53 protein-coding genes (2 of these 53 cut by a window edge) are annotated in these 57,671 nt (G+C 69.1%); 26 read left to right on the plus strand and 27 right to left on the minus strand.

Annotated features, from left to right (window positions below; translation table 11 throughout):
• On the minus strand, positions 1–289 hold the beginning of the coding sequence (gene rfbD, locus AC1RIF_RS21825) for a dTDP-4-dehydrorhamnose reductase (RefSeq protein WP_492603453.1). The gene continues 572 nt to the left of window position 1, outside the view; only the first 289 of its 861 coding nucleotides appear in the window; it begins with the start codon at positions 287–289; its stop codon lies off the left edge, out of view.
• A gap of 131 nt (positions 290–420) precedes the next feature.
• Between rfbD and AC1RIF_RS21830 the strand changes: the two genes are divergently transcribed.
• Positions 421–1,920 carry an LCP family protein gene (locus AC1RIF_RS21830; RefSeq protein WP_492603524.1) on the plus strand — a complete coding sequence of 500 codons (1,500 nt, stop codon included), beginning with the start codon at positions 421–423 and terminating at the stop codon, positions 1,918–1,920.
• A gap of 40 nt (positions 1,921–1,960) precedes the next feature.
• Complete coding sequence (locus AC1RIF_RS21835; RefSeq protein ID WP_492603454.1) at positions 1,961–2,671, plus strand: TIGR03089 family protein; 711 nt, start codon at positions 1,961–1,963, stop codon at positions 2,669–2,671.
• A gap of 94 nt (positions 2,672–2,765) precedes the next feature.
• Here AC1RIF_RS21835 and AC1RIF_RS21840 read toward each other — a convergent pair whose 3' ends face one another.
• The 6 genes from AC1RIF_RS21840 to AC1RIF_RS21865 form a co-directional block, all read right to left on the minus strand.
• Positions 2,766–5,189, minus strand: coding sequence for an ABC transporter permease (locus tag AC1RIF_RS21840; protein ID WP_492603455.1), 2,424 nt, complete (start codon positions 5,187–5,189; stop codon positions 2,766–2,768).
• 23 nt (positions 5,190–5,212) lie between these two features.
• On the minus strand, positions 5,213–5,968 hold the full coding sequence (locus tag AC1RIF_RS21845; protein WP_492603456.1) for an ABC transporter ATP-binding protein: 756 nt from the start codon (positions 5,966–5,968) through the stop codon (positions 5,213–5,215).
• 169 nt (positions 5,969–6,137) lie between these two features.
• Positions 6,138–6,827, minus strand: coding sequence for a response regulator (locus tag AC1RIF_RS21850; RefSeq protein WP_492603457.1), 690 nt, complete (start codon positions 6,825–6,827; stop codon positions 6,138–6,140).
• 10 nt (positions 6,828–6,837) lie between these two features.
• On the minus strand, positions 6,838–8,022 hold the full coding sequence (locus AC1RIF_RS21855; protein ID WP_492603458.1) for a sensor histidine kinase: 1,185 nt from the start codon (positions 8,020–8,022) through the stop codon (positions 6,838–6,840).
• A gap of 31 nt (positions 8,023–8,053) precedes the next feature.
• Entirely contained in the window at positions 8,054–8,527 is a 474-nt protein-coding gene (purE, locus tag AC1RIF_RS21860) for a 5-(carboxyamino)imidazole ribonucleotide mutase (RefSeq protein ID WP_492603525.1), read from the minus strand.
• An 83-nt stretch (positions 8,528–8,610) separates the two neighbouring features.
• On the minus strand, positions 8,611–9,876 hold the full coding sequence (locus AC1RIF_RS21865) for a 5-(carboxyamino)imidazole ribonucleotide synthase (RefSeq protein WP_492603459.1): 1,266 nt from the start codon (positions 9,874–9,876) through the stop codon (positions 8,611–8,613).
• A 131-nt stretch (positions 9,877–10,007) separates the two neighbouring features.
• Between AC1RIF_RS21865 and AC1RIF_RS21870 the strand changes: the two genes are divergently transcribed.
• Positions 10,008–10,556, plus strand: coding sequence for a GtrA family protein (locus tag AC1RIF_RS21870; protein WP_492603460.1), 549 nt, complete (start codon positions 10,008–10,010; stop codon positions 10,554–10,556).
• Here AC1RIF_RS21870 and AC1RIF_RS21875 read toward each other — a convergent pair.
• Genes AC1RIF_RS21875 through AC1RIF_RS21895 form a run of 5 tightly spaced genes read right to left on the minus strand, consistent with a single transcriptional unit; the run spans position 10,553 to position 14,980 of the window.
• Positions 10,553–11,878, minus strand: a complete 1,326-nt coding sequence (locus AC1RIF_RS21875; RefSeq protein WP_492603461.1) for a sensor histidine kinase — start codon at positions 11,876–11,878, stop codon at positions 10,553–10,555. The genes AC1RIF_RS21870 and AC1RIF_RS21875 overlap by 4 nt on opposite strands.
• A 12-nt stretch (positions 11,879–11,890) precedes the next feature.
• Complete coding sequence (locus tag AC1RIF_RS21880) at positions 11,891–12,571, minus strand: response regulator transcription factor (RefSeq protein ID WP_492603462.1); 681 nt, start codon at positions 12,569–12,571, stop codon at positions 11,891–11,893.
• A gap of 38 nt (positions 12,572–12,609) precedes the next feature.
• On the minus strand, positions 12,610–13,203 hold the full coding sequence (locus AC1RIF_RS21885) for a PH domain-containing protein (protein ID WP_492603463.1): 594 nt from the start codon (positions 13,201–13,203) through the stop codon (positions 12,610–12,612).
• 45 nt (positions 13,204–13,248) lie between these two features.
• The gene (locus tag AC1RIF_RS21890; RefSeq protein ID WP_492603464.1) at positions 13,249–14,361 is read right to left on the minus strand and encodes an AI-2E family transporter; all 1,113 of its coding nucleotides are present in this window, start codon (positions 14,359–14,361) and stop codon (positions 13,249–13,251) included.
• 43 nt (positions 14,362–14,404) lie between these two features.
• Positions 14,405–14,980: an HdeD family acid-resistance protein gene (locus tag AC1RIF_RS21895; RefSeq protein ID WP_492603526.1), complete on the minus strand. Its 576-nt coding sequence runs from the start codon at positions 14,978–14,980 to the stop codon at positions 14,405–14,407.
• A 235-nt stretch (positions 14,981–15,215) separates the two neighbouring features.
• Between AC1RIF_RS21895 and AC1RIF_RS21900 the strand changes: the two genes are divergently transcribed.
• Positions 15,216–15,635: a DUF7144 family membrane protein gene (locus AC1RIF_RS21900; protein ID WP_492603465.1), complete on the plus strand. Its 420-nt coding sequence runs from the start codon at positions 15,216–15,218 to the stop codon at positions 15,633–15,635.
• Positions 15,636–15,638: 3 nt separating this feature from the next.
• On the opposite strand, the gene AC1RIF_RS21905 is transcribed toward AC1RIF_RS21900, so the two are convergent.
• Positions 15,639–16,472 carry a biotin--[acetyl-CoA-carboxylase] ligase gene (locus AC1RIF_RS21905; protein WP_492603527.1) on the minus strand — a complete coding sequence of 278 codons (834 nt, stop codon included), beginning with the start codon at positions 16,470–16,472 and terminating at the stop codon, positions 15,639–15,641.
• A gap of 140 nt (positions 16,473–16,612) precedes the next feature.
• Between AC1RIF_RS21905 and AC1RIF_RS21910 the strand changes: the two genes are divergently transcribed.
• Genes AC1RIF_RS21910 through AC1RIF_RS21920 form a run of 3 tightly spaced genes read left to right on the plus strand, consistent with a single transcriptional unit; the run spans position 16,613 to position 19,249 of the window.
• Positions 16,613–18,253: an acyl-CoA carboxylase subunit beta gene (locus AC1RIF_RS21910; protein WP_492603466.1), complete on the plus strand. Its 1,641-nt coding sequence runs from the start codon at positions 16,613–16,615 to the stop codon at positions 18,251–18,253.
• Complete coding sequence (locus AC1RIF_RS21915; RefSeq protein ID WP_492603467.1) at positions 18,250–18,588, plus strand: acyl-CoA carboxylase subunit epsilon; 339 nt, start codon at positions 18,250–18,252, stop codon at positions 18,586–18,588. Before AC1RIF_RS21910 ends, AC1RIF_RS21915 begins: the two co-directional genes overlap by 4 nt.
• Positions 18,589–18,604: 16 nt before the next feature.
• Positions 18,605–19,249, plus strand: coding sequence for a Maf family protein (locus AC1RIF_RS21920; protein WP_492603468.1), 645 nt, complete (start codon positions 18,605–18,607; stop codon positions 19,247–19,249).
• Here the strand turns inward: AC1RIF_RS21920 and AC1RIF_RS21925 are convergent.
• Together AC1RIF_RS21925 and AC1RIF_RS21930 are read right to left on the minus strand one after the other, a co-directional pair.
• On the minus strand, positions 19,246–19,659 hold the full coding sequence (locus AC1RIF_RS21925) for a group III truncated hemoglobin (RefSeq protein ID WP_492603469.1): 414 nt from the start codon (positions 19,657–19,659) through the stop codon (positions 19,246–19,248). The genes AC1RIF_RS21920 and AC1RIF_RS21925 overlap by 4 nt on opposite strands.
• On the minus strand, positions 19,660–21,423 hold the full coding sequence (locus AC1RIF_RS21930) for an MFS transporter (protein WP_492603528.1): 1,764 nt from the start codon (positions 21,421–21,423) through the stop codon (positions 19,660–19,662). It abuts the gene before it with no gap.
• 213 nt (positions 21,424–21,636) lie between these two features.
• Here AC1RIF_RS21930 and AC1RIF_RS21935 point away from each other — a divergent pair, with 213 nt between their 5' ends.
• The 9 genes from AC1RIF_RS21935 to AC1RIF_RS21975 all read left to right on the plus strand — a co-directional run bounded on the left by AC1RIF_RS21935 (position 21,637) and on the right by AC1RIF_RS21975 (position 30,601).
• A complete protein-coding gene (locus AC1RIF_RS21935) occupies positions 21,637–23,109 on the plus strand; it encodes a condensation domain-containing protein (RefSeq protein WP_492603470.1) in 1,473 nt (490 codons plus the stop codon).
• 5 nt (positions 23,110–23,114) lie between these two features.
• Positions 23,115–24,491, plus strand: a complete 1,377-nt coding sequence (locus tag AC1RIF_RS21940; protein ID WP_492603471.1) for a condensation domain-containing protein — start codon at positions 23,115–23,117, stop codon at positions 24,489–24,491.
• A gap of 85 nt (positions 24,492–24,576) precedes the next feature.
• A complete protein-coding gene (locus AC1RIF_RS21945) occupies positions 24,577–25,500 on the plus strand; it encodes a sulfurtransferase (RefSeq protein WP_492603472.1) in 924 nt (307 codons plus the stop codon).
• Positions 25,497–25,910, plus strand: coding sequence for a SufE family protein (locus AC1RIF_RS21950; protein WP_492603473.1), 414 nt, complete (start codon positions 25,497–25,499; stop codon positions 25,908–25,910). The genes AC1RIF_RS21945 and AC1RIF_RS21950 overlap by 4 nt, the downstream gene beginning before the upstream one ends.
• A 135-nt stretch (positions 25,911–26,045) precedes the next feature.
• The gene (locus tag AC1RIF_RS21955; protein WP_492603474.1) at positions 26,046–27,473 is read left to right on the plus strand and encodes a condensation domain-containing protein; all 1,428 of its coding nucleotides are present in this window, start codon (positions 26,046–26,048) and stop codon (positions 27,471–27,473) included.
• A gap of 158 nt (positions 27,474–27,631) precedes the next feature.
• Positions 27,632–29,422 carry an acetyl/propionyl/methylcrotonyl-CoA carboxylase subunit alpha gene (locus AC1RIF_RS21960; RefSeq protein ID WP_492603475.1) on the plus strand — a complete coding sequence of 597 codons (1,791 nt, stop codon included), beginning with the start codon at positions 27,632–27,634 and terminating at the stop codon, positions 29,420–29,422.
• Positions 29,423–29,505: 83 nt separating this feature from the next.
• Positions 29,506–29,898 (plus strand): DUF1707 SHOCT-like domain-containing protein, encoded by a 393-nt coding sequence (locus AC1RIF_RS21965; protein ID WP_492603476.1) that lies wholly within the window; start codon positions 29,506–29,508, stop codon positions 29,896–29,898.
• On the plus strand, positions 29,898–30,239 hold the full coding sequence (locus AC1RIF_RS21970; RefSeq protein ID WP_492603477.1) for a hypothetical protein: 342 nt from the start codon (positions 29,898–29,900) through the stop codon (positions 30,237–30,239). The genes AC1RIF_RS21965 and AC1RIF_RS21970 overlap by 1 nt, the downstream gene beginning before the upstream one ends.
• A 71-nt stretch (positions 30,240–30,310) precedes the next feature.
• Positions 30,311–30,601: a VanZ family protein gene (locus AC1RIF_RS21975; RefSeq protein WP_492603529.1), complete on the plus strand. Its 291-nt coding sequence runs from the start codon at positions 30,311–30,313 to the stop codon at positions 30,599–30,601.
• Positions 30,602–30,608: 7 nt separating this feature from the next.
• On the opposite strand, the gene AC1RIF_RS21980 is transcribed toward AC1RIF_RS21975, so the two are convergent.
• The 3 genes from AC1RIF_RS21980 to lat form a co-directional block, all read right to left on the minus strand.
• Positions 30,609–31,424, minus strand: a complete 816-nt coding sequence (locus AC1RIF_RS21980; protein WP_492603478.1) for a tyrosine-protein phosphatase — start codon at positions 31,422–31,424, stop codon at positions 30,609–30,611.
• An 80-nt stretch (positions 31,425–31,504) separates the two neighbouring features.
• Positions 31,505–33,055, minus strand: a complete 1,551-nt coding sequence (locus tag AC1RIF_RS21985) for a Rieske 2Fe-2S domain-containing protein (RefSeq protein ID WP_492603479.1) — start codon at positions 33,053–33,055, stop codon at positions 31,505–31,507.
• Between the two features lie 100 nt (positions 33,056–33,155).
• Positions 33,156–34,502 carry an L-lysine 6-transaminase gene (gene lat / locus AC1RIF_RS21990; RefSeq protein ID WP_492603480.1) on the minus strand — a complete coding sequence of 449 codons (1,347 nt, stop codon included), beginning with the start codon at positions 34,500–34,502 and terminating at the stop codon, positions 33,156–33,158.
• A 65-nt stretch (positions 34,503–34,567) separates the two neighbouring features.
• Between lat and hglS the strand changes: the two genes are divergently transcribed.
• Both hglS and amaB read left to right on the plus strand, forming a co-directional pair.
• Entirely contained in the window at positions 34,568–35,821 is a 1,254-nt protein-coding gene (gene hglS, locus AC1RIF_RS21995) for a 2-oxoadipate dioxygenase/decarboxylase (protein WP_492603481.1), read from the plus strand.
• Positions 35,818–37,347 (plus strand): L-piperidine-6-carboxylate dehydrogenase, encoded by a 1,530-nt coding sequence (gene amaB / locus AC1RIF_RS22000; protein WP_492603482.1) that lies wholly within the window; start codon positions 35,818–35,820, stop codon positions 37,345–37,347. Before hglS ends, amaB begins: the two co-directional genes overlap by 4 nt.
• A 363-nt stretch (positions 37,348–37,710) precedes the next feature.
• On the opposite strand, the gene AC1RIF_RS22005 is transcribed toward amaB, so the two are convergent.
• From AC1RIF_RS22005 to AC1RIF_RS22015, 3 genes are read right to left on the minus strand one after another with little or no spacing between them, the layout of a single operon-like run.
• Positions 37,711–38,538, minus strand: a complete 828-nt coding sequence (locus AC1RIF_RS22005) for an SDR family oxidoreductase (protein WP_492603483.1) — start codon at positions 38,536–38,538, stop codon at positions 37,711–37,713.
• A complete protein-coding gene (locus tag AC1RIF_RS22010) occupies positions 38,535–40,013 on the minus strand; it encodes a flavin-containing monooxygenase (protein WP_492603484.1) in 1,479 nt (492 codons plus the stop codon). The genes AC1RIF_RS22005 and AC1RIF_RS22010 overlap by 4 nt, the downstream gene beginning before the upstream one ends.
• Positions 40,010–40,954 carry a patatin-like phospholipase family protein gene (locus AC1RIF_RS22015; protein ID WP_492603485.1) on the minus strand — a complete coding sequence of 315 codons (945 nt, stop codon included), beginning with the start codon at positions 40,952–40,954 and terminating at the stop codon, positions 40,010–40,012. The genes AC1RIF_RS22010 and AC1RIF_RS22015 overlap by 4 nt, the downstream gene beginning before the upstream one ends.
• A 61-nt stretch (positions 40,955–41,015) precedes the next feature.
• Between AC1RIF_RS22015 and AC1RIF_RS22020 the strand changes: the two genes are divergently transcribed.
• A complete protein-coding gene (locus AC1RIF_RS22020) occupies positions 41,016–41,648 on the plus strand; it encodes a TetR/AcrR family transcriptional regulator (RefSeq protein WP_492603486.1) in 633 nt (210 codons plus the stop codon).
• On the opposite strand, the gene AC1RIF_RS22025 is transcribed toward AC1RIF_RS22020, so the two are convergent.
• The gene (locus tag AC1RIF_RS22025) at positions 41,642–42,241 is read right to left on the minus strand and encodes a DUF8020 domain-containing protein (RefSeq protein ID WP_492603487.1); all 600 of its coding nucleotides are present in this window, start codon (positions 42,239–42,241) and stop codon (positions 41,642–41,644) included. The genes AC1RIF_RS22020 and AC1RIF_RS22025 overlap by 7 nt on opposite strands.
• A 232-nt stretch (positions 42,242–42,473) precedes the next feature.
• Here AC1RIF_RS22025 and AC1RIF_RS22030 point away from each other — a divergent pair, with 232 nt between their 5' ends.
• The gene (locus AC1RIF_RS22030) at positions 42,474–43,589 is read left to right on the plus strand and encodes an N-formylglutamate amidohydrolase (RefSeq protein WP_492603488.1); all 1,116 of its coding nucleotides are present in this window, start codon (positions 42,474–42,476) and stop codon (positions 43,587–43,589) included.
• Here AC1RIF_RS22030 and AC1RIF_RS22035 read toward each other — a convergent pair.
• From AC1RIF_RS22035 to AC1RIF_RS22045, 3 genes are all read right to left on the minus strand, one after another.
• Complete coding sequence (locus AC1RIF_RS22035; protein WP_492603489.1) at positions 43,573–45,081, minus strand: acyl-CoA synthetase; 1,509 nt, start codon at positions 45,079–45,081, stop codon at positions 43,573–43,575. The genes AC1RIF_RS22030 and AC1RIF_RS22035 overlap by 17 nt on opposite strands.
• A gap of 45 nt (positions 45,082–45,126) precedes the next feature.
• On the minus strand, positions 45,127–46,755 hold the full coding sequence (locus tag AC1RIF_RS22040) for an acyl-CoA dehydrogenase family protein (protein WP_492603490.1): 1,629 nt from the start codon (positions 46,753–46,755) through the stop codon (positions 45,127–45,129).
• 72 nt (positions 46,756–46,827) lie between these two features.
• Positions 46,828–47,592 (minus strand): PaaX domain-containing protein, C- domain protein, encoded by a 765-nt coding sequence (locus AC1RIF_RS22045; RefSeq protein WP_492603491.1) that lies wholly within the window; start codon positions 47,590–47,592, stop codon positions 46,828–46,830.
• Positions 47,593–47,692: 100 nt separating this feature from the next.
• Between AC1RIF_RS22045 and AC1RIF_RS22050 the strand changes: the two genes are divergently transcribed.
• Together AC1RIF_RS22050 and AC1RIF_RS22055 are read left to right on the plus strand one after the other, a co-directional pair.
• Entirely contained in the window at positions 47,693–48,235 is a 543-nt protein-coding gene (locus tag AC1RIF_RS22050) for a PadR family transcriptional regulator (RefSeq protein WP_492603492.1), read from the plus strand.
• Positions 48,232–49,119, plus strand: a complete 888-nt coding sequence (locus AC1RIF_RS22055; protein ID WP_492603493.1) for an alpha/beta fold hydrolase — start codon at positions 48,232–48,234, stop codon at positions 49,117–49,119. Before AC1RIF_RS22050 ends, AC1RIF_RS22055 begins: the two co-directional genes overlap by 4 nt.
• 21 nt (positions 49,120–49,140) lie before the next feature.
• On the opposite strand, the gene AC1RIF_RS22060 is transcribed toward AC1RIF_RS22055, so the two are convergent.
• Positions 49,141–50,478, minus strand: coding sequence for an anaerobic C4-dicarboxylate transporter family protein (locus AC1RIF_RS22060; protein WP_492603494.1), 1,338 nt, complete (start codon positions 50,476–50,478; stop codon positions 49,141–49,143).
• Positions 50,479–50,592: 114 nt separating this feature from the next.
• On the opposite strand from AC1RIF_RS22060, the gene AC1RIF_RS22065 reads away from it, so the two are divergent.
• On the plus strand, positions 50,593–55,116 hold the full coding sequence (locus tag AC1RIF_RS22065) for an ATP-dependent helicase (protein WP_492603530.1): 4,524 nt from the start codon (positions 50,593–50,595) through the stop codon (positions 55,114–55,116).
• Positions 55,117–55,120: 4 nt separating this feature from the next.
• A complete protein-coding gene (locus tag AC1RIF_RS22070) occupies positions 55,121–55,906 on the plus strand; it encodes a DNA-formamidopyrimidine glycosylase family protein (RefSeq protein ID WP_492603495.1) in 786 nt (261 codons plus the stop codon).
• Here AC1RIF_RS22070 and AC1RIF_RS22075 read toward each other — a convergent pair.
• Entirely contained in the window at positions 55,891–56,493 is a 603-nt protein-coding gene (locus AC1RIF_RS22075) for a TetR/AcrR family transcriptional regulator (protein WP_492603496.1), read from the minus strand. The genes AC1RIF_RS22070 and AC1RIF_RS22075 overlap by 16 nt on opposite strands.
• 84 nt (positions 56,494–56,577) lie before the next feature.
• On the opposite strand from AC1RIF_RS22075, the gene AC1RIF_RS22080 reads away from it, so the two are divergent.
• Both AC1RIF_RS22080 and AC1RIF_RS22085 read left to right on the plus strand, forming a co-directional pair.
• Positions 56,578–57,516: an oxygenase MpaB family protein gene (locus tag AC1RIF_RS22080; RefSeq protein ID WP_492603497.1), complete on the plus strand. Its 939-nt coding sequence runs from the start codon at positions 56,578–56,580 to the stop codon at positions 57,514–57,516.
• Positions 57,517–57,537: 21 nt separating this feature from the next.
• Positions 57,538–57,671 carry the 5' portion of a hypothetical protein gene (locus tag AC1RIF_RS22085; RefSeq protein ID WP_492603498.1) on the plus strand. The gene runs 406 nt beyond the window's last position, so 134 of the gene's 540 nt are visible here — the first part of the coding sequence; the start codon lies at positions 57,538–57,540; the stop codon falls past the right edge of the window.

Below are 57,671 nucleotides of genomic sequence, written 5' to 3' on the forward strand. Positions count from 1 at the left end.
GGATCAACCGGGAGCCCACCCGCGCGCACGCCGACGCGAGGTGCCGCGGCCCGGTCATGTTGACCGCGGCGGCGGTCTCCTCGTCCGACTCCGCGGCATCCACCGCGGTATAGGCCGCACAGTTCACCACCACCGAATCGGGTTCTACCCAGGCGTCCACGGCGGCGCGGTCGGTGATGTCGAGTTCGTCCGAACCCGCGCCGACGATCGGCACATCGACGATGTCCTGCAGCGCCAGCAGGCGACCCCCCAACTGCCCGCGGGCACCGGTCACCAGAATCCTCTTCACGGTTGCCGAGTCTGGCACGCCGGACACTTGTATCGCTTGCCGCGCACGGAACAGCAGTAGCCTTGATCGCGGAAGTGTTCGGGATCGTCGAGGAGGGGCCACAGGTGCCACAGGAGCCCACCGCATCGGAAGTGCCGCGACCGCCAGCCCCGGTCTCGCGCGTCCAGATCGCCATCGCGGTCGCTGCGGTGCTGGTGCTCGTGGTCACCGGATTCGCTTGGCGCAGTGTCGACTCTCTGCGGTCGAGCCTCTCGACGGTCGGCGATCTGGGCCTGGGCGGCACCAAGGACGGCGCCGTCGACATCCTGCTCGTCGGCACCGACAGTCGCACCGACGCGCACGGCAATCCGCTGAGCCAGAAGGAACTCGACTCGCTGCGGGCCGGCGAGGAGATCGCGTCCAACACCGACACCATCATTCTCGTCCGGGTTCCCAACGACGGGAGTTCCGCGACCGCGATCTCGATACCCCGTGACGCGTACGTCGACGTGCCGGGGATCGGGAAGTCGAAGATCAACGCCGCGTACGGCGCGACAAAGGAAGCCGAGCGGCAGAAACTGGTCGAGGACGGCGAATCCGATTCCGACGCCGACAAGGCATCGACGAAGGCGGGCCGCGAAGCGCTCATCAAGTCCGTCGCGAAGCTGACCGGCATCACCGTCGACCACTACGCCGAGATCGGCCTGCTCGGGTTCGTCCTCCTCACCGACGCCGTCGGCGGCGTCGACGTGTGCCTCAACGCGGCTGTCGACGAACCACTCTCGGGCGCGAAGTTCCCGGCCGGCGACCAGACACTCGACGGCGCCGACGCCCTGAGCTTCGTCCGCCAGCGACACAACCTGCCCCGCGGCGACCTGGACCGGATCGTCCGCCAGCAGGTGTTCATGGCCTCACTGGTGCGCGAGGTGCTCAGCGCCCAGACGCTCACCAATCCCGGCAAGCTGAACCAGCTCAGCTCCGCGGTGCAGCGATCGGTGGTGCTCGACGCCGACTGGGACATCATCGAGTTCGCCACCCAGCTCGGGGACCTCGCGGGAGGCAAGGTCAAGTTCGAGACCATCCCCGTCGTCGACATCAACGCGATCACCGACTACGGCGAGTCGATCGTGCAGGTCGATCCGAAGGCCGTCCGCAAGTACGTCGCCGGACTGGTCGGCGAGGAGCCCGCCGCGGACGAGTCCGACGAGACCACCACGTCCACCACCCCGACCGAGATGCCCGACATCGATCCGTCCTCCGTCACCGTCGACGTCGCCAACGACAGCAGCATCGGCGGGCTCGCCTCGAGTGTCGGAACGACCCTCGACGGCAAGGGCTTCGGGCTCGGCGAGGTCGGCAACAACACCGGCGAGTCCGTGACCCGGACGACGGTGTTCGCGAACAAGGCTGACAACAAGGGCGCCCAGGCCGTGTCGGTGGCCCTCGGCGGCCTGCCGATCGAGACGGACAAGTCGCTGTCGTCGGGCACCGTCCGTGTCGTCCTCGCGGGCGACTACAAGGGCCCCGCCGGCACCTCGTCGGGCTCCGGATCGGGATCCTCGGGCATCTCGAGTGCCGGCACCTCGCCCACCCCCGTCGAACCCGGCCCCGCGATCGACGCGGGCAACAACGGTCCCCACTGCGTAAATTGAGCGGTCACCACTGCGTCGACCGAGTACAGATCGGAATCCCGTGCCCAACCTGACCACCGCACTGCTCGACCCGATCCTGGCCACCGACCCTGCCGGCCCGCGGATCACATACTACGACGACGCCACCGGCGAGCGGGTGGAATTGTCCGCGATCACGCTGGCCAACTGGGCGGCCAAGACCGCCAACTTCCTGTGTGACGAGTTCGCCCTGATGCCCGGCGCGCGGGTCTCGGTGCTGCTGCCGGCGCACTGGCAGACCGCGGCGGTCCTGCTCGGCGCGTGGTGGGCCGGCCTGGAGGTGACGTTGGACGCGGATCCCGACGCCGACGCCGCGCTCGTGACGGCGGATCGCCTCGACGACGTCGCCGACACGCCCGAGGTGGCGGTGCTGTCACTGGACGCGTTCGGCCGTCCGGCCCCCGACCTGCCGGTCGGCGTCACCGACTACGCGACCGCGGTGCGGGTGCACGGCGACCAGTTCCGCCCCGGCGGCACCGGATCCGCGGCGCTGGACGGGCGCGGTGTCGACGACGCCCTCGCCGCGGCCCGCGCCGCCGCGGCCGAGCAGAAGGTCACGGCGACCGACCGCGTCCTGTCCACCCGCCCGTGGGCCACCGCCGACGACCTGATCGCCGGACTGGTCTCGGTCCTCGCCGTCGGGGCATCGCTGGTGCAGGTGTCGAATCCGGACGATACGGCGATGACGCGGCGCGTCGAGTCCGAGAAGGTCACCGCTCGGCTCGCGATGTAGCCACCGTCGTCGCGGCCCGTCGCGAGGAGCCCGGTCGGCATGGTCTGCCGATCCCGGGCTCCTCGTGTCGTGCGTACGACTCACATCGGCGTCGTCACCCGGCCAGCGCCGCCACCGGTGCGGTGCGCGCCGCCCGGCGCGCCGGCAGGATCGCGGCGAGCACTCCGGCCGCTCCCCCGCCGAGCACGATCAACGCGAGCGTCGGCCACGGCAACGTGTTCAGCACCAGACCGTCGAACCCGAACACCGACGCCGATCCGGTGATGCCGAATGCCAGCCCCAGGGCCACCCCGAGTGCCGCCGCCACCCCGGCGATCAACACGGCCTCCCACAGCAGCAGCGACCGCAGACCCGAGCGGGTGAGACCCACCGCGCGCAGCAGGCCCGACTCGCGGCGCCGCTCGAGCACCGACAGCGCCATCGTGTTGCCGACGCCGATCAGTGCGATCACCACGGCCACCGACAGCAGTCCCGCCACGATCAGCAGCAGCGTGTCGAGGACGCTGTCGAGCGTCGCGCGCATCACCAGCGATCCACCGACCTCGCTTCCCGGAGCCAGTTCCTCGGCCAGCGCGGTGATCTCGTCCTGCACCACGCGACGCTCGTCGTCGCCCAGTCCGTCGGCGAGCCGGATCCACATCTGGTCGGTCGTCACCTGCGACGACAGTGCCCCGAGCAGTCGTTCTTCGACCAGAGCCGGCTGGTCCGCGGAGGACCCGCCGACCGTGAGCTCGCTGCGTCCGGCGTTGCCCGCGACGGACACCGTGTCACCGAGTTCGAGCCCCAGCTCGCGCCGGTCGTCCGACGACAGCAGCAGCTGGTGCGGACCGGGCAGGTCGACGTCGGTGCGCAAGGTCGCGCGGACCGCCCCGACGTCCACACCGAACACCGGCAGCGTCCGGCCGTCGGCCAGCGCCACGTCGGCGGTGCCGAGCGGCGCCACCGCGTCCACACCGTCGAGACCGCGGACGCGATCGGCCAGGTCGGCAGGCAGTCCGGTGCTGCCGCTCGCGCCGACGGTCACGTCCACCGGGAACTGGTCGTCCACCGCGCCCGGCGCGCTGGCCTTGGTCACCGCGATGCCGACGACGAGCGTGCTGGTGAGCGTGACACCGATCAGCAGGGCCGTCGCGGTCGCCGCGGTCCGCCGCGGGTTGCGGCCGGCATTGCCGGCGGCGAGCAGCCCCACGGGGCCACCGAACCGGCCCAGCAGCGCACCTACCCGGGAAATCACCGCCGGAACGATCCGCTGGCTCAGCATCACGATCGCGACGAACGTCGACAGGCCGCCGACGCACGCGATCAGCACCTGACCCGTGGTGGCCCCCACCGCGAGGATGCCGACACCCGCGATCAACGCGAGCGTCCCGAGGATGCGGCGCGCCCGTGACACCGCGACGGGTTCGGGCGCCGATTCGAGCGGCTGCAGTGCCGCCAGCGGCGAGACCCGTGTCGCGGCACGGCTGGGAGCCGACGCCGCGGCCAGCGTCATCACGATGCCCACCACGAGACCCACGATCACCGCCACCGGCGTCACGCTCAACCCTCGCAACGGGATCGGGACGTCCGCCGCGGCCGCGATCCGGGCCACCAGCCACGCCGCTCCGACACCCGTCAGCACACCGAGCGCCGACGCGACCACGCCGACACCGGCCGCCTCGACCCGCACACTGCGGCGCACCTGCGCTGCCGTCGCACCGACGCACCGCAGCAGCGCCAGCTCCTGCGTCCGTGCGGCCAGCAGCACCGCGAAGGTGTTCGCGATCACGAGCGCCGCGACCACGCCGGCGATGGCACCGAACGCGAGCAGGACGCTCGCGAGGAGGTCGGAATCGCCGAGGTACTGCTGCGACGCCAGTTCCGCCCGCTGGACACCGGTTTCGACCGTCGCATCGACCGGTAGCGCGCCCCGCACCCGGTCCGCGAGTTGCTGCTGCGACATCACGCCGTCACCCGCGATCCGGATCTCACGGCTCCCGCTGCCCGACGTCCAGGCGTCGAGCTGCCCGACCGTCGCGAACACCGTGGTGCCGTTCATGTCCTGCGCCGTGCCGGACAGATCCACCAGGCCCACCACCGTCGCGGTCTCACTGACCTGCGACTCGGAGCTCAGCGTCGTGACCGTCAGATCGGACCCGATCGGCACACCCGAATTCGCAGAGACCGCGACCTCGCCCGGCGCATCGGGGAATCGCCCGTCGGACAGGGTCTGCCAGCGCAGCCCCGGATCGTCCGACACCGACTGCGCCGAACCGAACGACGAGCCTTCCCCGTCGCGGCGCACCTTGACGCTCGCCGAGACGTCCTCGGTGACCGCGTGGACACCCGGCACCGCCCGGATCGCCGTCAGGTCGTCGCTACCGGTGACCACGACGTCGGTCGTCGCGTACTGCCCGGCAAGCGAATCCGTCACGCCCGCCTTCAGCGTCGAGTTCAGCGTCAGTGTCGCCACGATGAACGCGACGGCGATCACGACCGCGAGCACCGACGCGAGGTAGCGCCCCGCATGCGCGCGCATCTGTGCCCACGCCAGCCCCCGCATCAGTGCGTCCGGCTCAGGTCGTCGGCGCCGAGCGAACGCATCGTCTCGATCACCGAATCGGTCGTGGGACGGTCGATCTCACCGGCGATCCCGCCGTCGGCGATCAGCACGACGCGGTCGGCGTACGACGCGGCCACCGGGTCGTGGGTCACCATCACCACGGTCTGCCCCGTTTCGCGGACGCTCGACCGCAGCAGGTCCAGCACCTCGGCACCGGTCCGCGAGTCGAGGTTGCCGGTGGGCTCGTCCGCGAAGATGACATCCGGCTGCGGCAGCAACGCCCGCGCGACGGCGACGCGCTGCTGCTGGCCCCCGGACAGCTCGTGCGGGCGATGTCCGAGCCGGTCGGAGAGCCCGAGTCTGCGCACCACCTCCTCACGCCACTTGTGTTCGGGCACGCGCCCGGCCAGCCGCATCGGCAGCAGCATGTTCTCCTCCGCCGAGAGCACCGGCAGCAGGTTGAAGGCCTGGAACACGAACCCGATCCGCTCGCGCCGGAGCTCGGTGAGCGCCTTGTCGCCCAGCGCGGTGATCTCGGTGCCGCCGATCGTGACGGTGCCCGACGTCGCGGTGTCGAGTCCGGCGAGGCAGTGCATCAACGTCGACTTACCCGACCCCGACGGCCCCATGATCGCGGTGAACGCCCCGGCCGCGAAGTCCACGTCCACACCGCGCAGCGCGTGCACCGCGGTCTCGCCGGCGCCGTACGTCTTGGTCAGGCCCCGCGCCCGCACCTTCTGGTCATCAGTTCTCATACCGACGACGTTATGGCTGGTCAGGGGGCTCCCACATCGGAGCGCGGGGCGATCTCTCCGCCGACCGCATCATCCCGGGGTAGGACACCGGGTCAGCCTCAGAGCCCACTCGTGTGCGATCGCCGCGGGATCCCGCGGCGCGGCCCGAGGAGTGGGCGCTCAGGCCGACTCAGTCGGAACCGAGCAGATCCTGCGGCCGCACCAGGCCGATCTGGAACGCGTACAGCACGGCCTGTACCCGGTCGCGTGAGCCGGTCTTCGAGAGCACCCGCCCCACATGGGTTTTCACGGTGGCCTCCGAAACCACGAACCTCTCGGCGATCTCCGAGTTCGACAGCCCGCGCGCCATCGCCGCGAGCACCTCGACCTCGCGGGGCGTCAGGTCGTCCGGAAGTGTCGGGCGCACCGAACCCCCCAGCATCGGGCCGACATGTTGCAGCAGCTTGCGGGTGGAACGTGCCTCGATGACGGCGTCGCCGCGGTGGACGGTCCGGATCGCGTCGAGCAACTGTTCCGGCGGGACGTCCTTGAGGAGGAAGCCACTGGCGCCCGCGCTGATCGCGGACATCACGTACTCGTCGTTCTCGAACGTGGTGAGCACCACCACCTTCGGCGCATCGCCCTGCGCCGTGAGCCGGCGTGTGGCCTCGATGCCGTCCATCATCGGCATCTGCACGTCCATCAGCACGACGTCGGCTGCGGTACGCGACAACTCGTCGACGCCGCGCGCACCGTCGGAGGCCTCCAGGACCACCATCAGGTCCGGCTGCGAATCGATCACCATTCGAAACCCCGCCCGCACCAGTTGCTGATCGTCGACGAGGGCGACGCGGATCGGCTGCGGGGCGGTTTCTTCCATGCCGACCAGCCTAAGGCGCGACATACGGCAGCCGGCCGCGCACCCGATAGCCACCGCCGGGGACGGGCCCGGCCACGAGTTTGCCGCCGTGCAGCTTCGCGCGCTCGGTCATCCCGATGACGCCCTGCCCGCCCGGGGACGCATCGATCAGGGCCGCAGCGCCGCCGCGGCCGTCGTCGTCGACGACGAGTTCGACCTCGTCGCCACCCCAGTTCACCTCGACGCGCGCCACTGCCCCCGGCCCGGCGTGCTTGAGGACGTTGGTGAGCGACTCCTGGACGATGCGGTACGCCGTGAGACCGGCGCCGGTCGACAACTCGCGTGGCTCCCCGGTCACGTGCAGGTCGACGTCGAGGCCGCCGCGCTGCAGTTCGGCGACCAGCCCCGGGATGTCACCGGCGCCGGGCATCGCCGCGAACTCGCGGGGCCGGTCCTCGCGCAGCACCGACAGCAGCGCCCGCATGTCGGTGAGCGCCTGCCGACCCGTCGACGAGATCGTCTCGAGTGCATCGATCGCGGCCTGCGGATCCTGCGCGGCGCTGTAGCGACCACCGTCGGCCTGCGCGATCACGACGGTGAGCGAATGCGCGACGATGTCGTGCATCTCGCGGGCAATGCGGGTGCGCTCGTTGACGGCCGCCAGTTCGGCCTCCTGAGCGCGTTCGAGTTCCAGCAGCCGCGCCCGCTCGACGGCGCCCTCGAGTTCCTGGATGCGCACCCGGCGCAGGTCGCCGAAGGCCCACACCGCGAGGACGAACACGATGAGGAACGTCGAGGTGATCACGGCTTCCTGCCAGCCGCGCCCCTCGTACGCAAAGTATTCGACGCCGGCCGCCGAGGCACCCAGGATCGCGATCACCAGCGCCGTGTAGCTACTCCACCGCGGGGTGTACGCCGCGAACGCGTACAGGGCGACGGGGACCGCGATCGCACTCGGCAGCAACGTGCCCGGAATCAGCAGCAGGTGCGCGACGGCGAAGGCCGCGACCACGAACCCCGAGATCACCGTCTTCGACCGGCGCCACGCCAATGGCAGCGTCATACCGAGCGTCACCACGACCGATGCGGTGTTGCCGTCGATCAGTGCATTCGGCAGGCACACCAACGTCAGGAGCACCGCCTGCACGCGGTCGATTCCGACCGCGTGGGCGGCACTCCAGCGATACCAGCGCTCGCTCAGGGGGAACCGGGCCATGCCGTCAGCCTAGATACCCGGACCGAACTGCTCAGCCGAGCAGCTTGGCGCGCAGTGCCTCGTCCTTCTCCAGGACCATCTGCTCGAGACCGGCCTGGAAGTCGGCCATCCGCTGCTGCAGGGCCGGATCCGACGCACCGAGGATGCGGGCGGCCAGCAGACCGGCGTTGCGCGCGCCACCGATCGAGACCGTCGCGACCGGGACACCCGCGGGCATCTGCACGATCGACAGCAGCGAATCCATGCCGTCGAGGTACTTCAGCGGGACCGGCACGCCGATCACCGGCAGCGGCGTGGCCGACGCGACCATGCCGGGCAGGTGCGCGGCTCCGCCCGCACCCGCAATGATGACTTTGAGTCCCCGAGCTGCCGCGTCACGCGCGTAGTCGAGCATGCGCTGCGGCGTGCGATGCGCCGACACGACGCCCACCTCGAACCGGACACCGAACTCGGCGAGCGCCTCGGCGGCGGCCTCCATCGTCGGCCAGTCCGAGTCGCTGCCCATGATCAGCCCGACGACGGGCCCGTTCGATTCAGTCACTTGCTGTCCGCTCCCGTGTGTTCGTTCCGAATTGCCGTCGAGTCCGGTCAGGACCGACCGTGTTCATCCCACCCGTCAGTCCATTCGGCGTGCGACAGCCAGTGCGCCGCCCGCTCCGCGCGCTCGCGCACCGCCGCCACGTATGCCGGATCGTCGACGGACCCACCGGCTGCACCCACGATGTTCACGTGCCCGATCTTGCGGTCCTTGCGCTCGCCCTTGCCGTACAGGTGCACCTTCGCATCGGGCATCCGCGCGAACAGGTGGTGCAGCCGCTCGTCCATGCTCATCGCCGGCGCCTCCGGCGCACCCAGCACGTTCGCCATCACCGTGACCGGGGCGACGGGCGACGGATCGCCGAGCGGATAGTCGAGGACCGCACGCAGGTGCTGCTCGAACTGCGACGTCCGCGCGCCGTCCTGCGTCCAGTGACCCGAGTTGTGGGGACGCATCGCCAGCTCGTTGACGATCAGCCGACCGTCGGTCGTCTCGAACAGCTCGACGGCCATCGATCCGACGACGCCCAGCTCCGCCGCGATCCGCAACGCGAGCTGCTCGGCCTCGGCCGCCAGCACACCCGACAGCTGCGGCGCCGGCGCCAGCACGACCGCGCACTGGCCGTTCAACTGCACCGTCTCGACGACCGACCACGAGGCGCCCTGACCGAACGGCGAACGCGCGACCATCGCGGACAGCTCGCGGGTGAAGTCGACAGCCTGCTCGACCATGAGCTCGACGCCCTTGTCGAGCTGCTCGGTGACGATGGCCTCGGCCTCGTCCGAGTCGTCGGTGATCCACACGCCACGGCCGTCGTAGCCGCCGCGGACCGCCTTGAGGACGATCGGCCAGCCATGCTCCGCGCCGAACCGGATCACGTCCTCGGCCCACGTGACCTCGGCGAAGGCCGGGACCGGGGCGCCCATCTCGCTGAGTTTGCGACGCATCGCCAGCTTGTCCTGCGCGTACACCAGCGCTTGCGGCGGCGGCTGCACGTTGACGCCCTCGGACACCAGCACGTCGAGGTGTTCGGTGGGGACGTGCTCGTGGTCGAACGTCAGTGCATTCGAGCCGAGCGCGGCCTTGCGGAGCGCCGCGAGGTCGGTGTGGCTGCCCAGGACGACGTCGGGGCTGACCTGCGCCGCGGGCTCGTCGATGCTGCCTGCGAGGACCCGCAGCGTCTGGCCCAGCTCGACTGCGGCCTGGTGCGTCATGCGCGCGAGCTGGCCACCACCGATCATCGTCACCACGGGCATACCGCTGGGCAGATCACGCGGAGGGGCGGGGCGAGGTTCGGAATCAGTTTTGCCGGTCACGACACACCATGGTGTCACGTTCACCTCGGACCGGTTCTTCCGAGGTCACCGAGGGTCCCAACCTGTGAAGAACCTGATAATGGACGGTCCGCTGCATCGATCGAGATCCCCGGTTCGTAGAATACGATGTTGTGTCTTTCGTCGACGCGGCGATGAGCCGAGTTCCACAGCCGTTCAGAGCCATCGTTCTTCGCCACCACGAATTGATCAAGTTCGCAATCGTCGGCGGCACGACCATGGTGGTGGACCTTGCCATCTTCTACTCGCTGAGTCTCACGGTCCTCGAGCAGAAGCCCGTCGTCGCGAAGGTCCTCTCCGGTGTGGTCGCGACCATCCTGAGCTACATCCTCAACCGCGAATGGTCGTTCAAGCATCGCGGCGGCCGTGAACGCCATCACGAGGCGCTCCTCTTCTTCACGATCAGCGGCATCGGTGTCCTCATCGCGGCGGCACCGCTGTGGATCGCGAACAACCTCTTCGACATCCGGACGTCCCTGGGCTTCGGGACGCTGGTGGTGGTCGACTTCGTCCTGAACTACATCATCGGCAACCTGCTGCAGATGGTGTTCCGGTTCTGGTCGTTCCGGCGGTGGGTGTTCCCCGAGGAGACCGGCGAGCACGAGCGCATCGAGCAGCCCGACACCGTCGAGCTGGCCGACGAGGATCCCACCCGCAGCTAGCGAGGTTCGTGGATGCCGACCACCCGGGTCGGCGCCTCGTCCTTGGCGGGGGCGAGGAACAGCGCGAACAACGCCGGGCGCCGGCGCTGCAGTTCCAGCCGGCCGCCGTCCGCCTCCACGAGGGCCCGTGCGAGCGCCAGCCCGACGCCGGTCGACCCGGCACCGGAGAAACCCCGATCGAAGATGTGCGGCGCCAGTTCGTCGCGCACGCCCTCCCCCTCGTCCGACACCTCGACGCACACCCGCGGGTCCTTGCCCGCGTCGCGCCCCACCGGGCTGGACACCAGACGCACGGACACCGTGCAGGTGCCCGCGCCGTGCTGGAGGGCATTGTCGATCAGCACGGACACCGCCTCCCGTAGACGCGACCCGGTCGCCGACGACGTCAACCGCGGTTCGCCGCGCAGTCGCAGCACCCGGCCCGCGTCCTTGAACGGCCCCTGCCAGTCCGCGACGACGCTCGCGAGTTCTCCCACGACCGACACCGGCTCCCGGTCCGCGGCGCCCATGGCCCGCGAGGAACGCACCAGGTCGTCGATCGCGACGGTGAGCCGGTCGACCTGCGCCATCGCCTCCTCGGCCTCGTGGACCACCGCCTGGTCGGGATGCCCGGACAGCTCGTCGAGCCGTAGCCGCACGGCGGTGAGGCGGCTGCGCAACTGGTGCGAGACGTCGCCGACGAGCGCGTGCTCGCGCTGCAGTCGGCCGGCGATCTCCACCGTCGCCGAGTCGAGCACGTCGGACACCCGGTCCAGTTCCGGGATGCCGTGCCGCCGCGAGTCGGGCCGGAAATCCCCCTCGGCGAGCCGGGCCGCCCGCTCGGCGACGTCCTTGAGAGGGTCGGCGAGACGTTTCGCGGTCACGACGGCGACACCTGCTCCTGCGCCGATCGACGCGAGCACCAGCAGGGTCACCGCGCCGACCGCCTGGCGCTGCAGGGTCCGCATCCGATCCGACGGCGCCTCGAGTCGCAGCGATCCCGACGTCCCCATCGACAGGGATTCGACGAGCGGCGTCAACACCGATTCCGCGCCGATGTCCAGTCGCGACGCACTCTCCTCCGGCGTCGGGTAGACGACGACGAGCTTGCCGCCCTCCGGGACGAGCAGCCGCAGCCCCGTCGTGTCGAGTCCGCCTTCGACGACGCCGGACGAGCCCTCCTGCACGATGATCTCGGCGGCCATCCGGTCGAGCCGGCCCTGGAGGTCGCTGCGCGTGAAGTCCTCCACCCACAGCCACGCCGTGTAGATCAGCGGCGCACCGAGCAGCAGACCCGTGAAGATGACGACGGCGAGGATCGATTGCAGAATTCTGCGGCGCACGGCGCGGGAAACCTAGTCGGTGTTGATGCGGAAGCCGACGCCACGCACGGTCGCGATCCGACGATCAGCGCCCGCGCCCTCGTCGCCGATCTTGCGGCGCAGCCAGGACATGTGCATGTCGAGGGTCTTCGACCCCCGCAGTTCGACATCGCCCCACACCTCGCGCAGGATCGTGTCGCGGGAGACGACCTGACCGGCGTGTTCGAGCAGCACGCGCAGCAGCTCGTACTCCTTGTTGGCCAGCGCGACCTCGGATCCGTTGACGAGGACTCGACGGGCCGCGGGCTCGAGACGGATACCGGCCACCTCGACGGCCACGTCCTCCCCGCCACCGCTGCGCCGGAGCAGAGCCCGAACCCGCGCCATCAGCTCGGCCAGACGGAACGGCTTGCCGACGTAGTCGTCGGCGCCGGCGTCGAGACCGACCACGAAGTCCACCTCGTCGGTGCGCGCGGTCAGCATGAGTACCGCCAGGTCGAGGCTGTGTGCACGGAGCTGGCGGCACACCTCGAGCCCGTCCATGCCGGGCAGACCGAGGTCGAGGATGAGGAGCTCGAAGTCGCCGGTCAGCGCACGATCGAGCGCGGACGGCCCGGTCTGTTCGATCGTGACGGTGTAGCCCTCGCGTCCGAGTGCACGCGACAGTGGCGCAGCGATGGCCTCGTCATCTTCGGCAAGTAGTACAGCGGTCACGACGACAGCCTACGGTCGGTGTCGTCGGCGCGGTTCCATTACCAGCCTTTCCGGAAATTCCGGCCGTCTTCTCCGGAGTTGTCCGGTGCCTGTCCCGGCCCTTGGTATCGGTCGTCCCGGTAGTCGTCGCGATGTGTGGTCGTCGAATCGAACACCTGGTGGTACAGACGCGAATGCACCTTCTGCACCTCCGGAATGTCGTCGAATTCGAGTGGGTCGTCGGACGACGAGACGATCACGAGAGTTCCGGTCCGCAGCATTCGGTCCACCAACCCGTGACGGAACTGCACATTGCTGATTCGGTTCATCGGGATATCGATGCCGGTGTGGGTCAGCACCCCGTGCCGAATCATCACCCGGCGGTCGGTGACGATGAAGTGCGTCGAGTTCCAGCGCAACACCGGCACGAGCACGCGCCATCCGACGACGGCGAGCCACAGGGCGGCGATCACCAGGAGCACCACGGTCACCGCACCGCCGGTCAACTGCGACTGCGCGATTCCCGCCGCGAAGCCCGCGATCGCGGTGACCAGGATGAAGATCAGTGCCGGGGCGACGAGCATCTTCCAGTGCGGATGCCGGTGCAGCACCAGTTCCTCGTCCGCCGCCAGCGCGTCCTGCGGATAACCCATGCGACGAGTGTGCCAGGTCCGCAGTCCGTCGAGGCGTCCGACGGCTCACGGACTGCGGGGCGCCTCCGGCGGCGGCTGCTCGACCTCGCGAGCACCCTTGATGAACACATCGGCCCAGCGCGTGGACGGGTCGATGTCGATGAAGAACGCCTTCACCAGCAGTGACATCGGAATCGCCAGCAGCGCACCGAGTGGGCCGAGCACCCAACCCCAGAACACCAGGGCGAGGAACGTGGTCGTCACCGACAATCCGACGGCGTCACCGACGAACTTGGGCTGGATCACCGATTGGATCAGAACGTTGATGACGCTGTAGGCGACGATCACGATGATCGCGAGTTTCGGTCCGCCCTGGAGCAACCCGAGCAGCGCGGGCGGTATCAGGCCCAGCACGAACCCGATGTTCGGGATGTAGTTCGTGATGAACGACAGCAACGCCCACAGGATGGGGAGCGGAATGCCCAGCCACCACAACGCGAGGCCGTCGATCACCGCGACGATCAACCCGAAGACCGTCGACACGATCAGATAGCTGCGCGTTCCCGAAGCGAACGTCTCGATGGCGTAAGCGATCTCGGGTCGGTTCTTCGCGACGACGGCCAACCTGGAGTGCATCGACATCCCGTCGAACGCCATGAACAGCAACAGCGCGAGGATGAAGAACAGGTTGGAGAACACGCCCAGCAGGCCCGAGACCAGCGCCTCCGCGTAGCCGACCGCTTTACCGAAATCGATGCCCGACAGCGCGTTCTGGATCTGGTCCGATCCGATCCCGCGCTGTTCCAGCTGCTGCTCGACCTGGTCGAGCAGTCGCTGCGCGTCGTCGGAGTACTCCGGGAGCAGCGTCGCGAACTGCGCGACCGAGATCGCGAGCGCTCCGACCAGCCCGAGCAGGATCGCGTACACCGCGACCAAGGCGCCGAGCATCCCGATCCAGCGCGGCCAGCCCCGGCGGCGCACCCACTCCTGGATGGGCTGGACGCCGACCGTCAGCATGAGCGCGAGGAACACCGGACCCAGCACTCCCGAGAAGGCCTTCATGCCGGTGACCGCGACGACAGCGCCGGCGATCGCGAGGAGAACGATCAGGCCGCGTGGGATCGCCCAGTCCGAGCGGTTCGTCGGAGCCGGCGGTTCCCGATCTTTCCTGCGCGCCATCCGACCTCCACTCGCGGGCGAGAACCGGTCCGGGCCCGGCGGATCAGCCCGCGCGTCGGGCGAGGAAGGCCGCGGCGACCACGATGATGCCGTACAGGATCATCCAGACGCCGACGACGATCACGAAGACGCCCAGCGAGAGCTCCGGCTGGAGCAGCACGATCGCACCCGCGACGACGCTGATGATGCCAAGCACGATGCCCACCGCACGGTTGCCCGGGACCTCCGACGCGCCGGCGACGATGTCGAGGACCCCGCGGAACACCCACCATGCGCCGATGACGAGCGCGATGATCACGAGCGTCTGCAGCGGGCTACGGAGAACGAGGAACCCCAGCAGGACCGCGAGGGCACCCGAAAGGCCGGTCAGGGTGCGCGCCGCGGTCGGGGCGCCGACCTCGGCGAAGGACCTCACGATCTGGATGATGCCGAACGCGAACACCTGGATCGCGATGAGGACGGCCGCCACCACCAGGGTCGCGTCGGGCCAGACGAGCATCGCAATTCCGAGGCCGAGCGTGAGCAGGCCGAATACGACGGTCAGTCCGGTCAGGAAACGGCGAGCAGTTTCCCATTGTCCGGATTCACCGACCCAGACTTCTTCCGCTCCTGCCGACATGCCCTGTGGACCGTTCATCGTTTTTCCCTCCGCGTCACGCAAATCGTGGATGAGCGTCAAAGTAGCAGCAATTCACGCTTTTGCCAGCGATGAACGGCATTGTCGTTCCCTCCCGCGATTTCGCACGGTTTCACCCCCAGCGGGTGAGGTTCCCGGCAGAATTCGGTACGACACTCCTCCTGATGGAGTGGCTTCTCCAGCGACGTCTTCTCGACCGATCGAAAGGGGAACTGCGATGACGGATCGCACACCGACGACCCACAGTTCGGGCGGTGCCAAGGAGGGATTCGCTGCGGGAGCGTCGATCGCCGCCGCGATCATCCTCATGACAGTCGGCATCCTGCAGATATTCCAGGGAATCTCGGCTCTCGCAGACGACAACTTCTTCGTCGTCGGCCCGGAGTACGTCTACCAGTTCGACCTCACCACGTGGGGTTGGATCCACCTGATCCTCGGCATCGTCGTGGTCCTCGTCGGACTGGGACTGCTGACCGGCGCGACATGGGCGCGGGTGACCGCGATCATCATCGCGGCGCTCTCGATCATCGCGAACTTCCTGTGGATCCCGTGGTATCCGATGTGGTCGATCCTGATCATCGCGCTCGACATCGTGGTGATCTGGGCCGTGTCCACGTGGGACACCAAGCGCGCCTGACGCTCACACAGCACGCAGATGGGTGATGTCGCCGGCCGATACCGCGACCGGCGACTCGCCCTCTGCCTCGATCACGATTCGTCCCTCGACATCGATGTCGGACGCGATCCCGATCAGTTCCCGATCGCCGGGAAGCTCCGCGCGCACCAGCCGGCCGAGCGTTCCGCACCGTTCCCGGTAGGCCGCCGCAAGGTCCTCCACTCGCCACCCCACGGACTGCCACTCCCGCCAGCGCCTCGCCAGCTCGCGAAGCAGCGCCCGCACCAGGATGTCGCGGTCCACGACGGCCGCTTCCTCCAACACCAGCGACGTCGCGGTCGGCACGGGCAACTCGTCCTCGGTCAGGCTCACGTTCAGTCCGATGCCGACGACCACCGTCGGTACCGGCGCCGTGGCCGCGACCTCCGCGAGGATGCCGGCCACCTTCTTCCCACCGATCAGCACGTCGTTGGGCCACTTGAGTTCTGCATCGACCTTCGCGACGCCGCGCAGAGCGTCCACGACCGCGATCCCGGAGAGCAGCGGGAGCCAGCCGATGTCGGACAACTCCATGCCCGGCATGTCGAGCACCGCGGACACGGTCACGAGCGCCCGGGGCGCGCTCACCCACGGTCGCGAGTGCCGCCCCCTGCCACCCGACTGGTATTCCGCGACGAGAACGCTGCGGGCGTAGTCGACGTCCCGCGGCCGCGCCAGCAGATCGGCGTTGGTGGAGCCGGTCTCGGCCACCACATCGACACCGGACCAGAACGCGTCCGGGTCACCCCCGGCGTCGCGGACGAGTGCACGCCGTAGAGCGTCGACGTTCAGCGGGGGTCGGTTGAGATCGGTCCACATGTGTCCTGCCATTCGCCCAGCCTAGAATGTGCCCGGGCACACGGTTGGAATGTGACTCGTCAGTAGCTTAGGTTGAATAATTCAACGCAACCCGACCTCACTCGACGCAGGCCTCGGAGACCTGGTTAAGCTCACTGCCCATGACCAGTGTGCAGGAGCCAGCCGCGGCGGAGGCGGCGAATACCCCGGATATCCACACGACGGCGGGAAAGCTCGCTGACCTGCGGAACCGCCAGGCGCAGGCAATGCAGCCGATGGGCGAGGCCGCAGTCGAGAAGGTCCATGCGAAGGGCAAGCTGACGGCGCGCGAGCGCATCACCGCGCTCCTGGACGAGGGCTCGTTCGTCGAGCTCGACGCCCTGGCCCGGCACCGCAGCACCAACTTCGGCCTCGCCGACAACCGCCCCGTCGGCGACGGCGTCGTCACGGGCTACGGCACCGTCGACGGCCGCGACGTCTGCGTCTTCAGCCAGGACGCCACCGTGTTCGGCGGCAGCCTCGGCGAGATCTACGGCGAGAAGATCGTCAAGGTCATGGACCTGGCGATCAAGACCGGCCGCCCGTTGATCGGCATCAACGAGGGCGCCGGCGCGCGTATCCAGGAGGGCGTCGTCTCGCTCGGCCTGTACGGCGAGATCTTCCACCGCAACGTCCAGGCGTCCGGCGTCATCCCGCAGATCTCCCTGATCATGGGCCCTGCGGCCGGCGGCCACGTCTACTCCCCCGCGCTGACCGACTTCGTGGTGATGGTCGACGAGACCAGCCAGATGTTCGTCACCGGCCCGGACGTCATCAAGACCGTCACCGGCGAGGACGTCACCATGGAGGACCTGGGCGGCGCCCGGACCCACATGGTCAAGTCCGGTGTCGCGCACTACGTCGCCTCCGGCGAGCAGGACGCCCTCGACTACGTCAAGGACCTGCTGTCCTACCTGCCGAGCAACAATCAGGCCGCGACGCCGCGCCTGGCCCCGTCCGACCCGATCATCGGCTCGATCGAGGACTCGCTCACCGATGAGGACCGCGAACTCGACACCCTGATCCCGGACTCGGCCAACCAGCCGTACGACATGCACGAGGTCATCCGTCGTCTCCTCGACGACGACGAGTTCCTCGAGGTGCAGGCCGAGCGCGCCGCCAACGTCATCGTCGGCTTCGGTCGCGTCGACGGCCGCAGTGTCGGCATCGTCGCCAACCAGCCCACCCAGTTCGCCGGCTGCCTGGACATCGACGCGTCCGAGAAGGCCGCGCGCTTCGTCCGTACGTGCGATGCGTTCAACGTTCCGATCATCACCCTGGTCGACGTCCCGGGCTTCCTGCCCGGCACCGAGCAGGAGTACAACGGCATCATCCGTCGCGGCGCGAAGCTGCTGTACGCGTACGGCGAGGCCACGGTCGGCAAGATCACCGTCATCACCCGCAAGGCGTACGGCGGCGCGTACGACGTCATGGGTTCCAAGCACATGGGCGCGGACGTCAACCTCGCGTGGCCGACCGCACAGATCGCGGTCATGGGCGCGTCCGGCGCAGTCGGCTTCGTCTACCGCAAGCAGCTGCTCGAGGCCGCCAAGAACGGTGAGGACGTCGACGCCCTGCGCCTGAAGCTGCAGGCCGAGTACGAGGACACGCTGGTGAACCCGTACGTTGCGGCAGAGCGCGGCTACGTCGACGCCGTCATTCCTCCCTCGCACACCCGCGGACAGATCGTCTCCGCTCTGCGCCTGCTGGAGCGCAAGATGGTTTCGCTTCCGCCCAAGAAGCATGGGAACATCCCCCTATGACAGCGACCACCCGGGAAGACGTACTCACCGACGCCGAGGTGCTGGACGCGTCCTCGCTCGAAGGAGCCGCGTTGGCTGAAGCGCTCGCAGGTCTGGAGCCCGACGTTGCCGCAGGGTCACAGGGTCCCGTGATCAAGATCGTCAAGGGGAACCCGACGGACCAGGACATCGCGGCTCTCGTCGCGGTCCTGTCCGCGGCAGCAGCTTCGGCCGGCGATGCCGGCTCCGATCAGTTGCCGCCCGAGACGTGGGGTGCACCGACCCGCATGCACCGGGTTCGCGCGCCGTTCTCGCCGTACTCGTTCGGCAACCCGGTCGCGTCGCGTCCGTTCTGATCGACCGGCTCACGCAGTGACCCAACTGGTTCTCGCCTCGGCGTCCCCGGCACGGCTGTCCGTGTTGCGGGGCGCCGGGGTCGAGCCGACCGTCCGAGTGTCCGGTGTGGACGAGGACGCCGTCATCGACCGACTGGGGCCGTCCGCGGCCCCCGAACTGGTCGTCACCACGCTCGCCGAGGCCAAGGCCCGCGACGTGATTCCCGCCCTGGTCGACGAGGGCATCACCGATGCTGTCGTGATCGGATGCGATTCCATGCTCCTGATCGACGGCGAACTGCAGGGCAAACCGCATACCGTCGACGTCGCGCGGCGGCGCTGGCAGTCGATGGCGGGCCGCAGCGCGACCCTGCTGACCGGGCACAGCGTCCTGCGGATCACCGACGGCGCGATCGTCGCCGCCGCCGCCGATCACAGCGGCACCGTCGTGCACTTCGCGAACCCGTCGACCGAGGATCTCGAGGCGTATCTCGCGACCGGTGAGCCCCTGAAGGTCGCCGGCGCCTTCACCCTCGACAGTCTGGGCGGCTGGTTCGTCGAACGCCTCGAGGGCGATCCGTCGAGTGTCATCGGGATCGGGCTGCCGCTGGTGCGACGGCTGTTGTCCGACGTCGGCGTCTCCATCGCCGAACTGTGGGCAGCGAACGCGCTCGTGCGCTAGTTCCCCCGACTCCAGGACCTCTCCAAGGCGGCCGCCATCGCGGCCGCCTTCGTTTTCGCGCGCTCGGCGTCGGGCCCGGCGAAGAAGCCGTCCACCGCCGCGCACCACAACTCGAGCCAGCGCTCCAACCGCTGGCCCGCGAGTCCGTGCTGCCGGTGCAACGCCTCGTGCACCATCGCGAACTCACCCTGGTAGCGGGCGGTGCGGAACAGGATCTGCTCCCAGAAGTCACCCACCACCGGCAGATGCTCCTCGAGTCCGACCACCGCGAGCGTCTCGAACGCGGGAGCGAGCACGGGGTCGACCAGCGCCCGCTGGTAGAACGCACGCAACAGTCGGTCGATGTCGGCGCGACCGGTGAGGTCGGGACACGTCGGGCGCTTCGACGCCGCACGGGGTCCGGGATCCACCTACCGCTCCCCGCCCGCGACGCCACCCGATTCGACCGCCTCCGACGGTTCCGACGACTCGACCGGGTCGTCCTCCTCGATCCGGTTCCATCGCGGCAGTGTGAGGGACGCGAGCGCGAGGAACACACCGATTCCGCCGACGATCCGCAGCACGCGCCGCTCGGCCTGCAGGAACGCCTCGCCTGCCGCGGCCTGCGCGGAGTCCAGCGACACGGCCAGCGCATTGTCGACGATCTGCTGCTGCGCACCCGTCAGCGAGCCGCCACCGCCGAGGTCGGCGCAACCGTCCGGCACCTGCGCCGGATGCGACGACGACAGTTGCTCGGTGACGCAGTCGACGAACTTGTTCTCCACCTGCGGGATCAACGGAGCCGGCACACCGGCGGACGTCAGACCGGCCACCAGGTCACCGCGCTGCTGCTGCACCGCGTCGGGCGCCGCGAGTCCGACCAGGCCGAAGAACACCACGCCGATCACCGACAGACCGATCGCGCTGCCCACCTGCTGGATGGTGGGCAGCAGACCGGACACGATCCCGGCCTGCTCCTGACGGACGGAGGCCAGGACCGCTGTCTGCAGCGACGCCACGAACAGGCCGAGCCCGATGCCGCCGACGACGAGCGGCCCGGCCAGCGCCGACATGCCGGGATCTGTGCCCTCCCGGTGCAGGACCTCGGCCAGCGCCACGAGCGATCCCGCGAACAGCACCATGCCGAGCGGCAGGACCAGGTTGCCGATCCTCCGGTACACCAGCGCGGCGAGCGGCGCCGCCAGGCCGGTCCCCACCGCCCACGGCAGGGTTGTCACACCTGCCTTCAGCGCCGAGAACCCGAAGCCGAACTGGAGGGTGAGCGAGATCGTGAAGATCATCGACGTCAGGGTGCCGAAGAACAGGAACACCATGATCGCGCCGCGGGTGAAGGACCGGTCGGCGAACAGGTCGATGCGCAGCACCGGATCGCCACCGCGGCGCGCGAGACGGCGCTCGTACACCACGAACGTCACCATGACCGGCACGGACAGGACGAGCATCGCGACCAGGACCGGCGGCCACCCCCGCTCCCGGCCCTCGACGAGCGGCCAGATGAGCAGCAGCAGACCCAGCGCCGACAGCGCCGCACCCACCGGATCCAGTCGCCGGGGCGTCGGTGGGCGCGCGTCGAGCAGGTACCGCCAGGCGACGACGAGCGCGAGGAGGCCCAGCGGCAGATTCACCAGGAAGATGGTTCGCCAGCCCCAGCCGAACAGGTCCCAGGCGATCAGCAGGCCACCGACGAGCGGTCCGGACACGGTTGCCAAGCCGATCGTCGCGCCGTAGATGCCGAAGACTCGGGCGTGGCGCGACTTCGGGAACAGTCCCGCGATGAGGGCGAAGGTCTGCGCCGACATCGATCCGGCGGCCAGGCCCTGGACGGCCCGCGCCAGCACCAGCACCAGCGGGTCCTGCGCGAGGCCGCACAGCAGCGACGCCAGGACGAAGACGGACATCGCGGTGAGGAACACCCGTCGGCGGCCCAGCATGTCGCCGAGTCGGGCGGCCGTGATGAGTGTGCAGGCGAAGGCCAGGACGTACACGCTGACCATGAGCAACTGCGCGGACGAGTCGGCGCCGAGGTCGACCGCGATGCTGGGCAGCGCGACGTTCATGATCGTCGTGTCGAGCAACTGCATGAACACCGCGAGCAGGCTGGCGGTCAGGCCCAGCCACGCTCGACGCGCGGGCGGGTACGGCACGGCGTCCGACAGCACCGGACGCGATTGCACAGTTGGCACAGAACGACCCTTACTTTACCGATTACGAATCGCCATCGTCACCAAGAATGTACGAAAAGTTGACGCTTTCGAGACCTGAACGCTTAATGTCGTGGTCGCACCCGGGAGTGACCCTGGGCACACAACACCACCACGACCGCGCTCAGCGCCCCTGACGACGCGTCGAGGGCGGTGCGCCCGCTACACACCCTCGGAGAGCGTTGCATGGATCTCAACCTGATCACTCATTGGACGCCGCCACCAGGTCGGCTCGTCGAGTGGACGGTCAGTGATCGCACGGCTTCCGCCGCAGCGGAAGCTCCCATCGACCCGGCGCTGCCGTCCACCATCCAGGAGCGCCACCTGCGCCGAGCCGCGGTGACGGCACGGACATCGGCGGCCCAGTCACCGTGGATCGGCGTCGCCTTCGACATCGAGGGCCCGCTGGACGCCCCTGCGATGGCCCGCGCCCTCCAGATCTATCTGCGCAGGCACGAGACCTACGCGAGCTGGTTCTCGTTCGAGGATCCCGACGCGGATCCGACCGACGCGAACAACCTGATCCGCCGACACGTCGTCCCGGCGCAGAGCATCGAACTCGAGTCCCGGGTCATCGACGAGAGCGCGAGCTCCGACCAGATCCGCAAGCACGTCGAACACCGGTTCGCGACCGGGACGTCGGCGCTGGCCTGGCCGGCGTTCGTGTTCGGCGCCGTCGAGCACGACACCGGGAGCGGCGACGCCCCCGCCCGGTTCACGGTGTTCCACGCCGTCGACCACGCGCACACCGATGCGCAGTCGATGCTGCTCACCGTCGCGGAGCTGCGGACGCTGTACCTCGCCGAGGTGTCCGGTACACCGGCCCGGCTGCCCGAGGCCGGCAGTTTCGTGGAGTTCAGCCAGCAGGAACAGGAGCGGGCCAAGTCGCTGACCCTGGCATCGCCGCAGGTGAACGGATGGCTGTCCTATCTCGTCGAGCACGGCGGCACCCTCCCCAGCTTCCCCCTCGAGCTGGGTGTCGAGGACGGCCCGCGGCCCGCGGTGGGCTCGCGCTTCGAGCTGGCGGACCCCGCGCAGACCGTGCGGTTCACCGAGGTCGCGAAGGCTGCCGGCGGGAACGCCATCGGTGCGTTCTTCGCGGCCCTGGCGATCGTCGAACACGAACTCGCCGGCCGGGACCGCTACCTCGGTATGACGCCGGTGAGCACCCGCGGCACCGAGTTCGCATGGTCCCAGGGCTGGTTCATCAACGTCATCCCGGTGAGCTTCGCACTCGACGGCGCCACCCGCTTCTCCGAGATCGCGTCCCGCGCGCGGGACGCCTTCCGGACCGGTCGAGCCCTCGCGGACGTCTCGGTGCATCAGGTGATCGACATCGTGCTGGCCGCCGCCGGAGATGCTGCCCCGATCGCCCCGTCGACCCTGTCGGTACCGCCGATCGTGTCCTACATCGACATCCACCGACTGCCGCTCGACCCGGCCACGGTCGAGGCGTCCCGGATCACCGGCCTCGTCGGCGGCAAGGACACCTCCATCGTGTCGATGTGGATCAACCAGTTGCACGACAGCACCTGGATGGCGCTGTCGCACCCCGACACACCCGCTGCGCACGAATCGGTGGCCCGCTACGCCGAGCGGTTGGGCGCCATCATTCGCACCGTGGCCGACACCGGTGACTACACGATCGGAAAGGGGTGATCGGCATGCACGTCACCGCTGTCGACCGCTACCACGTCACACCCGGGGAACTGACGGAATGGCTGGTCACCCCGAATCCGGGGACGGTCGCCGTCTCCGTTCTGCCGCCGTCCTACAACCAGCACTTCCACCTCGAGACCGCTCGCATCCACGGCGCCGGGCGGAGCGTGTGGATGGCCGCGGCTTTCGATCTTCCGATCCGCCTCGACCGGGACGCGCTCGCCCGCGCGTTCGGGTTGTTCATCGAGCGGCACGACAGCCTGCACACCGGGTTCGAGGTGACTCCGGATTCGATCAACCGGGTCGAGTTCGATCCTCGGCAGGTGCGCGTCACCCCGTCGGCGTCGCACGTGTTCACGGCGTCGGACGCGCTTCGCGACCACCTGCGCGGCCGCTTCACCGAGGTGTGCGACCCACTGACCGCACCCGCGTACATGTTCGCCACCGTCGAGCGGGACACCTCCTCGACGATCATCGCCGCGTTCGACCACACCCTGGTCGACGGCTACTCGCTGGTCTTCGCGCTGGCGGACCTGCGCCGGCTGTACGAGGAGTGCGCCGGGCTCGCACCGGTCGGTGTTCCGTCGCCTGCCGGCAGTTTCGCCGCGTTCTGCCGGGACGAGGCCCGGTCCCCCGCGATGGCCGACGACGATCCGCGAATCGCCGCATGGGCGCACTTCTACTCGCTCTGCGGCGGGACGTCGCCCAGCTTCCCGCTCGACCTGGGTGTGGAGGCCGGGGCGCCGGTGAAGCAGGCCGCCGACGTCCGTACCCTGCTCGACGCCGAGGCCACCGCGCGGTTCGAGCAACTGTGTGTCGCCGCGGAGGGCAGTGTGTTCACCGGCGTGCTCACCGCGATGGGCACAGCTGTGCGCCGCGCCGGCGGACCGGCGCTGCTGCCGCTGCAGTTCCCGCTGCACGCCCGCAACGATTCGCGGTGGGCGGAGGCGATCGGCTGGCTGACCACCAACGGCCCGATCACGGTGCACGCCGACGACGTGGACTTCACGACCGACCTGGCCCGCACGCACGCCTCGTTCCGGACGGCGCTGGACGTGCAGGGTGTGTCGATGGCGCAGGTCCGCAACAGCATGGGTGACCGGTACCGACGGGTCCGTACGGACGTCTTCATGGCGTCGTACATCGACTACCGCCGCCTGCCCGGCACGGCCGACCACGTCACGCTCAATGCCCACCACATCAGCAATGTCACGGTCGCCGACGACGCCCAGTTCTGGATCTCGCGCACCGAATCGGGTCTGGCGTTGCGGTCCCGCTTCCCCGACACCCCGACGGCGCACGCGACGATCGAGGGGTTCCTCACCGAGGTGTGTGCCGTGTTGACCGCCGCGTGCAGTCCGGCGGTGGTTCCCGCGACCTGATGCTCCCGGCGACCTGAGGCGCGCTGTGCCTGTACGACTAGAATCGACAGGCACAGCCTGCCACCACTGCTTCAGGAGCCCACCCGTGCCCGTCGCGCCCGACCCCAATCCCGCGTTCGCTGCGTATACCCATCCGGAGCGACTGGTCTCGACCGAGTGGCTGTCCGTCAACCTGGGCACCCCCGGTGTGAAGGTGGTCGAATCGGACGAGGACGTCCTGCTGTACGACATCGGCCACATCCCCGGCGCGGTGAAGATCGACTGGCACCTGGACCTCAACGATCCGGTCACCCGCGACTACATCGACGGCACCGCGTTCGCCGACCTGATGAGCCGCAAGGGCATCGAACGCGACGACACCGTGATCATCTACGGCGACAAGAGCAACTGGTGGGCGGCGTACGCCCTGTGGGTGTTCACGCTGTTCGGTCACGAGGACGTCCGCCTGCTCGACGGCGGTCGGGGCGCATGGCTGTCGGAGAACCGCGACACCACGCTCGACGTCCCGATGCCGGCGCCCACGCAGTACCCGGTGGTCGAGCGCGACGACACCTCGATCCGCGCGTTCAAGGACGAGGTACTGGCGCATCTCGGGGAGGGTCCGCTGGTCGACGTGCGGTCCCCGCAGGAATTCACCGGCGAGCGCACCCACATGCCGGACTACCCCGAGGAGGGGGCGCTGCGCGGCGGACACATCCCCACCGCGATCTCGATCCCGTGGGCACGGGCCGCGGCACCGGACGGGCGTTTCCGCAGCCGTCCGGAGCTCGAGGAGATCTACGCCGACTTCTCGCGTGACGACGACGTCGTCGCGTACTGCCGCATCGGGGAGCGGTCGAGCCACACGTGGTTCGTCCTCACCCACCTGCTCGGGTTCCCGAACGTGCGCAACTACGACGGCTCGTGGACCGAGTGGGGCAACGTCGTGCGGGTCCCGATCGTCAAGGGCGACCAGCCCGGCAACGCTCCCGGTACCGTGCCCGGTTCCACCCAGGACGTGGCTTCGTGAGCCTGCCGGAGAGCCTCGCCGAGATCGTCGACGACTTCGCTGCGGTCGACGGGCAGGACAAGCTGCAGTTGCTGCTCGAGTTCAGTCGTGAGCTGGCACCGCTGCCCGCCGAACTCGAGCAGGACGCGATGGAGCCGGTGCCGGAGTGCCAGTCGCCGCTGTTCCTGTTCGTCGACGGTTCGGACCGGGAGAAGGTGCGGTTGCACTTCAGTGCTCCCGCCGAGGCTCCGACGACGCGGGGCTTCGCGTCGATCCTGCACCAGGGGCTCGACGGGCACAGCGCCGCAACGATTCTCGCGGTTCCCGACGACTTCTACTCGGACCTCGGTCTGGCCGACGCCGTCAGCCCCCTGCGGTTGCGCGGCATGAGCGCGATGCTCGCACGGATCAAGCGGCACCTCCGCAACTGATCATGTGCCTCGCGTAACACCTGACGCACATCACCCGAAACAGCAGTGACCCGGGGAGCGACCCTCCCCGGCGACCTCGACTGTGACGATCTTCACCGCCGCCACCGCGGCGAACAAGAGACTGGATTCTCCACGATGGAATTCACCGAGCTCGCGGAGTACGCGATCTCCCCCGGCATGCTCACCGAGTGGTTACCCGAAGCGGGACCCGGGTGGGTGGAGGACGGCCGCCCGGCCTCCTACATCCACGAGGCGCACCTGCGCCGCACCGCGGACAGCACGCACGACGACGGCCGCGAGTCGTGGCTCGGGACCGCCTTCCGGCTGCCCGAGCCGCTCGATCACGATGCCTTCCGCACCGCGGTCCGTGCGTGGATCGAGCGGCACGAGCCGCTGCGGAGCCACGCGGAACTGCTGTCCGACGGCCGGATCCGCCGCTACACGATCGACGCCGACCAGGTCGACCTCAACGAGGTCCGCCACGAGTACGAGTTCGACGCCGACACGGTGTTCGAGCGCGTGCACGACCTGTTCGACGAACTCACGTCGCCGCACCGCTGGCCCGCCTATCTGTTCGTCACGCTCGAGCATGCCGACCCCGATCCGGGGTGCACGGTGTTCTTCGCCGCGGACCATTCGCTGATCGACGGGCTGTCGGTGGTGCTGGTCGCCCATGAGATCACCCGCCTGTACACCGAGGCATTGACGGGGACACCGTCCGATCTGGTTCCGGCCGGCAGCTACATCGATTTCGGCGCCGAGGAGCGTGCGTCCGCTGCGGAGATCGATCACCGGCACCCGGCGGTCGAGTGCTGGCGGACGGCCTTCGTGCGCAGCAAGGGACGGCTGTCGGACTTCCCGCTCGACCTGGGTCCACGACCGGAGAATCGGGTCGCGCAGCGCGCGGTCTCGGAGTGGGTGCTCGATGCCCGCCAGGCGGCGGCCTTCAACACCGTGTGTCACCGCGCCGGCCAGAACTTCTTCGCCGGCGTTCTCGCGTGCCTGGCCCAGGCGAGCGCCGAACTGACCGGCCAGACGATGTTCCGGACGGTGACCCCGGTGCACACCCGCAACGATCCACACTGGGCGACGTCGCTCGGTTGGTTCGTGGGCCTGTCCCCCGTCGAGTTCGACATCGCCGGCGCCGCCGACTTCGCGGAGTCCGCCGCGCGCGCTGCTGCCGCGGTGTCGCTGACGAAGTCAGCGGCGAGGGTGCCGTTCGCCCGGGTCGAGGAGATCCTCGCGACCCCGATCCGGCCCCGGTTCGTCGTGTCGTACATGGATGTCCGCTTCGTTCCGATGGCGCAGCAGTGGCCCGAGGTCCAGGCCCGGGCACTGCGCAGTCGCCACTACACACACGACGTGTACATCTGGGTGAATCGAACTCCCCACGGCGTGAACGTCTCCGCCCGGTTCCCGGGAACGCCCGCCGCGACCGAGGCCGTCCTGCTGTTCCTGGCCCGGGCCAGGCGGGCCCTGCTGGAGGTGGTTCCGGGTGAGGAACCGGCCCACACCGTCGCACCGGCGGCTGCCTCGGGAATCCATACCACTACTGGTCAGTAGGGTTGCGGCGGCGAGCGCAGCCCTTAATGTGTAAGCGCTATCCGGTTACATCGTCTATCGGATTGGTGCCTACACTCCGATGAGATGCCAACAGATACCTGCCGGTGACGCTCACGGGTGAACCGCGGGGACAGACCATGCGAAACACAGGAGGCTCAGTGCCCAGTCATGCCAGCGCGCACATCACGAAGGTGCTTGTCGCCAACCGCGGCGAGATCGCTGTGCGGGTCATCCGAGCCGCTAAGGACGCCGGGTACGGCAGCGTCGCCGTCTACGCGGAGCCCGATGCGGATGCACAGTTCGTGAAGCTCGCCGACGAGGCATTCGCCCTCGGTGGCCAGACGTCGGCCGAGTCCTACCTGGTGTTCGACAAGATCCTCGACGCGGCCAAGAAGTCGGGTGCCGACGCTATCCACCCCGGCTACGGCTTCCTGTCCGAGAACGCCGACTTCGCGCAGGCCGTCATCGACGCGGGTCTGATCTGGATCGGCCCGTCGCCGCAGTCCATCCGCGACCTCGGCGACAAGGTCACCGCCCGCCACATCGCCGAGCGCGCCAACGCTCCGATGGCCGCCGGCACCAAGGATCCGGTCAAGAACGCCGACGAGGTCGTCGCGTTCGCCAAGGATTTCGGCGTGCCGGTCGCGATCAAGGCCGCCTTCGGTGGTGGCGGTCGCGGCATGAAGGTCGCGCAGACCATCGAGGAGATCCCGGAGCTGTTCGAGTCGGCCACCCGTGAGGCCATCGCGGCCTTCGGCCGTGGCGAGTGCTTCGTGGAGCAGTACCTGGACAAGGCCCGCCACGTCGAGGCCCAGGTCATCGCCGACCAGCACGGCAACGTCGTCGTCGCCGGCACCCGCGACTGCTCGCTGCAGCGTCGCTTCCAGAAGCTCGTCGAGGAGGCCCCCGCGCCGTTCCTGACGGACGACCAGCGCGCGCGAATCCACGCGTCCGCGAAGGCCATCTGCAAGGAGGCCGGCTACTACGGTGCCGGCACGGTCGAGTACCTGGTCCAGGGCGACACCGTCTCGTTCCTCGAGGTCAACACCCGCCTGCAGGTCGAGCACCCGGTCACCGAGGAGACCGCCGGCATCGACCTGGTTCGCCAGCAGTTCCTCATCGCCAACGGTGAAGAGCTCACCATCAAGGAAGACCCCACCCCGCGCGGTCACTCCTTCGAGTTCCGGATCAACGGCGAGGACGCCGGCCGTGGCTTCATGCCCGCCCCCGGCCCCATCACCGTCTACAAGGAGCCGTCCGGCCCCGGCGTGCGCGTCGACTCGGGTGTCGTCCAGGGCGACGTCATCGGCGGCCAGTTCGACTCGATGCTCGCGAAGCTGATTGTCACCGGCGAGAACCGTGAGCAGGCCCTGCAGCGCGCCGCTCGCGCGCTCGCCGAGTTCGAGGTCGACGGTCTCGCCACCGTCATCCCGTTCCACCGCCACATCGTCGAGAACCCGGCGTTCGTCGGTGACGGCGAGAGCTTCGAGGTCTACACCAAGTGGATCGAGACCGAGTGGGACAACACCATCGAGCCTTTCACCGGTTCCGGTGCTGCCGCCGACGAGGAGGAGAACCTCCCCCGCCAGTCGGTCGTCGTCGAGGTCGGCGGCCGCCGCGTCGAGGTCTCGCTGCCCGGTTCGTTCTCGGTCGGCACGGGCGGCGCTCCCGCGGGTGCCATCCGCAAGAAGCCGAAGGCCCGCAAGCGTGGCGGTGCCGGTGCCGGTGCCGCGTCCGGTGACGCCGTGACCGCCCCGATGCAGGGCACCGTCGTCAAGGTCGCCGTCGAGGAAGGCCAGGAGGTCGCCGAGGGCGATCTGATCGTGGTGCTCGAGGCCATGAAGATGGAGAACCCGGTCACCGCCCACAAGGCCGGCGTCGTGACGGGTCTGTCGGTCGAGGCCGGCGCCGCCATCACCCAGGGAACGGTTCTCGCCGAACTGAAGTGATGCTTCGGTAGCAACACTCTGCTCCACCCTGTGCGCGCCTTGCGGATCTCGGATCCGCAAGGCGCGCACAGTAGTATCCAGACATGGCCGACGTCCCCGATATCCGAATCGGCACCGCCGAACGCGAGCAGGCGCTCGACGCACTCACCCGGCACTTCAGCGACGGTCGGCTCACGGTCACCGAGTTCGACGAGCGCAGCGGGCGGATCGCGTCGGCCACCACGCGCGGACAGCTCGACACCGTGTTCGCGGACCTGCCGGCTCTCACCGCGGCCCCGCCCGCGACGGTGTCACCGGACGCGGTCGAGTCCGACGACGAGAAGAGCTGGCGCAACACCGTGATGGCGGTGATCCCGTTCGTGGCGCTCGCCCTGTTCTTCCTCGTCCCGATCGATCACAGCTGGTTGTTCTTCCTGCTGATCCCGGCGACGGCGGCAGTTCTGTTCGGCGGCAAGAAGGGGCGCGGCGGCTGCTGATGGAACCGATCGAGATCAATGCCGGCTCCTGGTACCTGCGCGGACTGCGGGCCGACGAGCGTGTCGACGACCGTCCGGCGCTGCGCGACGGCGGCATCGCCGATCCCGGCTACGTCGCCGAGCGGGTCCGCCAGTGGGCCGACGACGAGCACTATTCCTGGGCTGTGTGCGAGCCGACGACGGGCGAACTGCTCGCCGAGGTGGGTGTGACCCCGTCCGACGGCACCGGCGTCCTGAGCGGCTGGGCGCGGCCCGGCCACGAGGACGTGCTCACCACCGCGACCGATGCGGTTCGACGATTCACCGAGGGCGCCCTGGGGCTGACCCTCGTCGAGCACTGAGGAGTCCCGTGTTCGACAAGCTCGACCGGCGCGCGGTGCCGCTCGCGATCGCGACCGTCGTGGTGCTCGTGATGCTGTTCTCCCCCGGTTCCACGGTCCCGAGCGGACCGGAGAACAGCGACAAGGTCACCCACGCCCTGATGTTCGCGGCGCTGGCGCTCACGTCCCGCTACGCCCGCATCGGGGTGGCGTGGACGGCGGCGTGGCTGCTGGTGTTCGCGGCGGTGTCGGAGGTGCTGCAGGGCGCGCTGCCGATCCAGCGCAGCGGATCGGTGTGGGATGCGACGGCCGACGCCGTCGGCATCGTGATCGGACTCGTGCTCGCGCGCGTGCTCGCGCGGCCGCTGCGCATCCCCGCCTGAACCGTCGTCAGCCCTCGAGCAGGTGCGCGCGGATCGCGTCCTGTCCGGCGACGTCGATGCCGAGTCCGTCGGCGAAGTAGCCCTCGATCGAGCCGAACTTCTCGCGCATCTGTGCCAGCGCCGCCTGCAGGTACTCGGGCCGCACCCCGAGAACCTGCTTCAGCAGTTCCGGATCCCCGCCGGCGGCGGTGAACTTGTCGAAGATCGACGCGAACGCCGGCAGCAACTGGTCGTTGGTGAGCAGGTACTCGTGGAAGACGTCGTCCTCGTCCATCCCGAGCAGGAGCAGCAGGGACGCCGTCGCCCAGCCGGTGCGGTCCTTGCCGGTGGTGCAGTGCACGAGGGCGGGCAGGTTGTCGCGGGCCGCCAGATCCGTGAACAGGGTGCGGTACGACGCGAGCGCGCTCGGCAGGGTCACGAAGTCGCGGTAGCTGCCGAGAAAGTAGTCGAGTGCCTTGTTCTCGCCGAGCATCGACACCGCGATCGACGGATCCGACATCACGGCCTGCATCTGCGCGGGCACCGACCGCAGCGCCTTGTCGGCGAGGACGTCGAGCGGGACCTCGCGGGCCGACGGCGGCAGCCGGTCCGGTGCAGCCTCCCGCTCCGAGTGGGTGCGCAGGTCGAACACCGTCACCAGGCCCAGGTCCGCGAGCCGCGGGGCGTCGTCGACGGTGATCTTGCTGAGGTCGGTCGAGCGGTAGTAACGCCCGAACCGGATGGTGGCGCCGTCCCGGGTGCGGTAGCCACCGACATCGCGCAGGTTGGGAACGGACAGGATCGGGATGCTCGCACCGGGCTTCTCCCCGGGGGATGACGTCATGCGCCCGAATCTAGACGAACCCGGCGGCCGAGGCTCGTGGGAGTCTCGGCCGCCGGGTTCGTGTCGTGCGGATCGGGCGGTCAGCCCAGCTTCGCCGACCGCAGCTCGTGTCCCTTGGACGTTTTGCAGCGCCCGGTCTCGAGGTCCCACTGCCAGCCGTGCAGGTTGCACGTCAGGTTGGAGCCCTCGACGACACCGAACTTCGACAGGTCGGCCTTGAGGTGCGGGCAGCGGCGCTGGATCTCGTAGCCACCCATCTCGATCGACGCGCTGTCGTCGTGGGCCTCGGAGAACCAGCCGTCGGCATAGGCGATCCGCTCGTCCGTCAGGCACTTGAAGAACGTGTAGAGGAACTCGTTGTAGCCGCCGACGCGCCACGCCTCGAAGCGGGTGGACAAGAAGATCGTGTTGACCCAGTCCGGCTCGTCGTCGCGCAGCACGGTGCGCACCAGTTCGGGTGCGATGCGGAAGCCGTAGCGGTACTTGCCGTCGCCCTCCTGCGGCTCCCGGACGGTGCGGTTCGGGAAGTCGAGGACGACGGTCTCGTCCCCCATCACGAGTCCGACCGGGTAGCCGATGCCGTCGCAGATCAGGTCGGACTGCGCCATGATCGGCTCGAACTTGGCCTTGAGCGGCCCGAGCAGCGGCTCGCCCTCCGCGGGCGCCCACGTGGCCTTCTCGGCCGCGATGACGGGCGCGAGGCGCTGTGCCATGTCCTCGATGTAGGCGGCCTTGTCGGTGAAGATCTTCTCGACGTCGGCGTCCGGGATCGGATGTGCCAGCGTCGCCTTCTCGCCGTGGATGTCGACGGTGGAACCGGGGATCATCAGCAGTCCGCCGTCGTTGCCGTGGATCCGCATCTGCTCGAGGAACACGATCTGGTCGGGGAAGATGTTTCCCTCGTCGCCGTGGTCGTCATTGAGCGAACGCAGCGCGTCGTCCAGGAACACCGGCGGGCCCGCCGACGGCACGACCCACGTGGCACCGACCTGCTCGATGTAGCTGCGGCAACGGTCCATGCCGCGCTGACGCTTCTGCTTGCCGAAGTTGCGCTTGGTGCCGGCCGGGATGTCGTAGACCATCGGGTACCAGATGGCGCCCGAGTACTGCAGCAGGTGGATGTCGATCTTGCCGAACGCCTCGAGCATCGGATCCATGTCGACCGGGCGCGCGTCGTTCATGTTGAAGCACACCGTCTCGCCGTCGGAGACGACCAGGCCGGAGTCGCCGATCGGGCCGTCGGCCGGCGCGCGCAGCGCGACGATCATGACGTCGAGGTCGCCCTTGGGACCGCTCACCGTGTGCTTGACGGAGTCCTGGGTCTCGAAGAACTTGGTGAAGCCCAGCTTGCGGAGTTCACGCTCGAGGTCCGGCACCGGGTAGTCCGGCAGCAGGACGGTCGCGTCCTTGTTGACGTGCGCGGTGAGAGTCTCGGGATCGAAGTGATCCTTGTGCAGGTGCGAGACGTACAGGTAGTCGACGTCGCCGAGGGTGTCCCAGTCCAGGCCCGTGTTGTCGGGGAACGGGAACCACGACGCGAAGTACGCGGGGTTCACCCACGGGTCGCAGAGAATCGACCCCGCTTCGGTCTGGATGTGGAATCCGGCGTGTCCGACGCTGGTGATCTGCACTCGTCTGCCTCCTCGATAGACCTCGACAATCGTAACGAGACCGCGCACCGGACCCGCCCGGCGCACCGTCGATGTGGTCCGAAACACCTGGATGAGGGTCTTAGGTCCTTACCGCGTCAGGGGTGAGGACCCGGTCGAGCGCGTCGACGGCCGCGTCGAGGTCGGCGATCGTCACGGTCAGCGGAGGCCGGAACCGGATGCCGCGCTCGCCGGTGGCGAGGAACAGGACGTGTTCACGCTCCCGCAGTTCGGTCACCACCCGATCGCGGTATTCGGGCGACGACAGCGTGATCGCGCACATCAGCCCGCGTCCGCGCGGCTCGGTCACCGCGTCGTGCCGGGCGGCCAGTTCCTCGAGTCGGCGCAGCAGGTGCGCACCGCACAGCCGGGCGCGGTCGATCAGCCGGTCGTCCTCGATCACCTCGAGGACGCGGCGGGCCCGGACCATATCGGTGAGGTTGCCGCCCCACGTCGAGTTGATCCGGGAGCTGACCTCGAAGACGTTGTCGTGGACCTCGTCGACGCGGCCGCCGGCCATGATCCCGCACACCTGGGTCTTCTTCCCGAACGCGACGACGTCCGGGGCGACGCCGAGTTGCTGGAACGCCCACGCGGTGCCGGTCAGCCCGCAGCCCGTCTGTACCTCGTCGAAGATCAGCAGGGCGTCGTGTTCGCGGCACAACTCGTGCATGCGGTGGAAGAACTCGGGCCGGAAATGGTGGTCGCCGCCCTCCCCCTGGATCGGCTCGGCGATGAAGCACGCGATGTCGTGGGAGTGTTCGGCGAACGCGCGACGGGCCTGCGCGAGCGCGTGGTCCTCCGCGGCCGCGACGTCCCGCCCGTCGGCGAGGTACGGCGCGTCGATGCGCGGCCACCCGAACTTGGGGAACCGCGCGATCTTGGCGGGGTCGGTGTTGGTGAGCGAGAGCGTGTAGCCACTGCGGCCGTGGAACGCCTCGGTCAGATGCAGCACCTGCGTCCCCAGCGCGGGGTCGAGCCCGCGAGCCTCGTTCAGTCGGCTCTTCCAGTCGAACGCGACCTTGAGCGCGTTCTCGACGGCGAGCGTGCCGCCGTCGACGAAGAACAGGTGCGGTAGCCCGGGGTCGCCGAGCACGCGCGCGAACGTGTCGACGAACCGCGCCATCGGGACGGTGTAGACGTCGGAGTTGCTGGGCTTGTTGATCGCGGCCGTCACGAGTTCGTGCCGGAACTGTTCGTCGTCGGCGAGTGCGGGATGGTTCATGCCGAGCGCCGACGACGCGAAGAAGCCGAACATGTCGAGATAGCACGTGCCGTCGCGGAGGTCGACGACGTGCGCGCCACGGGACGTCTCGAGGTCGAGGACGAGGTCGAACCCGTCCGCGAGCATGTGCGCTCGCAGGACGTCGTGAACGCGGCCCGGTGGCAGTTCCGAGTCACCGGCCGCGGGGCGGACCGCCGTGCTCATCCTCCAAGGCTACGTCAGCGTTCCGGCCCCCGGCGGCGCCTCGGGACTCGTACGATCGAGGTGCGATGGCCGAAATCCACGAACTACGGTCGAGATTCGCTGCGGCGCTGTCTCGCATGTACGGCCGCGAGGTGCCCGCCTACACGACCCTGGTGGAGGTCACCGAACAGGTCAATGCGGACTTTCTGGCCGGCCATCCGGATTCGGCGGAGCGCCTCGGCAGCATCGCCCGGGTGACGGCGGAGCGGCACGGCGCGATCCGGGTCGGCACCGTGGCCGAGATGCACGACGTCGCAGTCCTGTTCGCCGGATTCGGCATGTACCCGGTGGGGTTCTACGACCTGCGGGAGGCCACTCCCCCGGTCCCCGTGGTCTCGACCGCATTCCGTCCGATCGCGCCCGACGAACTGGCCCGTAACCCGTTCCGGGTGTTCACGTCGATGCTCACGACCGCGGACCGGCGGTTCTTCGACGCCGACCTGCAGCGCCGGCTCGACGCCTTCCTGGACCGGCGGCGGCTGTTCCCGGACGTGCTGCTGTCGCTGGCCCGCCGCGCGGCCGACGACGGCGGTCTGGACGAGCCACAGGCGCAGCGGTTCCTCACGCTGGCCACCGGGGTGTTCGAGCTGTCGGGCGAGCCGGTCGATCGCGGCTGGTATCGCGAGCTCGAACGCGTCTCCGCGGTCGCCGCCGACATCGGGGGCGTCACCAGTACGCACATCAACCACCTCACGCCGCGAGTCCTGGACATCGACGACCTGTACGCACGGATGTCGGCGCGGGGCATCGCGATGATCGACCGGATCCAGGGTCCGCCACGGTGGGACGGTCCGGCGGTGCTGCTGCGGCAGACGTCGTTCCGCGCGCTGGCCGAGCCGCGCCGCTTCCTCGAGTCCGACGGCTCGATCACCGACGGCGAGCTGCGGGTGCGGTTCGGCGAGGTCGAGGCCCGCGGGATAGCGCTCACCCCCGCCGGACGGGCACTGTACGACGAACTGCTGGCCGCAGATCCGTCCAACGAGAAGCACTTGCGGGACAAGCGGTTCCCGCGGTCCGAGGACGAGCTCGAGAAGCACGACACGGCCTACTTCACGTACCACGACGGGGTGCGTACGCCGATCGTCTACGAGGATTTCCTCCCGAAGTCGGCGGCGGGGATCTTCCGGTCGAACCTGGACGCCGACACCCCGGCGGCGACCGGCGAGGTGGGCACCACCTACGACCGAGTCTCGCTCGCGGCCGCGATCGGACGCGAGATCCACGACCCGTACGAGCTGTATCGGCGACAACAGGAACGCTCAGGAGGGACCGGATCATGACGCTTCCCGGCACCGGCACGTTGGCAGACCGCGCGATCGCGGCACTCGGGCGTTGCGGTGCAACACTTCCCGAGATCGTCGGCGATGCCGGCCCCGCCCCGCTCACGGCGCGCACCCCCATCGACGGCTCGGTTCTCGCGTTCGTGCACCCGAGCACGAACGCGGTCGTCGACGCGGCGGTCGGCCGCGCCCACGAGGCGTTCGCGACGTGGCGGACGGTGCCCGCGCCCCGGCGCGGGGCCGTGGTGCACCGGCTCGGGGAGTTGCTCACCGAGCACAAGGACGATCTGGCCGACCTGGTGACGCTCGAGGCGGGGAAGATCCGTTCGGAGGCGCTCGGCGAGGTGCAGGAGATGATCGACGTCTGCGAGTTCGCGGTCGGCCTGTCCCGCCAACTGTACGGCCGCACGATGGCGTCGGAGCGCCCCGGCCACCGGTTGTCGGAGTCGTGGCATCCGCTCGGGGTGGTGGCGGTGATCTCGGCGTTCAACTTCCCGGTCGCGGTGTGGTCGTGGAACACCGCGCTCGCGCTGGTGTGCGGCGACCCGGTCGTGTGGAAGCCGTCGGAGACCACGCCGCTCACCGCGATGGCGTGCGATGCGCTGCTGCGCCGGGCCGCGTCCGAGTCCGGCGCTCCCGACGGCCTGCATCACGTGGTGCTCGGGACGGCGGTGGTGGGCGAGCAACTCGTCGACGATCCACGCGTGGCGCTCGTCAGTGCCACCGGTTCGGTGCGGATGGGCCGGGCCGTGGCCCCGCGGGTGGCGGCCCGTTTCGGACGGTGTCTGCTCGAGCTCGGCGGCAACAACGCCGCGGTGGTGACACCGTCCGCCGACTTGGATCTGACGGTGCGTGCCGTCGTGTTCGCGGCCGCCGGCACTGCGGGACAGCGGTGCACGACGCTGCGGCGGTTGATCGTGCACCGCTCGATCGTGAACGACGTGACGAACCGGATTGCCGACGCGTACCGGCAGCTGCCCGTGGGTGACCCGTTCGACGACGGGGTTCTGGTGGGGCCGTTGATCTCCGGTGCCGCGTTCCACTCGATGCACGCGGCGCTGGACACCGCGCGAGCCGACGGCGGTGTGGTGGTGACCGGCGGCGAGCGGGTCGGCGGCGGTGGCTCGTTCTACGTGACTCCCGCGCTGGTGCGCATGCCGTCGCAGACCTCGATCGTGCGCGCCGAGACGTTTGCCCCGATCCTGTACGTCCTCCCCTACGACACCTTCGAGGAAGCGATCGAACTGCACAACGGTGTGCCGCAGGGATTGTCGTCGGCGATCTTCACCTCCGACCAGCGTGAGGCCGAACGATTCCTGGCCTCGGACGGCTCCGACTGCGGCATCGCGAACGTCAACATCGGCACGTCGGGCGCCGAGATCGGTGGCGCGTTCGGCGGCGAGAAGGACACCGGTGGTGGACGCGAATCCGGTTCGGACGCCTGGAAGGCGTACATGCGCCGCACCACCAACACGGTCAACTACTCCGACGATCTGCCTCTCGCCCAGGGGGTGGAGTTCGGCTAGCGGGAGTTTGCCGGTGTGAGGCCTCCGGCCCCGTGTTTACAGCCGAGACGATGACCGGATGAGTTCCACAGCACAGACCATGGTCGATGTGCACCTCGGTACCTCGACCGGTGAGGTGTTCTCGCCAATGTTGCAGTTACAACAGGATGATGGCGGCGGGCATACAAGTGCGGGGTAGCCACAGCCACTCGGGTTGCCTACTGGATATCTCCTCTGGCAGTCGCGTTGCGTCGTCGTGATACCAGGCGACGATCGACCATCCAGACCCTGCTGGCATCGTGACGATCGATGGGCTCACCGACTAGGGCGCAGCGGATCGACGGTATTGGTGACCCCCGGTGTACTGGGAGCGCCGATCCACGGTCACCGACCCTCGCCCCGCCGCAGCCGCGCGTCATAGTCGGCCCGCGCGGTGGGGTCGACGCGGGTGAGCGCCCGCTCACCGCCGACGACCCGTCGGATCAGCCGCACCAGCCGTTCCGGAGCCACGGCGAGCCCGACGTCGAGGGCCGCGAGGTAACCCGGGACGGGCGTCTCGGCGCGCCGGGTGCGGACGGTGCGCAGGACGGCGTCGGCGATGTCCTCGGGGTCCACGGTGGGCAGCCCCTTACCGAGCGGGATGCCCGACGTCAGCGTGGTGCGCACCGCGCTGGGCAGCACGGTCGAGACGCTGATGCCGTGCTCGGCGAACTCGAGGCGGGCCGCCGACGAGAGTCCCACGGCCGCATACTTGCTCGCGTTGTACACGGCGAGCCCGGGGATGGCGATCTTCCCCGCGAGGGACGCGACGTTCACGACGTGCCCGCGGCCGCGCGCGATCATCCCGGGCACCACGGCCCGCATGCCGTGGATCGGGCCCCACACGTTGACGTCGATCGTCATCTCACCGGTCGCGTCCGGCTCGTCCAGGAAGCCACCGACGGGCATCACGCCCGCGTTGTTGACGAGGATGTCGATCGGGCCCACCTCGGCGACGCAGGCATCCCACGACGCCCGCGATCGCACGTCGAGCACGTGGGCGGTCCCCACTCCGGCAGCGCTGTCCTGCGCCGCGACCAGGTCGATGTCGGCGAGCGCGACCGTCGCGCCGCGTGCGGCGAACGCCTTCGCGGTGGCGCGCCCGATGCCGCGCCCCGCACCGGTCACCAGCACGCGGGCGCCGGCCGGATCGATGTCGGGATATCTCGTCACGATGTCACCTTCTCCTCGGTGTCCGTCGACGTCAGGTAGGCCGATTCGTCGAAGTGCCGCAGCCTCTGCCGCATCCGCCCCGTCGACCACGGCCAGTTGAAGCTGTTGCGGCCGTTGACGTCGAGGAAGTAGCTCTGGCAGCCGCCGGCGTTGTAGACGGTGGTGGCGAGGGCCTGCTGCACCTCGGCGTTGAACGCGGCCTGCACCTCGGGCCGGGTGTCCATCCTGGTCCATCCGGCCGTCCGGGCGGCGCCGATCGCGGCCGTCAGGTAGTCCAGTTGCGCCTCGAGGATCATGAACGCCGACGTGTGCCCGGTGCCGAGGGCCGGCCCGAGCAGCACGAACGCGTTGGGGAATCCGGCGACGGTGGTGCCGAGATACGCCTGCGGGCTGCCCTTCCAGTGGTCGTCGAGGCTGCGGCCGTGGCCGTCGAACACCCGGGAGCCGATGGGCATGTCGAGGATGTGGAAGCCGGTCCCGAAGATGATGGCATCGACCTCTCGCTCGATGCCGTCGGCACCCACTACGACGTTGCCGCGCACCTGCTGCACGGCGCTCGCGTGCACCTCGACGTTCGGTCGGTTCAGCGCCGGGTAGTACGTGTTGGACATCAGTAGGCGCTTGCAGCCGAGCGTGTAGTCCGGCGTGAGCGACTTCCGTAGGCGCGGGTCGCGCACCTGCGCCCGCAGTTGCACGCGGCCGATCTGCTGGACCACGCGCAGGATCCACGGGTTGCGGAACCCGACACCGAGAGCCTCCATGATGCCGTACTGGATGCGCCGCAACGCCTTCGACGCTCCGGGTACCGCGGCCATCGCCGCGCGGACCGGGGCCGGCAGCGCGGTGTCGGGCTTGGGCAGCACCCACTGCGCCGTGCGCTGGTACAGGTGCAACTCCGCGACCGCCGGAGCGATCTCCGGCACGAACTGCACCGCCGACGCACCGGTTCCGACGACGGCGACACGCTTGCCGGTCAGGTCGTAGTCGTGGTTCCACCGCGACGAGTGGAACACCTCGCCGGTGAAACCGTCGAGCCCCGGAATGTCGGGGAGCAGCGGTTGGTTCCACGGGCCGGCAGCCGCGACGACCGCGTCGGCCGTGAACGTGCCGTTCGACGTCTCGAGCGTCCACCGCCGCGACGGCTCGTCCCACTGGGCGCGCAGCAGTTCGGTGTCGAACTCCACACGCTCGTGGACGCGGTGTGCGGCCGCGGTCCTCTCGATGTACTCGCGGATCTCGTTCTGCCCCGCGAACAGTCGGCTCCAGTCCGCGTTGGGCGCGAACGAGTACGAGTACAGCGCCGACGGCACGTCGCACGCGCAACCGGGGTAGGTGTTGTCGCGCCAGGTGCCGCCGAGGGCGTCGCCCTTCTCGAGGATCACGACGTCGTCGATTCCCATGCGCTGCAGCCGGATCACGGCGCCGATGCCCGAGATTCCGGCGCCGACGACGATCACCTCGTGGTGGCGGGTCATGCACGGTCTCCTGTCGTGAGGGCGCGTTCCACCGCGGTGCGGGTGCTGCGCAGCGAATGTTCGAGGGTCGCAAGCCGTCGGCGGTCGTCCATGAAGTTGGCGCCCATCACGGCGAGATCGTCGGCGGTCGCGTCGATCCTGACGACACGGGTACCGGACGCCGCCAGCGCCGCGCACTCCGCGTCGAGTCCGGTGCTCATCCAGTTCCGGAGCACCGCCCGTTCGAGGGCGGCTGGGCCGCGGCCGCGGATGCGACCACGGGACGCCATGGGCGCCAGCACGATCACCTCGTCGAGCCCGCGGTCGGCCAGCAGGTCGACCGACGCGGTGGACGCCGCGCCGCCGTCGACGTATCGCCGGCCGCCGATCCGGACCGGAGGCATCCAGCCCGGGATCGCCCACGATGCCCGCAGGGCCTCCGACAGGGTCGCGTGCGGCGCCCCCTGCGCACCGAACGCCACCCGCTCACCGGTGGCGTAGTCCATCGCGACCAGCCGGGTGTCGGGATGCGAGACCCAGCCGTCCGTGCCGAGACCGTTCGCGAGCCGGTCGAGCCAGCCCGCGTCGCCGCCGCCCTCCGGGAGCACCCCGCTGAGCCCGGTCACGGTCGGCAGGCCACGGCGCAGCAGTCCGGGCGAGCCCAGCCGCGGTCGCGGCAGCGGCGGGAAACGGCCAGGCGTACCCGCGAGATGTCCGGCGAGCACGGGATGCGTCGACTCGCCCAGCTGCATCGCCAGGATCTCGTCGACACCGACTCCGCTGCCCAGCATCGTCACCAGCTCGGCCCCGGCCGACGTGCCCATCAGGACGTCGGCGTCGCGCGGCTCCCAGCCGAACGCATCGCGCACCGCGACCAGCGCCGCGACCGTCCAGGCCGCCCCCAACGTTCCCCCGCATCCGATCACCACGCCACGACTGAGATGTGTGTCACTCGACGTCATAGTCAGAAGCTAACAGTATTCGAATACCGTCGGTACCCCAAATTTCGGAGAGAATGACCGGATGCCACGTTTGACCAGATCGGAGAGCCAGGCCCGGACCCGGGCCGACCTGCTCGCGACCGCCCGCGACCTGTTCCTGACCGACGGATACGCGGCGACATCACTCGAGAAGGTCGCCGAGACGGCCGGCTACTCGAAGGGCGCGGTGTACTCGAACTTCCGCGGCAAGAAGGAGCTGTGCCTCGAGGTCCTGGAGCTGATCCACTCGACCAAGTTCGAGGAGGTTGCCACCCTGCTCGCGGCCGACGACGGACTCGACGCCACACTCACCCGCTTCCAGCACTGGGCCGAACGGACACTCGGCGACGTCGACTGGACAATGCTCGAGTTCGAGTTCATCGCCGCCTCCCGCCACGACCCCGATGTCCGGGCCGCCCTCGCCTCGACGCTCGGCATGGCGCACGGAATGGTTCTGGCACTGCTGAATTCACTGACGGATTCCACCGGGTTCACCCTCCCGATCCCAGCCGACGACGCCGCCCGCAGCATCCTCAGTCTGGGTGTGGGTCTCGGTATCCAGCGCGCCATCGACCCCACCATCTCGGCCCGCATCGTCACCGACAACCTGCGCGCACTGCTCCGCCGGAGCTCGCCCCTCCCCGACTCCGAGGCGAGCGACCGGCCGGGTCAGTAGAGCGTGGCGATGAAATCGAAGATGGCGGGCTGTACCGCCGGGTTGTTGTTGTTGATTCCGGTCGCAGCACCGATCGCGCCACCGATCGCCGCACCGGGAATGCAGCCGACGAAGAGGAACAGCACACAGCCGACGACCGCACCGACTCCCGCGCCGATCTGCGCATTCATCTGACCGCCGTTGAACCAGCCCTGTTCGATCTGCCGGACCATGTTGTCGTAGGCGTCCTGGCGGGCGTCCACGTCGTGCAGCGCCGAGACACCCTGAGCCGGGATCGCCGGTGTGAGGGTGAGCCTGCCGCCGTCGACCGACGGGACGAGCGCGACGTCGGTACCGGCCACCGGGTACGTCAGCGGGATGGTGCCGACGGTGGTGCCGGTGGGATCGACGACGTCGACGACGTTGCCCGCGACCCGGAACGTGCCGGCGTCGAGCACCGTGTCGAGCGACGTTCCATTGGCACCGATCTGGGTCTGGTAGTGGATGACACCGGGACCGGGCGGAGGTCCGGGCTCCGCGTAGGCGGTGCTCGTGGCGACACCGAGAGCCGCGATGGCCAGCACGGACACGGCGGCTGTTCTGTGGAGTTTCACGGGGAGCTCCCCTCCTTGCAGGAAGACGGCCCCGACCTGGTCAAAGACCGTCCGGAACATCCACTAGACTAGTGAGTGGAGGCCGGTCTGTACGGCCTTACCGGGATTCTCGACCGAATCCCGAGCATCTTTGACGACGTGGCCCGTCGCCCGTTCGGCAGCGCACACCGCTGTCCGATTCGACCGCATTTCCCTACCGCTCCAGAGGATTCCGGGACGCTAGGGTCGAGCCATGACTGGCGCACCGCTGTTCGTCCCTGCAGGAACGGAATTCACGCCCGAGGACCTGGTGTTCTTCGCCGACCCGGACAATCGAACGCTCGACCAGGCGTTGGCCGAGGCGGATCTGCTGGTGAGCTGCCCGCATTCCGGCTACGCCGTCCCCGAGGAACTCGCACCGTTCCTCGCACCCGAGTTCACCCGTAGGCTCCAGTTCGATTTCACCGATATGTCCACCGGGCCGATCGTGCGCCGGTGGGCCGAGATCGACCCGCGCGTCGTGTACGTGGAGAACCCGCATCCGCGCATGATCCGCGATCCCAACCGGGCACGCCCCCGCGATCTCGAGGCGACGCTGCGCGAGGCGTTCGCGCGGGTACGGAAGGCCGGCCCGGGCAACCGGGCCGACCTCGGCGGAGTCGACGCCATCCGACCGGTGACGTTCTCGTTCCACCCGCTGCTGATCGAACCCACCGACGACGCCGGGTGGAAACGTCTGGCCGACACCTTCACCGAGGTCGCGGACCGCGGACTGGGTGTCTACGAGCGCACCCGCGACGGATTGGCCGACCGGATGGCGGAACTGGCGCTGCGCCGCGGCACCGACTTCACGACACTCTCGTTCCACGACACGATGAACCACACCACCCGGCGCGACGGCGCGGTGGACGTGCTGCGCGCCGAGCCGGATCTGCTCCCGGAGGTAGTGGCCCTGTCCAATCGCGGGGACCACGACGGCAATCCGCGCGGCGACGATCCGGTCACGATGGACCCCGCACGGATTCGCGCCCTCGCGCAGGCGCACCGGAAGGGCTTCGTCGACTTCACCGCCGATCCGGACGCCGTGCTGCTCAACCAGCCGTACCTGGGCAGCCAGGAGATCATCGCGGCCGCAGCACGTTTCGCGGCGCTGCGGCACCGTGCCGAGGCGGCCGGGGTGGTCCTCGGCGCGGTGCAGGCCGAGTTCCGGCGCGAGTTCCTGATCGGCGACGAGGCGACGGCCGAACTGATGGAGCCGGGTGTCGACTGGCCGGCCGCCGATCAGGACCGGATCGACCGCCTCGCCCACGCGTGCGCGGCGAGCTGGGCCGAGTACCGGAGCGAGTTCCCGCTCAGACCGTCCCGGTGACGAGGCGATCGCGCAGCGCGTTCTTCTGCACCTTGCCCGTGGCCGTCGTCGGAAGTGCCTCGAGGAACCGGACCCGGGTCGGCACCTTGAACCGTGCCAGCCGCTGCCGCGCGAAGGCGATGACGTCGTCCTCGGTGAGTGCGGCGCCGTCGGTCGGCACGACGAAGGCCACCGGGGTCTCGCCCCACTTCTCGTGCGCCGCCGCGACCACCGCGACGTCGCGCACACCGGGCATCTCCGCGATCGCCACCTCCACCTCGCGGGAGTAGACGTTCTCGCCGCCACTGATGAGCATGTCCTTCTTCCGGTCGACCAGGGTGATGAAACCCTCGTCGTCCACCCGAGCCATGTCCCCGGTGTGGAACCACCCACCCCGCAGCGCGTGGGAGGTCTCCTCGGGACGCATCCAGTACCCGGCGAACACGTTGTCGGCGCGGACCAGCAGCTCCCCGACCGTTCCGACGGGCACGTCGCGGTCCAGGTCGTCGACCAACCGCGTGTCGATACCGAAGAGCGGCCGGCCGATCGATCCGGCCTTCTCCCGCACGTACTCGGAGTCGAGCAGGGAGATCGACGGCGCGCATTCGGTCATCCCGAACCCTTCCCGGAACGGGATGCCGCTGCGGGCCAGGAAGTCCAGCACCGAAACGGGCGCGGGCGCACCGGACGTCAGGGCGCAATCGAGCGAGGACAGGTCGTAGCCCTCCAGATCGGGAACACCCATGACGGCCTGCCACATCGTGGGCACCAGCAGCAGTTGGGTCGCTCGATGCGCCACCACCGCGTCGAGGACCGCGACCGGATCGAACGACGGCATGATCACGTTCCTGGCGCCCAGATAGATGAAGGGCAGCGTGTAGAGCCCCAGCCCGCCGATGTGGAACATCGGCAGTGCCGTCACGGTGACGTCGGACGATCGCAGCCCGAACGCCGAGACGACGGCGGCCGCGTTCGCCCGCAGGTTCTCGTGCGTGATCATGGCGCCCTTGGGCCGCCCCGTGGTGCCGGACGTGTACATGATGACCGCCACGTCGTGTCGGTCCGTCAGTGCCGGCAACGGTTCCGGATCGGCCGCCGCCACGATCTCGTCGTACTCCGCCCCCAGGGCGACGACGTCACTCACCCGCACGCCCGGTTCGTTCACGGCCTCGGACGCCTGTGCGAACGCTCCGTGCACGAAGAGCAGTTGCGCGCCGAGATCGGCCAGTACATAACCGATCTCGGACGCCGTGAGCCGCACGTTGATCGGCGTGAAGATGGCGCCGAGCTTCGCCGCCGCGAAGAGGATCTCGAGGCATTCCACGGACGTGGGCACGACCGCGGCGATGCGGTCTCCGCGCCTGACACCGAACCGATCCCGTATCTGGTTCGCCAGCCGGTTCGTCCGGTCCTCGAACTCGCCGTATGTGCACGAGCGCTCGCCGGACACGAAAGCGACCTTGTCGCCGCTCAATTGGGCCCGCCGGGTGGCCCAGTCACCGATTCCCTGCATTGATCGACTCCTTCGACATAGTGTTCCGGGCCGAGGTCAGCTCAGTCAGCCGACCTTCGAGGTGACGCGATCGATGATTGTCGCGAAGTCCACGCCGGCGGGCAGCGTGCCGTACACGCTGCCACGATCGCAGTTCAGCCGCGTCGTGATGAAGGCGTCGGCGACCGCATGATTGCCGTGGCGGACCAGGAGCGACGCCTGCAGGACCAGCGCCATCTGCTCGATCACGCGGCGGGCCAGGACCTCGGCGTCCGCCAGATCGGTCAGCTGGGAACGGATCTCGCCGACCGCGCGCTGGATGCTCGGTTCGGGGCCGGCCAGAGCCACCTCGCCGAAGAATGCCTCGACCGTGCCCGGGTTCTTGGCCATCGCGCGCAGCACATCGAGCGCCGCGACGTTTCCGCTGCCCTCCCAGATCCCGTTGAGCGGGGATTCCCGGAACAGGCGCGGCATCTGAGACTCCTCGATGAAGCCGTTGCCCCCGAAGCACTCCATCGCCTCGGCCGCGTGCGCGGGCCACCGCTTGCACACCCAGTACTTGCCGACCGCGAGCGCCAGACGCAGGAAGTCGGACTCCGCGGTGTCTCCGCGCGTGGCACGGTCGTGAGCGCCCGCGAGGCGCATCATCAGCAGCGATGCCGCCTCCGACTCCACCGCCAGGTCGGCCAGGACGTTCCGCATCAACGGCTGGTCGATGAGGTACCTGCCGAATGCCTGCCGATGGGTGGCGTGATTCACGGCCTGGGTGACGCCGCGGCGCATGCCCGACGCCGCCCCGATCAGACAGTCGAGCCGGGTCATGTTGACCATCTTGATGATCGTCGGCACACCGCGGCCCTCGTCACCGATCCGCCACGCGACGGCGTTCTCGTACTCGATCTCCGCCGACGGGTTCGACCGATTTCCCAGCTTGTCCTTGAGCCGCATCAGGCGAACATTGTTGCGAGTGCCGTCCTCCAGCACGCGGGGCACCAGGAAGCAGGTGACCCCGGCGTCGGTCTGCGCCAGGACGAGGAACAGATCGGCCATCGTCGCGGATGTGAACCACTTGTGGCCGACGATCCGGTACGTCCCGTCCGACTGCAGTGTCGCGCGGGTGGTGTTGGCACGAATGTCGGAGCCGCCCTGCTTCTCCGTCATCGACATCGTCGCGAGCAGGCCCGGCTTCTCCAGCGGCGCCCGGAGGCCACCCTCGTAGAGGGCGTTCGACAGCAACGGCTCGTAGATCGCGGCCAGTTCGGGCGTGTCCCGCAGTGCCGGCACCGACGCGTACGTCGCCGAGATCGGGCAGGTGTGACCGGCTTCGACGTTGCTCCACACGTAGAACTTGGCGGCGCGCGCCACGTGGCTGCCTGACCGGGGGTCGCTCCACGGCGCGCCGTGCATCCCGTTGGCGACGGCCGTGGACATCAACTCGTGCCACGCCGGATGGAACTCGATGTCGTCGATGCGGTGACCGAATCGGTCGTAGGGCCGCAGGACCGGCGGATTCTCGTTCGCCAGCCGGCCCAGCTCCTGCACGTGCTCGGTGCCTGCCAGCGCGCCGAGGCGGCTCACGTCGTCGACCGCCCAGGCGGCGCCCTCCCGGACGAGGCCCTCGAGCAGGGTCGGATCTTCGGCGACATTGTGGCCGTACAGCGGTACGGACTGGTTGAACACCTCGTGTGTCTGCATGACTGCCTCCTTCGACTGCCTGATTCGGACATTACGTTTTCCGAACAGTCGAAGTCAATAGGTAATACTCGGTCAGTCCGTGTGGCCGACCTCCGGAATCGACACGAACTCCTCCTGGTACGCGACCCACGCCGCATGAACGCGGTCGACCGTCCACGGATTCGGTCGAAGTTCCTGCGGCAGAACCGGGTCCGTGAGAAGGTGTCGGACGATCGCGGTTGCGACCGTGAATCGGTCGACCGTGCTCTCGGCCCGATCCATCAGGTCCAGCAGTCGCCGGGACTCGATCTCCCAAGCCGGGAGGTCCCACAACGATCCGAGGAGTTCATCGACGTCGCGCACCGGACTTCCGGTCAGCACCTCCACCGGTTCGTCGGCCAGGTCGAGCGATCGCGCCAGATTGGCCGGGCGCAGCCAGACCCCCTCGCGCAGTTCGGCGAGGCGGAGCCGGGACAGGCGCGCGCGCAGCGCAGCCCGGTCGCCGGGATCGCGCCCGGTCCCGGTCACGACGACGATCTCCCACGCCCCGTTCCACGGGAGGGTCTCCTGCTCGACCTCGTGCATGACGCGTTGGCGTCGCTCGAGGAGCGGTCCGCTCAGCCGGAACCCGTCGGGGGTGCGGATCAGGTCACCGCCGGACACCATCCGACTCAACGCGACTCGCGCCGCTGATTCCTTGATTCCGAACACGCGCGCCGCACGAACGACCTGCCCCGGAGTCGGCCGCTCCGGATGATTGCTCACGAGGAGACTGAGAATCACCCCGCGAGCAGTCAGTCGCGGCAGATGAGCCCCCAGGTCGAGCGGCGGAGAGCCGATCGCATCGTCCACGTTCATTCGCTCCTTGTCACGCAGGCAGGGCACCGGGACATGCCCCCGCAGCATTATCCAAGCGCACCCGCGTGACATTCAAATTTTTTAGTGTCATAGTTCAGTCATGTCCCTCCGAATGGCTCTGCTCGTTCTGATCGCCGGACAACCCCGTAGTGGGTACGACATCGGCCACGAGTTCGACGGAATGCTCAAGTTCGTCTGGCACGCCAAGCCGACGCAGGTGTACCCCGAGTTGAAACGTCTTGCCGCCGAAGGCTTGATCCGCGAGCAGGACGAGGGGCCCCGTGGCCGTAAACCGTACGAGATCACGGACGCCGGCCGGGCCTCGCTGCACCACTGGTTGACCGCGACCACGCCGGACCACTCGTTGCGCAACGAGACCGTACTTCGCTCCTTCGCGCTGTGGCTTGTCGAACCCGACGAGGCGACAGCATTCCTCTCCGGCGAACTCGAGTACCACCGAGCCCGACTACGCGGAATGCGAGCACTGAAGTCGGGCCTCGATCTCGCCAGTCCTGCAGACCGGGCCGCTCTACTCGGTCTGGAAGCAGGAATACGGCGCCTCGAGGCGATGATCTCCTGGGCCGAATGGGCAATCGAGACCGTCGCGACCTGGCCGCCCCTCGAGGAGTCGGCTTCCGCATGACCGACAACTCGAAAAGCATCGAACTCGAAGACGGCCGCCGGATCGGATACGCCGAGTTCGGGGACCCCGCCGGCAAGCCATGCCTCTTCGTCCACGGTTACGCCTCTTCTCGGTGGATGGCCGGCTGGGCCCTGCCTGCCGACGTGCTCGAGCGGAGTGCGGTCCGGATCATCGCCGTGGACCGCCCGCACTACGGGCTCTCGTCACCACACCCGGACGCGGGATTTCTGCAATGGGCCGCGGACGGGTCCGCGCTCGCCGCGCATCTCGGTCTGCAGCGGGTGTCCGTGATGGGTGTGTCGATGGGTGCGGGACCGGCGTTGGCACTGGCGGTCCGACGACCCGACCTCGTCTCGGGTACGACGATTCTCAGCGGCATGCCTCCGATCGGCGCCCACGAACGGTGGACCCCCGCCAGCCGGGGCGACGCCCTCTACTGGCGACTTGCGCGCCATGCGCCGCGGGTGCTGCAGAAGCTCTGTCAGGTCTCCTCGTCGATGCTGGCACGAGCCGCCGACGGAGAGACCGACACGCTGATCACGAGAATGGAGCGCGCGCTTCCGATGCCCGATCGGCAGGCTTTCCGCTCATTCCTCGACGACGATGCCCGTCGGGCAGCGTTCGTCTCCGACACACGAGAAGCCTCGCGCCAAGGCGGGGCCGCCACTGCCGGGGACCTCCGGCAGTATCTGCGGCCCTGGGGATTCGAACCGGAGGACGTCCGCAGCGCAGTCCGGTTGTGGCACGGGACCGAGGACCCGAAGGTTCCGGTCGAATCGGCGCGGCGATGGGCCGACCGCCTCGCTCAGTGCGAGGCGCGCTACGTGCCCGGCGGGCACTTCTCCCCGTTCCTGCACGTCGAAGACATCCTGAACGAGCTGTGATGCCGGGAGACCTCGACGTTCTCAGCCCAGCAACATACCCAGCCCCGCACCCGCCGCGACGGTCGTGACGGCGAGTACCACGGTGGGAACGAAGAAGGAGTGGTCGACGAGCTTGGTGCCGAGCTTGGTGGTGCCCGAGAGGTCGAAGTTGGCGGCCGCGATCTGGGAGCCGTTGGTGGGCAGCAGGTAGACACCCGCGAAGGCACCGGCCCACATGCCGCTGATGACGCCCGGCGCAATGCCGGCGGCGAGACCGATCGGCACGATGGTTCTCGTCGCGGTGGACTGGCTGGTGGTGAGCACGCAGACGAGGAACACGCCGAGCGCGAAGATCCACGGCGCGGCCTGGACCAGATCGCCGACGGTGTCGGTGATGGTCTCGCTGTGGGCGCTGATGAAGGTGTCGGTCAGCCACGCCAGGCCGAACAGCGCGATCGCCGAGACCATGCCGGCGCGGAACACCGTCGAGGCGGGCACCGCCGAGACGTCGGGCCGTGACACCAGCAGGATCACGGTGCCGACGACGAACATGATCATCTCGATGATCGGCGTCATGCCGAGCGGGGTGCCGTCGGCGGCGTCGGGACGGATGCCCTTGAACAGACCGAACACGACGATCGCGGCGACGCCGGCGAGGAAGATCAGCGCGGCATTGCGACCCTTCGTGGTCGACTCGAGCTTCAGTGTTCCCGGGCCGCCCGCCCCGGCGACCTCGAGCTCACCTGACTTGATCCGGGCCTGCACCTCGGGGTCGTCGCGCAGTTCCTTGCCCAACTTGTTGACGACGAACGACGAGATGACGATGCCGATGATCGCGGCCGGCAGCGTGATCTTGATGATGTCGATCAGTTCGAAGTCGTACGGGGAGACATCCGTGAGCGTCACCATCGCGGCCATTGCCGCCGACACCGGGCTGCAGGCGAGCGCGACGCCGGTCGCCACCACCGACAGCGACAGCGGCCGCGACGGCCGGACCCCGTTGCGGTAGGACAGGTCGTAGATCACCGGCAGCAGCGGGTACAGGATGTTCGAGGTCCCGGCGCCCACCGAGAACAGGAATGCCACGAGCGGCGCGATCAGCGTGATCTGTTTGGGTCGCCGCGAGATCAGTCTCGCCGCGATCGTCACCATCCAGTCGATGCCGCCGGCCACCTGCATCATCGACGATGCCAGCACCACCGACAGGACGATGAGCAGCGCATCGACGGGTGGGGTTCCGACGTCCTCGCCGAACACGAACACCAGCACCGCGACGCCCGCGCCACCCCACAGACCGAGCGCGACACCGCTCGATCGGGTGCCCATCACGATCGCCCCCAGCACGACGGCGAGCTCGAGCACCATCATCAACGTCTCCATGCCGCCCCGCCCGTCCTTCGTGAAGACTGATCGTTTGTTCAGGAAGCTACTACGAGGTGCCGCTCGGACGCGGGCTGAAAGTGCGTGTCGGACCCTGCGGGCAAGATGGAGCGCATGGACGCCGTCCTCGACCGCTTCTCCGCCCCCACCCGGGAGTGGTTCGACGGCGCCTTCGACGCGCCCACGGCCGCACAACTCGGAGCGTGGGATTCCATCGCGAGCGGGTCGCACACCCTCGTCGTGGCACCCACCGGCTCCGGCAAGACCCTGTCGGCGTTCCTGTGGGCGCTGGACCAGCTGGCGACGTCGACGGAGACCGACCGGGCCACCCGCGTCCTGTACATCTCGCCGCTCAAGGCGCTGGGCGTCGACGTCGAGCGGAACCTGCGTGCCCCGCTGGTCGGGATCACCCAGACCGCGAAACGGCTCGGCGCCGAGCCGCCGGAGATCCGCGTGGGGGTACGTTCCGGCGACACCCCCACCGGTGAGCGCCGCAAGCTGATCAAGACCCCGCCGGACATCCTCATCACCACGCCCGAGTCACTGTTCCTGATGCTCACGTCGTCGGCGAGGGAGACGCTCACGGCGGTCGACACGGTGATCGTCGACGAGGTCCACGCGGTCGCCGGCACCAAACGCGGCGCGCACCTCGCGCTGTCGCTCGAGCGTCTCGATCAGCTTCTCGCGAAGCCCGCCCAGCGGATCGGACTGTCGGCGACCGTGCGTCCGCACGAGGAGGTGGGCCGGTTCCTCGCCGGCGCCGCCCCCATCCGGATCGTGGCACCGCCGGCGGCGAAGACGTTCGATCTCACGGTGCGGGTGCCGGTCGAGGACATGACCGAACTGGGTGTCGCGGAACCGGATCCGGACTCGATGTCACCGGCGCCGCAGGCCGGGTCCATCTGGCCGCACGTCGAGGAGCAGATCGTCGATCTGATCCTCGACCATCGCTCGTCCATCGTGTTCGCGAACTCTCGCCGCCTCGCCGAGAAGCTCACCGCCCGACTCAACGAGATCTACGCCGAGCGCCTGGGCGGCACCGTCGAGAAACAGGGCAAGCCGCCCGCGCAGATCGGGGCGCCCACCGAGGTCAACTACGGCGCCGATCCACTCCTCGCCCGCGCCCACCACGGCTCGGTCAGCAAGGACCAGCGAGCCATCATCGAAGACGACCTCAAGTCGGGCCGGCTGCGCTGCGTCGTCGCCACCAGCAGCCTCGAACTCGGCATCGACATGGGCGCGGTCGATCTCGTCGTCCAGGTCGAGGCGCCGCCGTCGGTCGCGAGCGGACTGCAGCGCGTCGGCCGCGCCGGCCACCAGGTGGGCGAGATCTCCCGCGGCGTGCTGTTCCCCAAGCACCGCACCGACCTCATCCACTGCGCCGTCACCGTCGAACGCATGACCACCGGGAAGATCGAGGCTCTCGAAATCCCCGCCAATCCGCTCGACATCCTGGCGCAGCAGACCGTCGCCGCCACCGCACTCGAACCGCTCGACGTGGAGCACTGGTACGAGACGGTCCGTCGCAGCGGGTCGTTCGCGACACTGCCCCGGTCGGCCTACGAGTCGACGCTGGATCTTCTCGCGGGCCGCTATCCGTCCGACGAGTTCGCCGAGTTGCGACCACGGCTGGTGTGGGACCGCGACGCCGGTACCCTCACCGGACGCCCCGGATCGCAGCGTCTCGCCGTCACCTCGGGCGGCGCCATTCCCGACCGCGGCCTCTTCGCCGTCTACATGGTGGGCGAGCGACAATCACGCGTGGGTGAACTCGACGAGGAGATGGTCTACGAGTCCCGGGTCGGTGACGTGTTCGCGCTCGGCGCCACCAGTTGGCGGATCGAGGAGATCACGTTCGACCGCGTGCTCGTCAGCCCCGCGTACGGACTGCCCGGACGCCTGCCGTTCTGGCACGGCGACGGTCTGGGCCGCCCTGCCGAACTCGGCGAGGCGCTCGGCGGGTTCCTGCGCGAGCTTTCCACCAGCTCCCCCGACGACGTGGCCGCCCGGCTCACTGCGAGCGGACTCGACACCAACGCCACCACCAACCTCGCGGCACTGATCGCCGACCAGCAGCAGGCCACCGGACGCGTGCCCACCGACAAGACGCTGATGGTGGAACGGTTCCGCGACGAACTCGGCGACTGGCGCCTGGTGCTGCACTCCCCCTACGGCCTACGCGTGCACGCGCCGTGGGCGCTCGCGGTCGGCGCCCGGCTGCGGGAGCGCTTCGGCGTCGACGCGGCCCCCACCGCGTCCGACGACGGCATCATCGTCCGCCTGCCCGACACCGAGGACAACCCGCCCGGCGCGGAACTGTTCGCGTTCGAGCGCGACGAGATCGAGGACATCGTCACCGACGAGGTGGGTGGTTCGGCACTGTTCGCGTCACGGTTCCGCGAATGTGCCGCGCGCGCACTGCTGTTGCCGCGCCGCACCCCCGGCAAGCGGGCACCGCTGTGGCAGCAGCGGCAGCGCTCGGCGCAACTGCTCGACGTCGCCCGCAAGTACCCGACGTTCCCGATCCTGCTCGAAACGGTGCGCGAGTGCCTGCAGGACGTCTACGACCTCCCCGCATTGCGGGACCTGTTCGGCCGCATCGGCCGTCGGCAGATCCGCATCGTCGAGGTGGAGACGGCCTCGCCGTCACCGTTCGCGAGTGCGCTGCTGTTCGACTACGTCGGCGCGTTCATGTACGAGGGCGACAGTCCGCTCGCCGAACGTCGTGCCGCCGCGCTGTCGCTGGACTCGACGCTGCTCGCCGAACTACTCGGCCGGGTGGAACTGCGCGAGTTGCTCGACGCCGACGTCATCGACAAGGCCGAGCGCGAACTGCAGCGCCTGGTCCCCGAGCGCCACGCCCGCGACGTCGAGGGCGTCGCCGACCTGCTGCGCCTACTGGGTCCGCTCACCACCGAGGAAGTGGTCGCCCGCGCCGTCGCCGACCCGCTGCCGTGGCTCGAGGAACTGGTGGAACACCGACGCGCACTGCACGTCTCGTTCGCCGGCCGCCGTTGGTGGAGTCCCATCGAGGACGCGGCCCGGCTGCGTGACGGACTCGGTGTGCCGTTGCCGATCGGCACGCCCGCGGCGTTCACCGAACCGGTCGACGACCCACTGGGTGATCTACTGAGTCGCTTCGCGCGCACCCACGGTCCGTTCACCCTCGCCGAGGCCGCCGACCGGTTCGGCATCGGGTCGGCCGTCGCCCGGGACGTGCTGGTCCGGCTCGCGAACGAGAAACGAGTGGTCGAGGGCGAGTTCCGTCCCGGCTCGACCGGCAGCGAGTGGTGCGATGCAGAGGTGCTGCGGCGCCTGCGCCGGCGTTCGCTGGCCGCGGCCCGCGAGGACGTCGAACCGGTGAGCACCGCGACTCTCGGCCGGTTCCTGCCGGGCTGGCAGCATGTCGGGGGCTCGCTGCGCGGCATCGACGGTGTCGCGACGGTCGTGGAACAGCTTGCAGGAGTTCCGGTTCCGGCGTCCGCACTCGAGACCCTGATCCTGGGCGCCCGTGTCCGCGACTACTCCCCCGCGATGCTCGACGAACTCACCTCCACGGGCGAGGTGCTGTGGGCGGGCGCCGGGCAGATCTCCGGCAAGGACGGCTGGGTGAGCCTGCACCTGGCCGAGTCGTCGCCGCTCACGCTCGCCGCGCCCTCCGACATCGAGCTCACCGAGATGCACCGCGCCGTTCTCGACACTCTCTCCGGCGGCGGCGCGTACTTCTTCCGGCAACTGTCGGACACACTCGGCGCGACCGACGATCCCGCACTGACCTCCGCGCTGTGGGACCTGGTGTGGGCCGGATACATCGGCAACGACACGCTCGCCCCGCTGCGGGCGCTGCTGTCGGACACCTCACGGGCCACCCCCAGCCACCGCACTCCGCGGCGCGCTCCGCGCGCGCACGCCTACCGGCGGCTGGGCCGGCCCACCATGCCCACCCGGCCCGGACCGCCCACCGCTGGAGGACGCTGGTCGCTGCTCCCCGGACCCGAGCCGGATCCGACGCTGCGCGCGCACGCCACCGCGGACCTGCTGCTCGAGCGCTACGGCGTCGTCACCCGCGGACCAGTGGTGAGCGAGAACGTTCCCGGCGGATTCGCGTTGATGTACAAGGTCTTCAGCGGCTTCGAGGACGGTGGCCGCTGCCGCCGCGGATACTTCGTCGACACCCTCGGCGGGGCCCAGTTCTCCACGTCCGACGTGGTCGACCGCCTGCGCGGCTACAGCGACTCGATCGAAGGCCGGCACACGTCCATCCCCGCCGTCACGCTCGCGGCGTGCGATCCCGCCAACCCGTACGGCGCGGCGCTGCCGTGGCCCCCGTCGGTATCGGTCGAGGACGCACCGCGGCACCGGCCCGGGCGCAAGGCCGGTGGCCTGGTGGTCCTCGTCGAGGGCGAACTGGTGCTGTTCGTCGAGCGCGGTGGCCGCACCGTGCTCACGTTCACCGGCGACATCGGCGCGCTGCGCACCGCCGCCGAATCGCTCGCCGGCACCGTCAAGCGCGGAGGTATCGACAAGGTCGTGGTCGAGAAGGTCGACGGCACCACCATCCACGGCAACGACTTCGGCCAGTTGCTCGCGGAGGTGGGCTTCTCCGCTACCCCGCGCGGCTACCGATTGCGGGCGTGAGGCGATGCCCGAGGGAGACACCGTCTGGCAGACGGCGCACCGACTCGACGCGGCGCTCACCGGACGAGTCCTCACCGAGTGCGACATCAGGGTGCCGCGGTACGCCACGGTCGACCTGACCGGACAGCCGGTCGACTCGGTGATCGCCCGCGGCAAGCATCTGCTCACCCGCATCGGCGAGCACACGATCCACACGCACCTGAAGATGGAGGGCGCGTGGCACGTATATCCGCGGGGTGCGCGCTGGAAACGTCCCGCGCATCAGGCCCGCATAGTACTGGGCACCGATGATGCTGTCGCCGTGGGATTCTCACTCGGCATCACCGAGGTGCTCGGGACCTCCGACGAGGACAGCGCGGTGGGCCATCTCGGCCCCGACCTGCTCGGCCCGGACTGGGACGCTGCGGCGGCGACCGCGAATCTGGCGGCGGCAGGTCACCGTCCGATCGGTGAGGCCCTGCTGGACCAGCGCATCATGGCGGGCATCGGCAACGTGTACCGCAACGAGATCTGCTTCCTGCGCGGCGTCGATCCCCGCACCCCCACCAACCGAGTTCCGGACCTGCCCGCAGTAGTGGATCTGGCACACCGACTGCTGCGGGCGAACCGCGATCGCATCGTGCGGGTCACCACCGGTGACCGGCGGCCCGGACGCCGGGACTGGGTGTACGGGCGCGGCGGGAAGCCGTGCCTGCGCTGCGGAACGCTGATCGTCGCCGACGAGTTCGGTGAGGAACCCGGCCGGGAACGTTCGATCTTCTCCTGTCCCGACTGTCAGCCGCTGCGCTGACCTGCCCCGGAGACCAGCGCGACGCAGTGGGCCACGAACCGTTCGCGGGTGGCGGTGACCGTGCCGTCGAGGTAGCCGATGAACAGACTGGTCAGTGCGCCCACGAGGCCGACGGCGGTCATCTGCCGCGCGTCGGGATCGGTGATCTGCGACAGCTGCTCGTGCACCAGGAGCACGAATGCGGGAGCAAGTTGCAGTCCCTGCCCGCCCAGTGCCGGTTCGGTGAGCGGCGCGAGCAGCAGCACCCGGCCCCGCGCCGGGTCGTCGACCATCAACTCCACGAACGCCGACACCGCCGCGGCCGCGCGGTCGGGGGGCGTCGGCGCCGCGCCGATTGCCGCCACGAGCGCGTCGTGTGCCTGCCGGCCGACGTGGTCGTACACCGCTCGCGCGAATTGGTCACGGTCCGTGAAACTCTCGTAGAAGTACCGTTCGGTGAGCTCGGCGGCGCGGCACACCGCGCGGACGCCGACGGCCGCTCCGCCCTGCGCGCCCAGTAGTTCGATGCCTGCGGCGAGCAGTGCGTCGCGCCGGGCGGCACGGCGCTCCTCGATGCCGGTGCCCGCCCACGTCCGCTGCGTACCCACCACACCTCCGACCCTTGACCGCGTACCGCCCCCGATCCTAATCTGACAACGGGTGTAGTCAATTGCTTCCGGAAGGCGGCTCGCATGACCCGTTCGGACACGTCGGCACCGATCCCACTCGGTCCCGACTCGCTCACGTGGCGCTACTTCGGCGACTGGCGCGGCATGCTCCAGGGCCTGTGGGCGGGGTCGATGCAGAACATGCACCCGGGACTGGGTGCCGGTGTGGAGGAGCACTCCCGATTCTTCGAGGAGCGGTGGGAACGTCTGTTCCGGTCGCTGTACCCGATCGGCGGCGTGGTGTTCGACGGCGACCGCGCACAGCAGACGGCCGAGGAGGTCCGCGACTACCACCGCGACATCAAGGGCGTCGACGCGAAGGGACGCCGCTACCACGCACTCGATCCGGAGACGTTCTACTGGGCGCACGCTACGTTCTTCGTGGGCACGATCCTCACCGCCGACAACTTCATGGGCGGCATCACCGAGGATCAGAAGCGGCAACTGTTCACCGAGCACATCCAGTGGTACCGGCTGTACGGGATGAGCATGCGCCCGGTGCCGCAGACGTGGGAGGACTTCCAGAAGTACTGGGATCACATGTGCCGCAACGTTCTCGAGGACAACAAGGCCACCCGTGACGTGCTCGACCTGTCCGGCCTCGGCCGCCCACCGTTCCTGATGTGGATGCCGGAGCCGATCTGGCGGGTTGCCCGCATCCCGGTGTCGAAGGGGTTCGTGTGGCTCACGGTCGGGATGTACGACCAGCCCGTGCGGGACCTGCTCGGCTACCGCTGGGGACCGGTGGACGCATGGGCGCACCGCCGCGTCGGCAGGCTCGTGAATGCCGCCTTCCGTCTCGTTCCGGAGCGCAAACGTAAGCATCCGCGGGCACGCGGCGGCGTCGACCGGGTCAGTGGCCGGTCACCGGCCGACGCGCCGCTCGTGCACACGCCCGCCCGGAATCTGCCGCCGCTCGCGCATCGCGACGATCCGAGCCACTACTCGCCACCGGTGGGCTGACCCTGTGCGAGGCTCTGATGCATGCCATCGGATCTCGAATCGTTCATGCACGGCCCACTGCTGAGCCGCTCGAAGCCACTCGACAAGGACAACGCGGCGAGCCGCATCAGCGCGTACGTTTACGGCAACATCCTGATCCTCGCGGCACTCATCCC

The organism is Prescottella sp. GW823-FHT02E09, from assembly GCF_058797375.1.

Bases quoted from the DNA above. Each gene is read 5' to 3' on its own strand.
- AC1RIF_RS22070 (WP_492603495.1), top strand. From the start codon at position 55,121: ATGCCCGAGGGAGACACCGTCTGGCAGACGGCGCACCGACTCGACGCG.
- AC1RIF_RS21910 (WP_492603466.1), top strand. From the start codon at position 16,613: ATGACCAGTGTGCAGGAGCCAGCCGCGGCGGAGGCGGCGAATACCCCG.
- AC1RIF_RS21970 (WP_492603477.1), top strand. From the start codon at position 29,898: ATGGAACCGATCGAGATCAATGCCGGCTCCTGGTACCTGCGCGGACTG.
- lat (WP_492603480.1), bottom strand. From the start codon at position 34,502: ATGAGCACGGCGGTCCGCCCCGCGGCCGGTGACTCGGAACTGCCACCG.
- AC1RIF_RS21885 (WP_492603463.1), bottom strand. From the start codon at position 13,203: ATGGGTTATCCGCAGGACGCGCTGGCGGCGGACGAGGAACTGGTGCTG.
- AC1RIF_RS21940 (WP_492603471.1), top strand. From the start codon at position 23,115: ATGCACGTCACCGCTGTCGACCGCTACCACGTCACACCCGGGGAACTG.
- AC1RIF_RS22050 (WP_492603492.1), top strand. From the start codon at position 47,693: ATGTCCCTCCGAATGGCTCTGCTCGTTCTGATCGCCGGACAACCCCGT.
- AC1RIF_RS21935 (WP_492603470.1), top strand. From the start codon at position 21,637: ATGGATCTCAACCTGATCACTCATTGGACGCCGCCACCAGGTCGGCTC.
- AC1RIF_RS22080 (WP_492603497.1), top strand. From the start codon at position 56,578: ATGACCCGTTCGGACACGTCGGCACCGATCCCACTCGGTCCCGACTCG.
- AC1RIF_RS22020 (WP_492603486.1), top strand. From the start codon at position 41,016: ATGCCACGTTTGACCAGATCGGAGAGCCAGGCCCGGACCCGGGCCGAC.
- AC1RIF_RS21900 (WP_492603465.1), top strand. From the start codon at position 15,216: ATGACGGATCGCACACCGACGACCCACAGTTCGGGCGGTGCCAAGGAG.
- AC1RIF_RS21840 (WP_492603455.1), bottom strand. From the start codon at position 5,189: ATGCGCGCGCATGCGGGGCGCTACCTCGCGTCGGTGCTCGCGGTCGTG.
- amaB (WP_492603482.1), top strand. From the start codon at position 35,818: ATGACGCTTCCCGGCACCGGCACGTTGGCAGACCGCGCGATCGCGGCA.
- AC1RIF_RS22065 (WP_492603530.1), top strand. From the start codon at position 50,593: ATGGACGCCGTCCTCGACCGCTTCTCCGCCCCCACCCGGGAGTGGTTC.
- AC1RIF_RS22015 (WP_492603485.1), bottom strand. From the start codon at position 40,954: ATGACGTCGAGTGACACACATCTCAGTCGTGGCGTGGTGATCGGATGC.
- AC1RIF_RS22035 (WP_492603489.1), bottom strand. From the start codon at position 45,081: ATGCAGGGAATCGGTGACTGGGCCACCCGGCGGGCCCAATTGAGCGGC.
- AC1RIF_RS21895 (WP_492603526.1), bottom strand. From the start codon at position 14,980: ATGTCGGCAGGAGCGGAAGAAGTCTGGGTCGGTGAATCCGGACAATGG.
- purE (WP_492603525.1), bottom strand. From the start codon at position 8,527: ATGGGCAGCGACTCGGACTGGCCGACGATGGAGGCCGCCGCCGAGGCG.
- AC1RIF_RS22040 (WP_492603490.1), bottom strand. From the start codon at position 46,755: ATGCAGACACACGAGGTGTTCAACCAGTCCGTACCGCTGTACGGCCAC.
- hglS (WP_492603481.1), top strand. From the start codon at position 34,568: ATGGCCGAAATCCACGAACTACGGTCGAGATTCGCTGCGGCGCTGTCT.
- AC1RIF_RS22045 (WP_492603491.1), bottom strand. From the start codon at position 47,592: ATGAACGTGGACGATGCGATCGGCTCTCCGCCGCTCGACCTGGGGGCT.
- AC1RIF_RS22055 (WP_492603493.1), top strand. From the start codon at position 48,232: ATGACCGACAACTCGAAAAGCATCGAACTCGAAGACGGCCGCCGGATC.
- AC1RIF_RS21855 (WP_492603458.1), bottom strand. From the start codon at position 8,022: ATGGCCCGGTTCCCCCTGAGCGAGCGCTGGTATCGCTGGAGTGCCGCC.
- AC1RIF_RS21850 (WP_492603457.1), bottom strand. From the start codon at position 6,827: ATGGAAGAAACCGCCCCGCAGCCGATCCGCGTCGCCCTCGTCGACGAT.
- AC1RIF_RS21845 (WP_492603456.1), bottom strand. From the start codon at position 5,968: ATGAGAACTGATGACCAGAAGGTGCGGGCGCGGGGCCTGACCAAGACG.
- AC1RIF_RS22010 (WP_492603484.1), bottom strand. From the start codon at position 40,013: ATGACCCGCCACCACGAGGTGATCGTCGTCGGCGCCGGAATCTCGGGC.
- AC1RIF_RS21905 (WP_492603527.1), bottom strand. From the start codon at position 16,472: ATGTGGACCGATCTCAACCGACCCCCGCTGAACGTCGACGCTCTACGG.
- AC1RIF_RS21980 (WP_492603478.1), bottom strand. From the start codon at position 31,424: ATGACGTCATCCCCCGGGGAGAAGCCCGGTGCGAGCATCCCGATCCTG.
- AC1RIF_RS21890 (WP_492603464.1), bottom strand. From the start codon at position 14,361: ATGGCGCGCAGGAAAGATCGGGAACCGCCGGCTCCGACGAACCGCTCG.
- AC1RIF_RS21915 (WP_492603467.1), top strand. From the start codon at position 18,250: ATGACAGCGACCACCCGGGAAGACGTACTCACCGACGCCGAGGTGCTG.
- AC1RIF_RS22030 (WP_492603488.1), top strand. From the start codon at position 42,474: ATGACTGGCGCACCGCTGTTCGTCCCTGCAGGAACGGAATTCACGCCC.
- AC1RIF_RS21955 (WP_492603474.1), top strand. From the start codon at position 26,046: ATGGAATTCACCGAGCTCGCGGAGTACGCGATCTCCCCCGGCATGCTC.
- AC1RIF_RS21965 (WP_492603476.1), top strand. From the start codon at position 29,506: ATGGCCGACGTCCCCGATATCCGAATCGGCACCGCCGAACGCGAGCAG.
- AC1RIF_RS22060 (WP_492603494.1), bottom strand. From the start codon at position 50,478: ATGGAGACGTTGATGATGGTGCTCGAGCTCGCCGTCGTGCTGGGGGCG.
- AC1RIF_RS21975 (WP_492603529.1), top strand. From the start codon at position 30,311: ATGCTGTTCTCCCCCGGTTCCACGGTCCCGAGCGGACCGGAGAACAGC.